General features: G+C 61.8%; 47 protein-coding genes and 1 tRNA gene (2 of these 48 cut by a window edge). 17 read left to right on the top strand and 31 right to left on the bottom strand.

The window, feature by feature from the left end:
• The 3 genes from SJY08_RS02405 to SJY08_RS02415 all read left to right on the top strand — a co-directional run.
• Window positions 1-1,918 carry the 3' portion of a putative bifunctional diguanylate cyclase/phosphodiesterase gene (locus tag SJY08_RS02405; RefSeq protein WP_377274602.1) on the top strand. 392 nt of this gene lie to the left of the window's left edge, so only the last 1,918 of its 2,310 coding nucleotides appear in the window; its start codon lies beyond the left edge, outside the window; the stop codon is at window positions 1,916-1,918.
• A 182-nt stretch (window positions 1,919-2,100) separates the two neighbouring features.
• Complete coding sequence (locus SJY08_RS02410) at window positions 2,101-2,850, top strand: hypothetical protein (RefSeq protein ID WP_054148186.1); 750 nt, start codon at window positions 2,101-2,103, stop codon at window positions 2,848-2,850.
• A gap of 132 nt (window positions 2,851-2,982) precedes the next feature.
• A complete protein-coding gene (locus SJY08_RS02415) occupies window positions 2,983-3,207 on the top strand; it encodes an aa3-type cytochrome c oxidase subunit IV (RefSeq protein ID WP_054148187.1) in 225 nt (74 codons plus the stop codon).
• A gap of 141 nt (window positions 3,208-3,348) precedes the next feature.
• Here SJY08_RS02415 and SJY08_RS02420 read toward each other — a convergent pair whose 3' ends face one another.
• Both SJY08_RS02420 and rpsU read right to left on the bottom strand, forming a co-directional pair.
• Entirely contained in the window at window positions 3,349-4,215 is an 867-nt protein-coding gene (locus SJY08_RS02420) for a tetratricopeptide repeat protein (RefSeq protein WP_153762770.1), read from the bottom strand.
• A 138-nt stretch (window positions 4,216-4,353) separates the two neighbouring features.
• On the bottom strand, window positions 4,354-4,581 hold the full coding sequence (gene rpsU, locus SJY08_RS02425; protein WP_054148188.1) for a 30S ribosomal protein S21: 228 nt from the start codon (window positions 4,579-4,581) through the stop codon (window positions 4,354-4,356).
• Between the two features lie 304 nt (window positions 4,582-4,885).
• Between rpsU and SJY08_RS02430 the strand changes: the two genes are divergently transcribed.
• The 6 genes from SJY08_RS02430 (at window position 4,886) to SJY08_RS02455 (ending at window position 10,809) form a co-directional block, all read left to right on the top strand.
• Window positions 4,886-6,139, top strand: coding sequence for a sarcosine oxidase subunit beta family protein (locus tag SJY08_RS02430; RefSeq protein ID WP_054157082.1), 1,254 nt, complete (start codon window positions 4,886-4,888; stop codon window positions 6,137-6,139).
• Between the two features lie 18 nt (window positions 6,140-6,157).
• Window positions 6,158-6,478 (top strand): sarcosine oxidase subunit delta, encoded by a 321-nt coding sequence (locus SJY08_RS02435; RefSeq protein WP_054148190.1) that lies wholly within the window; start codon window positions 6,158-6,160, stop codon window positions 6,476-6,478.
• A complete protein-coding gene (locus SJY08_RS02440; RefSeq protein WP_377274603.1) occupies window positions 6,475-9,468 on the top strand; it encodes a sarcosine oxidase subunit alpha in 2,994 nt (997 codons plus the stop codon). Before SJY08_RS02435 ends, SJY08_RS02440 begins: the two co-directional genes overlap by 4 nt.
• Window positions 9,461-10,015 (top strand): sarcosine oxidase subunit gamma, encoded by a 555-nt coding sequence (locus tag SJY08_RS02445; protein ID WP_377274604.1) that lies wholly within the window; start codon window positions 9,461-9,463, stop codon window positions 10,013-10,015. Before SJY08_RS02440 ends, SJY08_RS02445 begins: the two co-directional genes overlap by 8 nt.
• 210 nt (window positions 10,016-10,225) lie before the next feature.
• Window positions 10,226-10,465, top strand: a complete 240-nt coding sequence (locus SJY08_RS02450) for an antitoxin MazE family protein (RefSeq protein WP_069044060.1) — start codon at window positions 10,226-10,228, stop codon at window positions 10,463-10,465.
• Window positions 10,462-10,809 (top strand): type II toxin-antitoxin system PemK/MazF family toxin, encoded by a 348-nt coding sequence (locus SJY08_RS02455; protein ID WP_069043419.1) that lies wholly within the window; start codon window positions 10,462-10,464, stop codon window positions 10,807-10,809. The genes SJY08_RS02450 and SJY08_RS02455 overlap by 4 nt, the downstream gene beginning before the upstream one ends.
• 87 nt (window positions 10,810-10,896) lie before the next feature.
• On the opposite strand, the gene SJY08_RS02460 is transcribed toward SJY08_RS02455, so the two are convergent.
• The 18 genes from SJY08_RS02460 to SJY08_RS02545 all read right to left on the bottom strand — a co-directional run bounded on the left by SJY08_RS02460 (window position 10,897) and on the right by SJY08_RS02545 (window position 36,213).
• Complete coding sequence (locus tag SJY08_RS02460) at window positions 10,897-11,964, bottom strand: DUF2332 domain-containing protein (RefSeq protein WP_377274605.1); 1,068 nt, start codon at window positions 11,962-11,964, stop codon at window positions 10,897-10,899.
• A gap of 20 nt (window positions 11,965-11,984) precedes the next feature.
• Window positions 11,985-12,473, bottom strand: coding sequence for a MaoC family dehydratase (locus SJY08_RS02465; RefSeq protein ID WP_054148508.1), 489 nt, complete (start codon window positions 12,471-12,473; stop codon window positions 11,985-11,987).
• Window positions 12,474-12,561: 88 nt separating this feature from the next.
• Entirely contained in the window at window positions 12,562-14,520 is a 1,959-nt protein-coding gene (gene glgX / locus SJY08_RS02470; protein ID WP_377274606.1) for a glycogen debranching protein GlgX, read from the bottom strand.
• A gap of 80 nt (window positions 14,521-14,600) precedes the next feature.
• Window positions 14,601-15,329 (bottom strand): arsenical resistance protein ArsH, encoded by a 729-nt coding sequence (gene arsH / locus SJY08_RS02475; protein WP_377274607.1) that lies wholly within the window; start codon window positions 15,327-15,329, stop codon window positions 14,601-14,603.
• Window positions 15,304-15,729 carry an arsenate reductase (glutaredoxin) gene (gene arsC, locus SJY08_RS02480; protein ID WP_377274608.1) on the bottom strand — a complete coding sequence of 142 codons (426 nt, stop codon included), beginning with the start codon at window positions 15,727-15,729 and terminating at the stop codon, window positions 15,304-15,306. Before arsC ends, arsH begins: the two co-directional genes overlap by 26 nt.
• Window positions 15,726-16,427, bottom strand: a complete 702-nt coding sequence (locus SJY08_RS02485) for an aquaporin (RefSeq protein WP_377274609.1) — start codon at window positions 16,425-16,427, stop codon at window positions 15,726-15,728. Before SJY08_RS02485 ends, arsC begins: the two co-directional genes overlap by 4 nt.
• Before the next feature lie 5 nt (window positions 16,428-16,432).
• Entirely contained in the window at window positions 16,433-16,942 is a 510-nt protein-coding gene (locus SJY08_RS02490) for an arsenate reductase ArsC (RefSeq protein WP_069043425.1), read from the bottom strand.
• Between the two features lie 10 nt (window positions 16,943-16,952).
• Complete coding sequence (locus SJY08_RS02495; protein WP_148166783.1) at window positions 16,953-17,312, bottom strand: helix-turn-helix transcriptional regulator; 360 nt, start codon at window positions 17,310-17,312, stop codon at window positions 16,953-16,955.
• 117 nt (window positions 17,313-17,429) lie between these two features.
• Entirely contained in the window at window positions 17,430-19,058 is a 1,629-nt protein-coding gene (locus tag SJY08_RS02500; RefSeq protein WP_377274610.1) for an alpha-D-glucose phosphate-specific phosphoglucomutase, read from the bottom strand.
• A 3-nt stretch (window positions 19,059-19,061) separates the two neighbouring features.
• The gene (gene glgA, locus SJY08_RS02505; protein ID WP_377274611.1) at window positions 19,062-20,501 is read right to left on the bottom strand and encodes a glycogen synthase GlgA; all 1,440 of its coding nucleotides are present in this window, start codon (window positions 20,499-20,501) and stop codon (window positions 19,062-19,064) included.
• 8 nt (window positions 20,502-20,509) lie between these two features.
• A complete protein-coding gene (glgC, locus tag SJY08_RS02510) occupies window positions 20,510-21,769 on the bottom strand; it encodes a glucose-1-phosphate adenylyltransferase (protein WP_054148203.1) in 1,260 nt (419 codons plus the stop codon).
• A 13-nt stretch (window positions 21,770-21,782) separates the two neighbouring features.
• The gene (gene glgB / locus SJY08_RS02515) at window positions 21,783-23,996 is read right to left on the bottom strand and encodes a 1,4-alpha-glucan branching protein GlgB (RefSeq protein ID WP_377274612.1); all 2,214 of its coding nucleotides are present in this window, start codon (window positions 23,994-23,996) and stop codon (window positions 21,783-21,785) included.
• Entirely contained in the window at window positions 23,996-26,458 is a 2,463-nt protein-coding gene (locus SJY08_RS02520; RefSeq protein ID WP_054148205.1) for a glycogen/starch/alpha-glucan phosphorylase, read from the bottom strand. The genes glgB and SJY08_RS02520 overlap by 1 nt, the downstream gene beginning before the upstream one ends.
• Before the next feature lie 261 nt (window positions 26,459-26,719).
• Window positions 26,720-27,913 carry a TadE/TadG family type IV pilus assembly protein gene (locus SJY08_RS02525; RefSeq protein WP_300888075.1) on the bottom strand — a complete coding sequence of 398 codons (1,194 nt, stop codon included), beginning with the start codon at window positions 27,911-27,913 and terminating at the stop codon, window positions 26,720-26,722.
• A gap of 90 nt (window positions 27,914-28,003) precedes the next feature.
• On the bottom strand, window positions 28,004-28,885 hold the full coding sequence (locus SJY08_RS02530) for a transglutaminase domain-containing protein (RefSeq protein ID WP_377274613.1): 882 nt from the start codon (window positions 28,883-28,885) through the stop codon (window positions 28,004-28,006).
• A gap of 4 nt (window positions 28,886-28,889) precedes the next feature.
• Window positions 28,890-31,304, bottom strand: a complete 2,415-nt coding sequence (locus SJY08_RS02535) for a circularly permuted type 2 ATP-grasp protein (protein WP_377274614.1) — start codon at window positions 31,302-31,304, stop codon at window positions 28,890-28,892.
• Between the two features lie 4 nt (window positions 31,305-31,308).
• The gene (locus SJY08_RS02540) at window positions 31,309-34,653 is read right to left on the bottom strand and encodes a DUF2126 domain-containing protein (RefSeq protein WP_377274615.1); all 3,345 of its coding nucleotides are present in this window, start codon (window positions 34,651-34,653) and stop codon (window positions 31,309-31,311) included.
• Between the two features lie 132 nt (window positions 34,654-34,785).
• Window positions 34,786-36,213: a mannose-1-phosphate guanylyltransferase/mannose-6-phosphate isomerase gene (locus SJY08_RS02545; protein ID WP_377274616.1), complete on the bottom strand. Its 1,428-nt coding sequence runs from the start codon at window positions 36,211-36,213 to the stop codon at window positions 34,786-34,788.
• Window positions 36,214-36,471: 258 nt separating this feature from the next.
• Between SJY08_RS02545 and SJY08_RS02550 the strand changes: the two genes are divergently transcribed.
• Together SJY08_RS02550 and SJY08_RS02555 are read left to right on the top strand one after the other, a co-directional pair.
• Window positions 36,472-37,167, top strand: a complete 696-nt coding sequence (locus SJY08_RS02550; protein WP_377278447.1) for a fumarylacetoacetate hydrolase family protein — start codon at window positions 36,472-36,474, stop codon at window positions 37,165-37,167.
• A 1-nt stretch (window position 37,168) separates the two neighbouring features.
• Window positions 37,169-37,594 carry a hypothetical protein gene (locus SJY08_RS02555; RefSeq protein WP_377274617.1) on the top strand — a complete coding sequence of 142 codons (426 nt, stop codon included), beginning with the start codon at window positions 37,169-37,171 and terminating at the stop codon, window positions 37,592-37,594.
• Between the two features lie 88 nt (window positions 37,595-37,682).
• On the opposite strand, the gene SJY08_RS02560 is transcribed toward SJY08_RS02555, so the two are convergent.
• Window positions 37,683-37,757 (bottom strand) — tRNA-Val (locus SJY08_RS02560).
• Between the two features lie 95 nt (window positions 37,758-37,852).
• Window positions 37,853-38,215 (bottom strand): response regulator CpdR1, encoded by a 363-nt coding sequence (gene cpdR1 / locus SJY08_RS02565; protein WP_006726917.1) that lies wholly within the window; start codon window positions 38,213-38,215, stop codon window positions 37,853-37,855.
• Between the two features lie 198 nt (window positions 38,216-38,413).
• Between cpdR1 and SJY08_RS02570 the strand changes: the two genes are divergently transcribed.
• Both SJY08_RS02570 and hisN read left to right on the top strand, forming a co-directional pair.
• A complete protein-coding gene (locus SJY08_RS02570) occupies window positions 38,414-39,289 on the top strand; it encodes an N-formylglutamate amidohydrolase (protein ID WP_377274618.1) in 876 nt (291 codons plus the stop codon).
• 326 nt (window positions 39,290-39,615) lie between these two features.
• On the top strand, window positions 39,616-40,392 hold the full coding sequence (hisN, locus tag SJY08_RS02575) for a histidinol-phosphatase (RefSeq protein ID WP_377274619.1): 777 nt from the start codon (window positions 39,616-39,618) through the stop codon (window positions 40,390-40,392).
• Window positions 40,393-40,402: 10 nt separating this feature from the next.
• Here hisN and SJY08_RS02580 read toward each other — a convergent pair whose 3' ends face one another.
• Window positions 40,403-41,395 carry an alpha/beta fold hydrolase gene (locus SJY08_RS02580; protein WP_377274620.1) on the bottom strand — a complete coding sequence of 331 codons (993 nt, stop codon included), beginning with the start codon at window positions 41,393-41,395 and terminating at the stop codon, window positions 40,403-40,405.
• Between the two features lie 399 nt (window positions 41,396-41,794).
• On the opposite strand from SJY08_RS02580, the gene SJY08_RS02585 reads away from it, so the two are divergent.
• Entirely contained in the window at window positions 41,795-42,265 is a 471-nt protein-coding gene (locus SJY08_RS02585) for an Hsp20 family protein (RefSeq protein WP_054148215.1), read from the top strand.
• Between the two features lie 27 nt (window positions 42,266-42,292).
• Here SJY08_RS02585 and SJY08_RS02590 read toward each other — a convergent pair whose 3' ends face one another.
• From SJY08_RS02590 to SJY08_RS02610, 5 genes are all read right to left on the bottom strand, one after another.
• Window positions 42,293-42,892, bottom strand: a complete 600-nt coding sequence (locus tag SJY08_RS02590) for a DoxX family protein (RefSeq protein ID WP_054148216.1) — start codon at window positions 42,890-42,892, stop codon at window positions 42,293-42,295.
• Window positions 42,889-43,668, bottom strand: coding sequence for a putative DNA-binding domain-containing protein (locus SJY08_RS02595; protein WP_377274621.1), 780 nt, complete (start codon window positions 43,666-43,668; stop codon window positions 42,889-42,891). Before SJY08_RS02595 ends, SJY08_RS02590 begins: the two co-directional genes overlap by 4 nt.
• A complete protein-coding gene (locus tag SJY08_RS02600; protein ID WP_377274622.1) occupies window positions 43,658-44,596 on the bottom strand; it encodes a DUF692 family multinuclear iron-containing protein in 939 nt (312 codons plus the stop codon). The genes SJY08_RS02595 and SJY08_RS02600 overlap by 11 nt, the downstream gene beginning before the upstream one ends.
• A 59-nt stretch (window positions 44,597-44,655) precedes the next feature.
• A complete protein-coding gene (locus tag SJY08_RS02605) occupies window positions 44,656-44,958 on the bottom strand; it encodes a DUF2282 domain-containing protein (protein WP_054148217.1) in 303 nt (100 codons plus the stop codon).
• A 145-nt stretch (window positions 44,959-45,103) separates the two neighbouring features.
• Window positions 45,104-46,150 (bottom strand): threonine aldolase family protein, encoded by a 1,047-nt coding sequence (locus SJY08_RS02610; RefSeq protein WP_377274623.1) that lies wholly within the window; start codon window positions 46,148-46,150, stop codon window positions 45,104-45,106.
• A 413-nt stretch (window positions 46,151-46,563) separates the two neighbouring features.
• On the opposite strand from SJY08_RS02610, the gene gltB reads away from it, so the two are divergent.
• Complete coding sequence (gene gltB / locus SJY08_RS02615) at window positions 46,564-51,282, top strand: glutamate synthase large subunit (RefSeq protein WP_377274624.1); 4,719 nt, start codon at window positions 46,564-46,566, stop codon at window positions 51,280-51,282.
• Window positions 51,283-51,368: 86 nt separating this feature from the next.
• Window positions 51,369-52,823 carry a glutamate synthase subunit beta gene (locus SJY08_RS02620; protein WP_377274625.1) on the top strand — a complete coding sequence of 485 codons (1,455 nt, stop codon included), beginning with the start codon at window positions 51,369-51,371 and terminating at the stop codon, window positions 52,821-52,823.
• 72 nt (window positions 52,824-52,895) lie between these two features.
• Here SJY08_RS02620 and SJY08_RS02625 read toward each other — a convergent pair whose 3' ends face one another.
• Together SJY08_RS02625 and SJY08_RS02630 are read right to left on the bottom strand one after the other, a co-directional pair.
• Window positions 52,896-54,116 (bottom strand): DUF459 domain-containing protein, encoded by a 1,221-nt coding sequence (locus SJY08_RS02625; protein WP_377274626.1) that lies wholly within the window; start codon window positions 54,114-54,116, stop codon window positions 52,896-52,898.
• Window positions 54,117-54,226: 110 nt separating this feature from the next.
• Window positions 54,227-55,378, bottom strand: a complete 1,152-nt coding sequence (locus SJY08_RS02630; RefSeq protein WP_377278449.1) for a lytic murein transglycosylase — start codon at window positions 55,376-55,378, stop codon at window positions 54,227-54,229.
• Between the two features lie 255 nt (window positions 55,379-55,633).
• Between SJY08_RS02630 and galU the strand changes: the two genes are divergently transcribed.
• Complete coding sequence (gene galU, locus SJY08_RS02635) at window positions 55,634-56,521, top strand: UTP--glucose-1-phosphate uridylyltransferase GalU (RefSeq protein WP_054148222.1); 888 nt, start codon at window positions 55,634-55,636, stop codon at window positions 56,519-56,521.
• A 22-nt stretch (window positions 56,522-56,543) separates the two neighbouring features.
• Here the strand turns inward: galU and SJY08_RS02640 are convergent, their stop codons facing one another.
• A protein-coding gene (locus SJY08_RS02640) for an outer membrane beta-barrel protein (protein WP_377274627.1) crosses the window boundary here: on the bottom strand, window positions 56,544-57,545 show its 3' portion. 534 nt of this gene lie beyond the right edge of the window; the window shows 1,002 of its 1,536 coding nt (coding positions 535-1,536); its start codon lies off the right edge, out of view; the stop codon is at window positions 56,544-56,546.

A 57,545-nucleotide genomic window follows, 5' to 3' on the forward strand; every position in this document is an offset into this window, starting at 1 on the left:
CTCGATGGTGTCCGTCGTCGGCCGCAACTATGGTTCAAGGCTTGCTGTCGATCTGCAGACTTTGGCGTGTTGCGTGCCCATGATCATCGGCAGCCTTCTTGCACAGGATCTCTTCAAGGCATTGTTGTCGCTGATGCTCGTGCCGTTTGGTCTTACCGTGCGGTCGATGGCCAATGGTGTGCGCGACTTCCTCTATGAAAATGTTCTGGCTTCTCGCGAAATGGCAAAAATTGCCGATCGCTTCGACACGGCTCTCAGCAACATGACACATGGTCTGTTGATGCTTGATCCGAACAATCGGATCGAGGTGGTCAATCGGAAGGCCTGCGAATTGCTCAACCTGGGGGACCGTCGCCGCCTCGTCGGCTGCGATCTCGACGTCGTTCTGCGCTACGGCGTCCGGCATACGTTTCTGGACGGATCCATGTCGAGCCTTCTGCAGAAACAGCTCGCCCAGCTCGTGCAAGGGCTCTCCAGCCGCGCACTCATGCATTTTTCTGAAGATCTGGTGCTGGAGTTCTCCGCCAAGCGGCGCGACGAGGGCGGGGTCGTGTTGATCTTCGAGGATGTGACGGCTCGTGTGCATGCCGATCGCAAGATCCTGCACATGGCACGTTACGATAGTCTGACGGGGCTGCCGCATCGGGGATACTTCATCGACCTCGTCCGCGAGCGTCTGGAGCGCTCCGGCGAGTTCGGGACGACTGTCGGCCTAATGATCCTTGATGTTGCCGATTTCAAGCATGTGAACGATCTCAAGGGGCATCTGACCGGCGACAAATTGCTGGTGTCCATCGCGTCTCGCCTGACGGAGTTTGCCGCAGGCAAGGCTGTTGTCGGCCGTCAGGTGGGCGATCACTTCATCTGCTTCTTTCCGAATGTCGAGGACCAGGACGACCTCATAGACGTGATGCGTAACCTGCATCTCGCCGCCAGCGCCGATTATGATGTCGAGGGGATGCGTGTCCCTGTCGTTTTCTCCGCCGGGGCCGTGCTTGCCGAGAGTGCTGCATTCGACATGGATGACTGGCTGGTCAAGCTGGATATCGCGCTGTTCGAATCGAAGGCACGCAGCCGGGGCAGCTTTACGCTTTTCGTCAAGGAAATGGATGCGCGTTATCTGGAGCGGCAGCGACTGAAGGCGGATCTCAGAGCGGCCGTTGACCAGCAGGCCATCACCGTCGTCTACCAGCCCATGTTCACTCCGGATGGGCGCGGTCTCGTCTGTTGCGAGGCGCTTGCCCGATGGCATCACCCGGAAAAGGGACCGATTGCGCCGAACATCTTCATCCAGATCGCAGAAGAGATGGGCATTGTCACAGAGATCACGGAGCAGGTGCTGCGCCGAGCCTGTTTTGATTGCCAGACTTGGCCGGAAGCGATCGGTGTTTCGGTTAATCTTTCTGTCCACGATCTCAGGCAGGGCGATCTCGCCGCCATGATCGAACGGATACTCTCGGAGACTGGGCTGTCGGCCAAGCTGCTGCATCTTGAGGTCACGGAAAGCAGCCTGATCGAAGAACTCACTCCCGCCCGCGCCGTTCTGGACAGGCTACGCGGGCTCGGGATCACGATTTCCATCGACGATTTCGGCACCGGCTTCTCGAGCCTCAGCTACCTGGATACCCTGCCCGTCGACGTGGTGAAGATCGATCGCTCCTTCGTTCGCAACATCGGGCAGGACGCCCGCCGATTGAAGCTTCTGCGGGGGATCGTCAGCCTGACGCGCGGTCTTGACATCGGGATCGTGGTCGAAGGCGTTGAAACGCGGGAGCAGCTGTCGCTGATCAAGAAGCACAACTGCGCCGATCTCATTCAGGGCTACGTCTTCTCGATGCCGATCGCCGCTCACGCCATCGGCGCTCTCGCGGAGGAGGCAGAAGTCCACGGGATCGCTGCCCAAGCCGGCGTGGCTTGACGCACCTGTTCTGCTGCCTGTTTCCATTTCCAGTCAGATTTACCGCGTGTCGCAGAGATGGTTGCGTATGCAACTGTTAACCTTAACCTATCGCATTTTAATATCTTGTTAATTTTCAGGGGGGCGAGGTGGAACGATAGGTGATACCCCATGCCATCGGTTGCAGCCGGCGGGGTATCAGTATGGAACTGGAAGGCTTTTCGGAACGATTGATGCGCTACCTCGATTTCATCGAGTATCGCCGGATCGAGACTCAAGAAGATTTCGAAGATATCGAGCAACTGCGTTACAAGGCTTACAAGGCAGCGAACGTGCTGCCGGTCGCGGCGCCAAGCATGATTGATGATGCTGATTTCGACAGGCACGCCTATGTTTTCGGGATCTATTATTTCGAAGAGCTTGTCAGCACGATACGGCTTCACCACGTGACCCCAAGACATCCCCTATCACAGTCGGCAGGCGTCTTTCCCGACGTGATGGAGGCTTATCTGGATGCAGGACTGACCTTGATCGACCCCGCGCGTTTCGCTGTCGATCCAGATGTGGCAAGCGAGTTGCCCATTCTCCCCTACATCACTCTTCGGACGAGCATTGTCGCTGCCGCCTATTTCAGGGCGGACCGCGTGCTGCAACACGTTCGGCCGCATCATACTGCCTTCTACAAGCGCGTCTTCTATGCGGAAACTGTCGTCGAGCGGCGGATGACCGAGATCTATGGTCTTGAGCTCACACTCATGGCCACCAATACCCACACGACGGGTGCGAAACTCCTCAAACGCTATCCGTTCTTCGATTCCGGGGTGCACGAGCGCCGCCTGATGTTCGGACGTGGGGAGGGGGCGCTGTCGACCACGCCGCTGACGGTCCTGCCTTCGGCGCGACTCGTGGCGGCGGGAAAGGTCACGGGCGCTGTCGCTGGTCGGGATTATTGACCACAAACGTCGGATCCGATTGCGCTCCGCCTGCCGTTTGTGTATGCGGGAAAAAGATACATTTCTGCCCATGGTTTCGTCAGATGTGATTCCGCCGTGGTGCCGCTAGGCTTAAGATTTGGGAGATCGAACATGAGCGAACATCATTCCGGTCCGGTCGAAACCGGTGCTTCTATGGACTACAAGGAGCACGAGAAGACCTATGACGTCTTCATCGCTGGCACCAAGTATGGCACCGTCATCCTGGTTGCGCTGATGATCGCCATGGCTGCCGGCTTCTTCGGCGGTGCTGGCCTGCTCGGCGGGTTCTTCATCTGGATCGTGCTGTCGGTTGCCGGCGTCTTCATGATGCGCTGATCGGCGATAGAGCATTGATTGACGAGAGGCGGTCCGGCAACGGATCGCCTTTTTCTTTGCCCATCGTCCGCATCAATCCATGGCCATAAAAAAAACGGCGGATCACCCCGCCGTTTCGATGTCTTGCCGATGGTTCTGGCCTCAGCTTGTCGTGCCGCGCGTGCGCGCCAGGCCCTGCTTGGCGGGCTCGTATTTGGGATCGAGGCGCAGCGCATGGCTGTAAGACTTGGCTGCACGGGCCTTGTCGCCGCGACGCTCATAGATCAGCGCCTGGTTGGCCCAGCTCTCGGCGATGTTGTTGTTCAGCTCGATCGCGAGGTTGAAGTCGGCGAATGCGTTGTCGTCATCGTTCAGCGCGACATAGGATACGCCACGGCCATTGTAGGGCTCAGGCGCCCGCGGCGAAAGCGAGATCGCCTTCGAGAAGTCATCGATCGCCTTCGCATGGTCGCCGCGCACCTGGTATATCAGGCCACGATTGTGGAAGGCACGACCATCGGTCGTATCGAGCTGGATGGCGCGGTTGAAGTCGCCGAAGGCCTCGTCGATGCGGCCGGCCTGACGATAGATGTTGCCGCGGCCGATATAGGCGACGTCGTAATTCGGGTTGATCTTGAGCGCCTGGTTGTAGTCGGCGGCGGCTTCGACCGGCTTGCCCATGTTGCGGTAGACCAGCGCGCGGTTGGCATAGGCCTGGAAGAACTGCGGGTTGAGCTGCAGGGCGGTGTTGAAATCGTCTAGCGCCTGGCGGAACTGCCCTGCGCGACCATAGGCCGAGCCGCGCACGTTGTAGCCTTCCGGATCACGCGGGTTGGACTGGATGACTGATGTCAGAGAGGCGATGTTTTCCTCGGAGCCCTGGGCCCGGTCAAGACGAATAACATCCGTGGTTTCCGTCGTGGTGGCGCAGCTTGCCAGGGTCAGTGTGGCGAGCAGAGCTGCCGCAGTGGCCAGTCGCGGCAAGCGCGAAGCCTGGGAGGCGGAGAGGAGCACGGAGCTTTTCGTCATGAGGCGCATCATCCGGCGGCCGCCAGAACCCCTCGTAGGCGTCGGACAGCGCAAGTTCGTGTTTCATATCAAAAGGGCGGCGGCGATTCGTCTCGCCCCCGCCCTCATTTCATAGGAAAACGTCTAAATCTAGGCTGATCAGCGCGCGCGAGCAGGGGCCGGCAGAAGGCCTTCGCGCTGCATCTTCTTGCGGGCGAGCTTACGGACGCGGCGAACGGCCTCGGCCTTTTCGCGCGCACGCTTCTCGGACGGCTTTTCGAAGAAGTCGCGCATCTTCATTTCACGGAAAATGCCTTCGCGCTGCATTTTCTTCTTGAGAGCGCGGAGCGCCTGGTCAACGTTGTTGTCGCGGACTAGTACCTGCACGTTTATCCCGTTCCTTTGGTTTTAAGTGTTGGTCCTTCCGTCGATGGAGGTCGCATCTTCGGAAACAGCGTAATGGTTCGCGCGGCCACTGAGTCCGGCGATTGGGTTGCGAGATACCAGAAGACCCTGATGAAGTCCATATGGCGCAAGGCTTCCCGCCAATAATTTTGCGCCCTACACTGCACTTCTTCTGGGGTGTCGAAAGACGGATGACAATGCGTCGCAAAACGGACGTCATGTCGTGGATTGATCTGCGACCTGTATCATCCTACCCACATGCCTGAACCACAGGAGTTTAAGGCGAATGCGCAAATATTCGGTCTTTGCCGTTGTCCGTGAGGCCATGCGTGCCCACAAGGGATGGGAGGCTCAGTGGGTCTCTCCCGAGCCGCGGCAGTCCTATGACGTCATCATCATCGGTGCCGGCGGCCATGGCCTTGGCGCTGCCTACTACCTCGCGAAGGAGCACGGCATTACCAATGTCGCTGTCATCGAAAAGGGCTGGCTTGGCGGCGGCAATACCGGCCGAAACACGACGATCATCCGGTCCAACTATCTCTATGAAGAGAGCATGGACATCTACGAGCATTCGCTGAAGCTCTGGGAAGGTCTGTCTCAGGACCTCAACTACAATGTCATGTATTCGCCGCGCGGCGTGATGATGCTGTCGCACAATGTGCATGACCAGCAGTCCTTCAAGCGGCATGTGAATGCCAACAATCTCTATGGCATCGACAATGAGTGGCTGACGCCGGAGCAGGCCAAGGCCTTCTGCCCGCCGCTCGATATCTCGAAGACCGCGCGTTACCCGATCAATGGTGCAGCACTGCAGCGCCGCGGCGGCACGGCGCGTCACGATGCTGTTGCCTGGGGTTATGCGCGTGCAGCGTCGGATCGCGGCGTGCACATCATCCAGAATTGTGAAGTTACCGGCATCCGCCGTGGTCCGAATGGTGAAGTCACCGGCGTCGACACGACCAAGGGCTTTATCGGCGCGAAGAAGGTCGGCGTTTCCGCGGCCGGCCATTCCTCCGTCGTCATGGGCATGGCGGGCGTGCGTCTTCCGGTTCACTCGACGCCGCTACAGGCGCTCGTTTCCGAGCCGCTGAAGCCGATCTTCCCCTGCGTGGTCATGTCCAATACCGTGCATGCCTATATCTCGCAGTCGGACAAGGGCGAACTGGTAATCGGTGCCGGCACCGACCAGTACAATTCCTACAGCCAGACCGGCGGCATGCAGATCATCACGCATACGCTGGATGCCATCTGCGAGCTCTTCCCGATGTTCCGTCGTGTGAAGATGATGCGCCAGTGGGGCGGGATCACCGACAACACCGCCGACCGTTCGCCGATCCAGAGCGTCACGCCGGTTCAGAACCTCTTCGTCAATGCCGGCTGGGGCACGGGCGGTTTCAAGGCGACGCCGGGTTCGGCCAATCTCTTTGCCCATCTCATCGCCAAGGGCGAGCCGCACCGGCTGGCCCAGGGCCTGACGCTCGACCGGTTCCGCACCGGCCGCCTCATCGACGAGGCAGCCGCCGCTGCCGTGGCGCACTGATTTTAGGGATAGCCCAACATGCTGGTCATCAAATGCCCCTATTGCGAAGAAGAGCGTGCAGAGCTCGAGTTTCGCGCCGCCGGTGAAGCGCATATCGCACGCCCGGAAAACATCGCCTCGATCACGGACGAAGAGTTCGCGGATTACTTCTTCCTGCGTGACAACCCGAAGGGCCTGATCTTCGAACGCTGGCGCCATATCCATGGCTGCGGGCGCTTCTTCAATGCGGCCCGCGACACGATCTCCGACAAGATCCTGCTGACCTACAAGGCCGGTGAACCCATGCCCGATCCTGCAACACTGGTTGCCCCGTCTGCATCGAAGGGAGAAAAGGCATGAGTGCTGCCAACCGTATTCCCGGCAAGGGTCGCCTGACGCCGGCGCTGACCGCCCGCTTCACCATCGATGGCCGCACTTTGACGGCCTATGAAGGTGATACCGTGGCGTCTGCCATGATCGCCAACGGCATGCATCTCGCCGGACGCTCGTTCAAGTATCGCCGTCCGCGCGGCATCCTGACCGCAGGTCCGGAAGAGCCGAATGCGCTGCTTGACGTCTCGCGTGACGCCGCGCGCCGCCAGCCGAATGTGCGGGCGACCGTGCAGGAAGTGTTCGACGGCATGAAGATCGAGACGCAGAACCGCTGGCCGTCGCTGTCGCTCGACATCGGCGAGGTCAACAACCTGCTGTCGCCCTTCTTCGCCGCTGGTTTCTACTACAAGACCTTCATGTGGCCGAAGGCTGCCTGGCACCAGATTTACGAGCCCTTCATCCGTCGCGCCGCCGGTCTCGGTCATGCGCCGAAGGAAGCCGATCCGGACCATTACGCAAACCGCTATGCCCACTGCGACGTGCTGGTGATTGGCGGTGGTGCCGCCGGTCTCGCCTCTGCACTGGCTGCTGCCCAGTCGGGCGTGCGCGTCATGATCGTTGACGAACAGCCGGAAATGGGCGGTGCCTTCCACTTCGACACAGGCGCTACCGTCGACGGCCAGAGCGGCTGGGACTGGGCTCAAGCGACCGTTGCCAAGCTCAAGGCCATGTCCAATGTCACCGTGCTCTCCCGCACTACGGCCTTCGGCTATCACAACCACAACTACGTGGCGCTTGTTGAGCGTGTCACCGATCACGTCGCCAAGCCGGCCAAGAACCAGCCGCGCGAACGGCTCTGGCAGGTCCGTGCCAAGCGTGTGATCATCGCCAGCGGTTCGATCGAGCGTCATATGGTGTTCGCCAACAACGATCGCCCCGGCATCATGCTGGCGGCGGCGGGCCGCACCTATCTCAACCATTTCGGCGTCGCTGTCGGTGCCAAGGTCGGCGTCTATACGGCGCATGACTCGGCCTATGAAGCGGCGATCGATCTGAAGAAGGCAGGCGTCTCGGTGCCTGTCATCGTCGACGCCCGCGAAAAGCCGGGTGAGGGTGTTTTGGCCCAGGCGCGTGCGCTCGGCATCGAAGTGCTGACCGGCCATGGTGTGGTCGATACAGCAGGCCGTCTGCGCGTTCGCTCGATCACCGTGCGTCGCAATGGCGGCGGCGCCACCCGCAAGATCGAGGTCGATGCGCTCCTGATGTGCGCCGGCTGGACGCCATCGGTGCATATGTTCTCGCAGTCGCGCGGCAAGCTGAAATATGATGCCGCAAACGACCGCTTCCTGCCTGATATCTACGTGCAGGATTGCGTGTCCGTCGGCGCCTGCAATGGCACCGACGATCTGCAGGCGCTGCTCGATGAGGCAACCGCTGCCGGTCTTTCCTCCGCCAAGGCTGCGGGTGCGACCGAGACGCCAGCCGTCTCGCTGTCGGGTGCCAATGCCCATGCCTGGACCGGTGGCATGATCGGGGCTGCCGAAGGGGCTGGCCGTGACGACAACGTCAAGGCCTTTGTCGACTTCCAGCACGACGTCTGCGCCAAGGATATTCGTCTGGCCGTGCGCGAAGGCATGCATTCGATCGAGCATATCAAGCGCTTCACGACCAACGGCATGGCCTCTGACCAGGGCAAGCTCTCCAACATGCATGGTCTGGCGATTGCCGCCGAAGTGCTCGGCAAGGAGATCCCGCAGGTCGGTCTCACCACCTTCCGCGCGCCCTATACGCCCGTCACGTTCGGCACGCTGATCAACCATTCGCGTGATGCGCTGTTTGATCCCGTGCGCAAGACGCCGATGCATGCCTATGAAGTCTCACAGGGTGCCGTCTATGAAGATGTCGGCAACTGGAAGCGCGCCTGGTATTACCCGAAGGCGGGCGAAGACATGCATGCCGCCGTCAACCGCGAATGCAAGACGGTGCGTGACGCAGCCGGCGTGTTCAACGCCTCGACGCTCGGTAAGATCGAGGTTGTCGGTCCCGATGCTGCCGAGTTCCTGAACCTGATGTACACCAATGCCTGGGACACGCTGAAGCCCGGCAAGGCGCGCTACGGCATCATGACGCGCGAAGACGGCTTCATCTATGACGACGGCGTCGTCGGGCGTCTCTCCGAGGACCGCTTCCACGTGACGACCACGACGGGCGGTGCGCCGCGTGTCATGCACCACATGGAAGACTATCTGCAGACGGAATTCCCGCATCTGAAGGTCTGGCTCACCTCGACCACCGAACAATGGGCTGTCATCGCCGTCCAGGGTCCGAAGGCCCGTGACATCATCGCGCCTTTCGTCGAGGGCATCGACATCTCCAACGAGGCCTTCCCGCATATGAGCGTGGCCGAAGGCACATTCTGCGGCGTGCCGACGCGTCTCTTCCGCGTGTCGTTCACCGGCGAGCTCGGCTTCGAAGTCAACGTTCCCGCCGATTTCGGCGCTGACGTTTTCCGTCAGATCTGGGAGCGCGCCCAGTCGCTTGGCGCCTGCCTCTATGGCACCGAGACCATGCACGTTCTGCGCGCCGAGAAGGGCTATATCATCGTCGGCCAGGACACCGACGGCACGCTGACGGCTGACGATGCCGGCCTCTCCTGGGCGGTGTCGAAGAAGAAGACCGACTTTGTCGGCATTCGCGGCATGAAGCGTCCGGATCTCGTCAAGGAAGGCCGCAAGCAGCTTGTCGGTATCTTCACCAAGGATCCGAACGAGGTGCTGGAGGAGGGCGCGCAGATCGTCGCCAATCCGAACCAGCCGAAGCCGATGACTATGCTCGGTCACGTCACGTCGTCCTACTGGTCGGAAAACCTGGGGCGCTCGATCGCGATTGCCATGGTGGCCGGTGGTCGCGGCCGCATGGGCGAGACGCTTTATGTGCCGATGAAGGACAAGACCATTGCGGTGGAAGTCACCGACATGGTGTTCGTTGACAAGGAAGGAGGCCGCATCCATGGCTGATATGTCTGTTGCAGAGCGCAAAACCGTTCTTGCCGGCTTCCACGGCGGTAGCGCCAAGGTGCGCCTCACCCCGGCTCTTCTCGCGACCCGCGTCTCGCTGCGCGCTGGCGCCGATGCCGTCGCGGGCCTCTCCAAGACGCTTGGCCTGAAGCTGCCGACAAAGCCCAAGACGTCCGTCTCGGCCAAGGGCCGCACGGCCTTCTGGATCGGTCCGGACGAGTGGTTCCTGATCGACGAGAAGGGCGCAGAGCTGATGGCCGACTGCGCCGCCTCCGGCGTGGTTCACTCGGCGGCCGACATCTCCCACCGCAACACCGCGATTATCGTCTCGGGTCCGGCTGCCGCCGACACGCTTAACGCTGCCTGCCCGCTCGACCTCTCGCTCGCCGCGTTCCCTGTGGGGGCCGTGACGCGCACCGTCTTCGGCAAGATCGAGATCATCCTCTACCGCGTCGAGGAAGAGACGTTTCGCGTCGAATGCTGGCGGTCGTTTGCGGAATATGCGTTCGGCATGCTGAGTGAAGGCGCGGAGGATGCCTCGCTCTGAGGGGCGGTTGTCTGAAGGAGTTTGAGGAGGCCGGGGTGACCCGGCCTTTTTTGCGACACACGACACCTTGCCTAGTCAGGGTTGCAAAAGCCTCCTCTCACCTCCGCACTCTCAATCGCAAAGGCTCGCAATCTCTGTCGGCTCATGATAGGTTACATGTAACCCGATCAAGGTTGTGAAAACAATGATGCAAAGCAGATGGAGCCTGTCATGTCCTCTATCGCCAAACCCAAGCCATCCCGCCTGAAGGTGAGCGAACATCGCGCGCGCCTGCGGTCGCAAGGTTTGCGCCCGATCCAGATTTGGGTGCCGGATGTACGTTCTCCGACGTTCAAGGCCGAAGCGCACCGTCAGTCACTTGCCGTTGCAACGAGCGCGGATGCACTGAGCGATCAGGCATTCATCGATGCTGCCTCCGACATCGACTTCGAAGATGGTGAAGGCGCGTGAGACGCGGCGACATATGGACGGTCTCTGGCGGCAAGGATTATGCGGGAAAACCTCGCCCCGTAGTCGTGGTGCAGGACGAGGCGTTTGACGCCACGGATTCCATCACCATCTGTGCCTTCACCACAGATGAAACAGACGCACCGCTATTTCGCCTGCCGGTGACACCGAATGAACGAAACGGGTTGCATTCGCCTTGCCGCCTCATGGTGGACAAGATCACGACAGTTCCGAAGTCCAAGATCGGAACAAAGGTCGGACGGTTGGATGACGCCGATATCCTGCGGCTCAACCAGGCTGTTCTTGTCTTTCTCGGTCTCGCAGGTTCGCCAAGAGTGAGCGCCTAGCTGGCGAACGGCCCGCGTGACCGACGAGAACTGCCGGCGTTCACATTCATCTTGTACTGACGCCGAAACTACGCGGCTCTGTTCAACTCAGGCGGTTGAACCCTCCCATCCCACCCATTTCACCCAGCGCCCGTGAAAATCCGCCCGGCCAATCTCGCGGGTTTCGCCTGTTGGCCACAGCGTCAGCAGGATTGCTGCCCCTTCCGGCTTGCCGTCGGCTTCCAGTTGCAGGCGGGCCAGCGGTGCGGCATCCGTCGCGCGGCTGCCGGCGTCTGCGATCAGGGCTTCACCCTCGGCCTTCAGCGCCGGTGGCAGATACTGCCAGGCGATGGTGTGGTAGATGACATGTGCGTGGCCCGGGCGCAGCGTTGCCAGACATTTTCGCAGCCAGTCAATGGCGTCGGCCTTTTCGACCTTCAGACCGCTTTCGGTTGCCATTTCAAGGGCTGCCGCCGTGCGGTCGAGGCGGTCCTGCTGGTCGGCCCAGATATAGGAGAAGAGCCGCAGGCGTTCGTCTTGTGAGGCGGGGTCGAGCGGGTTCAGGTCGCAGCCAGCGCGTTCAGTGATCTCGATTGTGGCTTGCGGTGGCGGAGGGCCTTCCCAGCGTGGGGCGAGTTCGACGGCGGAGGCCTGGCCCCAGCGGAAGTCTCCCAGTTGGTAGCTGTAGCGATCCCATTGCAGGTTGAGGCCGGCGCTGGCGCCGACTTCCGAGAGGATCAGCGGCTTGCCGGTTAGCGCCGCAATGGTCAGGAAGCCGGGGAGCAGGGCGGAGGAGCGGCGTACCTCGTTGGTCTGCGGGGCGGATTTCAGGCGCTCCAGCATGAAGGCTTCGTCCTGGCGCAAGGCAGCTTCGACGGCGGCCCAGAGGGTGTCGTTGTCGGCGTTATGGGGTGGGTAGACGGCTGACAATGCCGGGTCCTGGTCAGATCGAACAAGCGCATGCAACGTGCCGGCGAGCCGCAGCGCCAGCGCATCGCCGGTTCCGTCGGGATTGCCGGGCCAGCCGAGGATCATGGCGCCGACCCTCGTCTCTGCCGTCAACCGTTCTGCCGCCAGCGTGCAGAGGCGGGCGGTGAAAGGTGAGCCAAGATCGTGACAGGCCTTGGCTTGCCGAAGGAAACTCTGGCGGATCGCTTGGCTGCGCTCGTCGGTCATGGCCGCATCCGCCTCTCGTTTCAGACGCCTTCCGGACGGTCCTTGGGGTCGAACTGGGAAATGGTGATCCAGTCGGCTGTCAGGGCTGCCTTGCGTTCGTCCTCGATCTCGACGGTCACCTCATAGGTGTTCATCAGCATGCCCGCGCCGCGAAAGCGGGCTTCGGCGAGCTTGAAGGAGCCGCGAATGCGCTTGCCCGTCCGGACGGGCGACATAAAGCGGACTTTCTCGAAGCCATAATTGATGCCCATGGTCTGTTCGAGGATCTTCGGCAGGCAGTTGTAGTTCATCGCTGACAAGAGCGAGAGCGTCAGGAAGCCGTGGGCTATGGTGCCGCCGAAGGGCGTTTCGGCGGCGGCGCGCACCGGGTCGGTGTGGATGAACTGGTGGTCCATGGTGGCGCCGGCAAAGGCGTCGATCATCGGCTGGTCGACGGTGATCCAGTCGGATACGCCGACCACGGTTCCAACGAGGCCCGGCACGTCCTTGAGCGAAATCTCTTGCGGCATGAAAAGAACCTGATCCTTCAATAATTCCCGCAGGCTACAGCCGCTTGATGTCATGAGGAAGAGGCTAAAGTCACTGCCGGGGAAAAACTCAGGTTTCCATCCAGAAATCGACACTGCGCGCCTTCACCGTCAGCTTGGCGGCGCTGCGCCCGGTCTCCAGGCGGCGCCATTTGCGCTTGTCGTGTGAGGGTAGCGCGAAGTCCCTCGGCTCAGGTGAGCGATTGAAGAGCACGGCAACATGGCAGTCCTTGGCCGTCTCCCGATCGATGGAGGCAAGAACCATGGCGAAGGCGCCGAGATCGGGTGTTTCCCAGTCGGCGACCGTCATGGGCAGACCGTCAGTGTTCAGCCAAGCGACGTCATCTTCGCCGGTCAGGACACTCGTATCCATGAAGCAGGAGAAACGCTGGCGCATGGCGGCGAGGCGGGCTGTCGTTTCGATCAACTCCCGGTCCACCCCAGACCAGTCGAGCCAGGTGAGCGCATTGTCCTGGCAATAGGCATTGTTGTTGCCGCGTTGGGTGCGGCCGAACTCGTCGCCTGCCGTCAGCATCACGGCGCCCCGGCTGGCAAACAGCGTCGAGAGCAGGGCTTCGACATCCTGCCGGCGCTTTTTCAGGATCGCCTTGTCTGAGGTTTCACCCTCGACGCCATTGTTCCATGAATGGTTCTCGTTGTGGCCGTCGCGGTTTTCCTCGCCATTCGCCTCGTTGTGTTTGTGCTCAAAGGAGACGAGGTCATAGAGCGAAAAGCCGTCATGGGCGGCGATGAAGTTGACGCTGCGGGTCTGGCCGTAGCCGTCATGGGCGAAGAGATCGGCGGAGCCGGCAAGCGCCGTTGCGAGATCGCCGGTCGTGCCGGCGTCGCCGCGCCAATGGCGGCGGAAGGTGTCGCGGGCGCGGTCGTTCCATTCGAGGAAGCCGGGCGGGAAACGGCCGAGCTGGTAGCCGCCCAGCCCGATATCCCAGGGTTCGGCAATCAGGATGCGATCTTCCAGCACCTCGTCCTCAAGGATGGCTCGAAGCGTGGGGGCATCCTTATGGAAGCCGTCCCAGTGGCGACCCATGATCGGCGCGAGGTCGAAGCGGAAGCCGTCGATACCGGCCGAGAGAACGAAGTGGCGGAGCGTATCGACGATCAGCTGTCGCACGAAGGGATGGTCGCAGGCCAGCGTGTTGCCGCAGCCGGTGTCGTTGACCAGCGTGCCCGGATCATCGGCCACATGGCGGAAGAGAGACCGGTTGTCGATGCCGCGCAGCGAGAGCGTCGTGCCATGCACGTCGCTTTCACCGGTGTGGTTGAAGACAAGGTCGAGGATGACGCCAATGCCCTCGGCATGCAGGGCGGCGACCGTGTCGCGGAGTTCCTTGACACCACCGGGTACGAGACGGGGATCGAGCGCCATCATGGCGACGGGGTTGTAGCCCCAGCTGTTGGTGAGGCCGAGAGGTGGCAGATGCCTTTCATCGATCCAGGCGGTGATCGGCATCAGCTCGACCATATCGACGCCGATGCGGCGCAGATGCGCGAGGACGGCGGGATGGGCGAGGGCCGATAGCGTGCCGCGTTGAGCTTCGGGTACGTCCGTATGCAGCATGGTCATTGCCTTGACGTTGACCTCGTAGATGAAGCCGGTGCGCTCGCCGAGCGGCATCATGGGCTTCAGCAGCTTGTGCGCTTTCAGGATGGCTTTCGGCATCAGGCCGGCGGTGTCGACGCCGAACTGACCGAGGTGTGCGTCGTAAACGAAGGGCCGGTCCAGCTCGGTGGCGTAGGGATCGATCAACAGCTTGGATGGATCGTACCAGTGCCCTTGCTCCGGGTCATAGGGGCCGTGGATGCGGAAGCCGTAGCGGGCGCCTTCCTTCAAACCCTCGACGAAGACATGATGCACATCGCCTTCGCCACGCACCATCGAGAGGCGGGCCAGTTCGGTCTCGCCCCTGATATCGAAGAGGCAGAGCTCCACGCGTTCGGCATGATGCGACCAGAGGCGGATATCGGCACCCGTCTTGCCGATGATGGCTCCGAGCATCGGCTTGGTCATTTGGTGCCTCGTGGTCCGGTTGATTCGCTCGCCTGATGGAACAATAGCAGGCGAGCGATCTTCGGCCAGAGCGGTTGCGCTCACATGGCCTTGAGGTTCACTGCTTTCACGGCCTCTTCCTTGCGTTCGCTGTAGCGATCGGTGAGGTAGTCCGAGATGTCACGGGTCAAAAGTGTGAACTTTATCAGTTCTTCGCAGACGTCGATGACGCGCTCGTAATAGGCCGAGGGCTTCATCCGACCATCGCCGTCGAACTCCTGATAGGCCTTCGCAACGGAAGACTGGTTGGGGATGGTGATCATCCGCATCCAGCGGCCGAGCAGGCGCATGGCGTTGACCGCATTGAACGACTGCGAGCCGCCGGAGACCTGCATGACGGCGAGCGTCTTGCCCTGGGTCGGGCGGACGGCGCCGACCGACAGCGGTATCCAGTCGATCTGCGCCTTCATGATGCCGGTCAGCGTGCCGTGACGTTCGGGGCTCACCCAGACCTGGCCTTCCGACCATTCGGAGAGGTCGCGCAGTTCCTGCACCTTTGGATGGCTGACGGGTGCGTCGTCCGGCAAAGGCAGGCCGGAGGGATCGAAAACCCTCACCTCGGCGCAGAAATGTTCGAGCAGGCGCTTGGCTTCCATCGCCAGCAGGCGGCTGAAAGACACTTGCCGCAGCGAGCCGTAGAGGATCAGGATACGCGGCTTGTGGGTCGAGAAGGGGCGGCGAAGCGCCTCCAGATCCGGCATGCGCAGATGGTCGAGATCGGCGGCCGGCAGGTCAATCTTTGCATCAGACAATGCGCTTGCCCTCCGCATCGAGCACGGCCTCGCCATCTTCCTTGACGAAGGCAGAGGTGAAGGCGTCTGATGGCAGAATGTCGAGCACGACTTCCGACGGGCGGCATAAGCGCGTGCCCATGTCGGTGACGACGAGCGGGCGGTTGATCAGGATGGGGGTCGCGATCATCGCGTCGAGAAGCTGGTCGTCCGATAGGGCAGGGTCGGCAAGGCCGAGTTCCTCATAGGGCGTGCCCTTTTCGCGGATCGCCTCGCGGACCGAAAGCCCCGAATCGGCGATCATCTTGGCAAGCTGCTCCTTGCTCGGCGGGGTCTTCAGGTATTCGATGACAGCTGGCTCGATGCCGGCATGGCGGATCAGATCCAGCGTGTTGCGCGAGGTGCCGCAGGCCGGGTTGTGATAGATGGTGACGGTCATGGACGTTCCGTTCCTTCAGGTATGATCGGGGGGATTTTGTTGCGGCTCTCGGCAAACAACCAGGCGGCGAGCATGGACGCCAGCACTGCGCCGACGACCTGTGCGATAATGAAGCCTGGCAGGTCGAGGGGACGAATGCCGGCAAAGGTATTGGTCAGGCTGCGGGCGATGGCCACCGCCGGATTGGCGAAGGACGTCGAGGCGGTGAACCAGTAGGCGGCCGTGATGTAGAGGCCGACCAGCATCGGGATGGCGTCCGTCTTGAAGCGCAGCCCGCCGAGGATGGTGAGGAGCAGGCCGAAAGTTGCCACCGCTTCTGCGCTCCATTGCGCCGATCCAGTTCGCACCGTTTCGGAGATCTGGAAGACGGGCAGGTCGAACATCACGTGGGCGATGAGCGTGCCGGCGATGCCGCCGAGGATCTGCGCGAGCATGTAGGGCAGGATGGCGGAGGCCTCCAACTCCTTGCGAAGAGCGAAGACCATTGTCACGACCGGGTTGAAATGGGCACCGGAGATCGGCCCCAGGATCGTGATCAGCACGAAGAGGATCGCGCCGGTCGGGATCGTGTTGCCGAGCAGGGAGACGGCAACGTCATCGGAAAGCCGGTCGGCCATGATGCCGGAGCCGACGACGGTTGCGACCAGCATGGCGGTGCCAAGCGCCTCGGCTGCGAGGCGGCGGGAAAGATCGGCCATGGTCTTCAGCCGGCCGTCTGTGTGCTGCTGCCGATCTCGTTCAGCCGCTTCTGCAGGGACAGCTTATCGAGGCTCGCCATCGGCAGGCTGACGAAGATCGAGATGCGGTGATTGAGCATGCGATAGGCCTCGGCGAAGGCGAAATGCTTTTCGCTGTCCGTGCCTTCGGCAGCGGCCGGATCCGGCACGCCCCAATGGGCGGTCATCGGTTGGCCGGGCCAGACGGGGCAGGCTTCGGCGGCCGCGTTGTCGCAGACGGTGAAGACGAAATCGAGTTCAGGGGCGCCGGGGACTGCGAACTCGTCCCAGTTCTTCGAACGGGCGAAGCTCGTGTCGTAGTTCATGCCCTTGAGGAGCTGCAGCGTGTAGGGGTGAACTTCACCCTTCGGCTGGGAGCCGGCGGAATAGGCCTTGAACTTGCCCTGGCCGAGCCTGTTGAGGATCGCTTCCGCGATGACCGAGCGGGCTGAATTGCCGGTGCAGAGGAAGAGCACGTTGTAGATCTTGTCGGACATGGCCGGTCTCTCAGTTGGGGCGGGTGACTTCGAGGGTGGGTGAACAGCAGGCGAGATCGTCGATCAGCGGCTGGCAGAGGCTGGCATTGCCGCCGCAGCAATCCTTGAGCAGGTAAAGGGCAACCGCGCGGAAGCGGTCGAGATCGGCGCGGTAGATGATCGATCGGCTCTGACGCTCTCCCGTGACCAGGCCGGCCTGGGACAGCGTCGACAGATGCGCAGACATGGTGTTCTGCGGCACGCCGATCAGTCGGGCGAGTTCACCTGCGGGCACGCCGTCTGGCTCATGCGCCACCAGCAGGCGAAAGGTCTGCAGGCGCGTCGGCTGTGCCAGGGCGGCAAGCGCCGCGATCGTCGATTTTTCATCCATATATCCAGAATAGTGGATATGATGAGGGAGTCAATCGCCGCTGCGGTCCATCGCAAAGAAAAACCCCGGAGCCGAAGGCGCCGGGGTGCTAATGCGTGAGCGAAGGTCTCTAGGGGATCAGGTAATGACCGTCGGCTCGTTCATGCCGGTGTAGCGCTTGATCTCGGCCACTTCCTCGGCTGCCGCGATGAGGTCGGCCAAGGCTCCTTGCGTCTCGATGCCGTGGCGGCTGGCGTCGGGCTCGTAGCGCTCGACATAGAGGCGAAGCGTCGCGCCCGAGGTGCCGGTGCCGGAAAGGCGAAAGACGATGCGGCTGCCGCCGTCAAAGAGGATGCGGATGCCCTGGTTCTTCGAGACGGAGTGGTCGATCGGGTCGTGATAGGCGAAGTCGTCGGCGGCGCTGACTGTCAGGCCGTTGATCCTGGTGCCGGGCAGGCTGTCGAGCTTGGCGCGGAGCGCTGCGACAAGGGCGTTGGCATTGTCGGTGTCGACGCCTTCATAGTCGTGGCGGGAATAGTAGTTGCGGCCGTATTCGGCCCAGTGGCTTTCCACGATCTGCTTGACGCTCTGCTTGCGGGCAGCGACGATGTTCAGCCAAAAGAGCACCGCCCAGAGGCCGTCCTTCTCGCGCACATGGTCAGAGCCGGTGCCGAAGCTTTCTTCGCCGCAGACGGTAACCTTGCCGGCATCCATCAGATTGCCGAAGAATTTCCAGCCTGTCGGGGTCTCATACATGCCGATGCCAAGTTTTTCGGCGACGCGGTCGGCGGCGGCACTTGTCGGCATGGAGCGGGCGATGCCTGCGATGCCTTGTCTGTAGCCGGGCGCGCAGGTGGCATTTGCGGCGATCATCGCGAGGCTGTCGGAGGGCGTGACGAACATGCCCTTGCCGACGACCATATTGCGGTCGCCGTCGCCGTCGGATGCCGCACCGAAGTCCGGACCATCGGCGCTCATGACATCGTCATAGAGCTCCTTCGCATGGACGAGGTTCGGGTCCGGGTGGTGGTGGCCGAAGTCGGGCAGCGGGATTTCGTTCCGCACGGAGCCTGAAGGCGCGCCGAGGCGCTTTTCTAGGATCTCGACGGCATAGGGGCCGGTGACGGCGCTCATACTGTCGATCACCACACGGAAGCCGCCAGAGATAAACGCGCGGATCGCCGGGAAGTCGAAGAGGGTTTCCATGAGGTCGGCATAGTCGGTGACCGGATCGATCACCTCGACGGTCATGCCAGCCAGATCGAAACTTCCCACCGTGTCGAGGTCGCTGTCGGCGACGTCGGCGATCTTGTAACTGTCAATGTTGCGGGTGCGGGCAAAGATCGCGTCGGTGATCTTCTCCGGTGCCGGGCCGCCATTGCCGATATTGTACTTGATGCCGAAGTCTTCGGTCGGGCCGCCGGGATTGTGGCTGGCCGAGAGCACGATGCCGCCAAAGGCATGGTATTTGCGGATGACATGCGAGGCAGCTGGCGTCGAGAGAATGCCGCCCTGGCCAACCATGACCTTGCCGAAGCCATTGGCGGCGGCCATTTTGAGCGCCACCTGGATGACTTCGCGGTTGTAATAGCGGCCGTCGCCGCCGATCACCAGCGTCTGGCCTTCGAAGCCCTCCAGGCTGTCGAAGATCGCCTGGATGAAGTTCTCCGCATAGTTCTCCTGCTGGAAGACCGGAACCTTCTTGCGCAGTCCCGATGTGCCGGGCTTCTGGTCCGCATAGGGTTTCGTGGAGACGGTCGAGATCATCGATTACTGGCCTTTCGAGACGAGGCGTTGATAAAGGTCGGCATAGGTCGTGCCGCTCCTGTTCCAGGAGACGTCGGATTTCATGCCTTGCTTCTGCATTTGCGACCAGAGACGCTGGTCACTGTAGAGGCGAAGCGTGCGGCGGATGGCGCGGCGGAGGGCATCTGATGTCACCGGCGCAAACTGCACGCCGGTTGCAACACCAGCAGCCAAGGCCGCTTCATTGGCGTCGATGATGGTATCGGCGAGGCCGCCGGTGCGGGCCACAAGCGGAACACAGCCGTAGCGCAGGGCGTAGAGCTGTGTCAGCCCGCAGGGCTCGAAGCGCGAGGGCACGAGGATGATGTCGGAACCGGCCTGCATGATATGCGACAGCGCTTCATCATATCCAAGTATCATGCTGACACGGCCGCGATGATGGGCGGCGGCGTTCTGAAGTGCGGCCTCGATGCCGCTTTCCCCGGAACCAAGGATCGCCAGCCTGCCGCCGGCATTGACGATTTCGTCGATGACGTCGGGCAGCAGGTCGAGTCCCTTCTGCCAGGTGAGGCGCGAGATGACGCAAAAGATCGGGCCATCGTCGCCATCAAATGCAAAGCGTTCGACCATGGCCGCACGGTTGCCGGCGCGCTTCTTCAGTGCTGATCCGGAATAGTGGCTGGTGAGCAGTGGATCGCTGGCCGGGTTCCAGACGTCGGCATCGATGCCGTTGACGATGCCGTAGAGGTCAGCGGCGCGGCTGGCGATGACGCCATCAAGACCCATGCCGAATTCGGGTGTCAGGATTTCCTCGGCATAGGAAGGGCTGACCGTGGACAGCGCATGGGCGGTCAGAAGACCGCTCTTCAGATAGCTGATCGTGCCGTAATATTCGAGCGCCTCGTGCCATGCATGTCCCGGCAGGCCAAGATAGGGGAAGAGTGTGGCGCCGAACTGCCCCTGGAAGGCGATGTTGTGGATGGTGATGAGGCTCGGCACTTCCGGCGCCTCGGCGTAACGCATGTAGACGGGAACCAGAGCACCCTGCCAGTCATGTACATGGACGAGGTCCGGTTTGAAGCTGGGCAGCACGCCCGCCGCGATCTCGGCGCCCACCTTGGAGAGGACGGCGAAGCGCTTCCAGTTGTCGGGGTAGTCCCGTCCCTGCGTATCGAGATAGGGACCACCCGACCGCTCGTAGAGTGGCGGGCAGTCGATGATCAAAAGATCAAGGCCCTCGTGTTTTACCTCGAGAAGTGTCGCCCGCTCGTCGAGAATATCCTCGAACTCGTGGACCTTCTTGGCCTTCTTCACCGCTTTCATAACGGCCGGATAGCCGGGGATCAGCGTCTTCGTCTCGACGCCATGGGCGGCGAGCGCGATGGGAAGTGCGCCCGCAACGTCGGCGAGGCCTCCGGTCTTGATCAGCGGATAGAGTTCGGAGGCGACCGAAAGGACCTTCATGGATGCGGCTAACCTAGTTTGTCGATCATCGACTGCGTGATGAGGCAGATCCCGTTTTCGCTGCGACGGAAGCGCTTGGCATCCATTTCCGGATCCTCACCGACGATCAGCCCCTCCGGGATCACCACGCCATGGTCTATCACGACATTTGTGAGACGCGCATGACGGCCGATCTGCACCTTGGGCAGGACGACTGCGCCTTCGAGTCGGGAATAGGAATTGGCGCGCACGCCGGTAAACAACAGGCTCTTGTAGAGCGCCGAACCGGAGATGATGCAGTCGCCTGAGACCAGCGAGGAGATCGCCGAGCCGCGACGACCCTCGTCGTCATGGACGAATTTCGCCGGCGGGGTGATCTCGGAATAGGTCCAGATCGGCCAGGTCTTGTCGTAGAGATCGAGTTCCGGAACGATGTCGGTCAGGTCGATGTTGGCCTGCCAGTAGGCGTCGATCGTACCGACGTCGCGCCAGTAGGGCGTGCGTTCGAAATCGGAGCGGACGCAGGACTGGGCAAAGCGGTGGGCCACCGCTTTGCCGCTCTTGACCACGTAGGGGATGATGTCCTTGCCGAAGTCACGGCTCGAATCCGGGTCGGCCGCATCGCGGCGCAGGAGTTCCATCAGGAACTTGGTGTGGAAGACATAGATGCCCATCGAGGCGAGGGCATGGTCTTCGTTGCCGGGAATGCCCGGCGGGTCGGCCGGCTTTTCGACGAAGTCGATGATCCTGTCGGTGGCATCGACATGCATGACGCCGAAGCCGGTTGCTTCCATGCGCGGCACTTCCAGGCAGCCGATGGTGACGTCAGCGCCCGAGGTGACGTGCTGCTGCAGCATCAGCTCGTAGTCCATCTTGTAGATATGGTCGCCGGCCAAGATGACCATGTATTCGGGGGCGTAGGATTCAATGATATCGGCGTTCTGGTAAACGGCGTCGGCGGTGCCCTCGTACCATTGCGTTTCGGAGACGCGCTGCGAGGCCGGCAGAATGTCGAAGCTCTCGTTGCGCTCGGGGCGGAAGAAGTTCCAGCCGAGCTGCAGATGGCGGATCAGTGAATGGGCCTTGTACTGGGTGGCCACGCCGATACGGCGGATACCTGAGTTCAGAGCGTTGGAGAGGGCAAAGTCAATGATGCGGGCCTTGCCGCCGAAATAGACGGCGGGCTTGGCGCGCCGATCCGTCAATTCCTTCAGGCGGCTGCCGCGCCCGCCGGCCAGTACATAGGCCATAGCATCGCGCGACAAGCTTCTTGCCGTTTTCTCGGTCATGTATTTCCTCCCCTTACTGTTCCAATTCCAGCATGATCACGGCCAGCGGCGGCAGGGTCAGCCCTGCTTTTGCCCATCCGCTTCCCGTGGCATGCGCCTCCACGCGGCCACCATTGCCCTTACCGCTACCACCATAGATTTCGGCATCGGTGTTCAGTATCTCACGCCAACGGCCGGCCGCAGGCAAGCTCAATTCGTATTGTTCGTGATAGTTCGGCGTCAGGTTGCAAATCACGGCGATCGGCTTTTCGCCGGGTGCCTTGCGCAGCCAGGCGAGCACCGAATTTTCCTGATCATCCGCATTGATCCACTCGAAGCCCTCGCCCTCGCAATCGCGGGCATGGAGTGCCGGCTTGGAGCGATAGGTGAAGTTGAGGTCGCGGACCAGCCGGCGCATGCCTTCATGCGGGGCATAATCTAGCAGGTTCCAATCGAGGGAGCGGGCCTCGGACCACTCACTCCACTGGGCGAACTCCTGGCCCATGAACAGCAGTTTCTTGCCGGGATGGCCCCACATATAGCCGTAATAGGCGCGGAGATTGGCGAACTTCTGCCAGTCGTCACCGGGCATCTTCGCGATCATCGAACCCTTGCCGTGTACCACTTCGTCGTGGCTGATCGGCAGGACGAAGTTCTCGGAAAAGGCATAGAGCAGGCCGAAGGTCAGCTCCTGATGATGGTACTTCCTGTAGATCGGATCCCGGGCGAAGTAGCTCAGGGTGTCATGCATGAAACCCATGTTCCACTTGAAGCCGAAGCCGAGGCCGCCTTCATGGACCGGCTGTGAGACCTTCGGCCAGGAGGTGCTCTCCTCGGCAATCGTCATGATGCCCGGATGGCTGCCATAGGCGTGGTGGTTCATCTGCTGGAGGAAGCGCACCGACTCCAGGTTTTCCCGCCCGCCGTATTCATTGGGGATCCACTCGCCTTCCTTGCGAGAATAGTCGAGGTAGAGCATGGACGCGACAGCATCGACGCGCAGGCCGTCGAGGTGGAATTTCTCGGCCCAGTAGAGGGCGTTGTTGATCAGGTAGGACAGAACCTCCTGACGACCGAAATTGTAGATCGCGGTGTTCCAGTCCGGGTGAAAGCCCTGGCGGGGGTCGGCATGTTCGTAGAGCGCCGTGCCATCGAAGTTGCGAAGCCCGTGGGCGTCCGTCGGGAAATGCGCAGGCACCCAGTCGAGGATGACGCTCAAGCCCACCTTGTGGCAGCCGTTGACGAAACGGGCAAAACCCTCCGGCTCGCCGAAGCGGGCGCTTGGCGCGTAAAGCCCCGTCGTCTGATAGCCCCAGGACGGGTCGTAAGGGTGCTCGGTCACCGGCATGAATTCGATATGGGTAAAGCCCATGTCCACGCAGTAGGGGATCAGCCTTGCGGCCATCTCGTCCCAGGTCAGCATGGAGCCGTCGTCGCGGCGCTGCCAGGACCCGGCATGGACCTCGTAGATCGAAATCGGCTGGCGGCGCTGGTCGATGCTTGCCCAGTGCTTGCGGTGGGCCTCGTCTTCCCAGTCCTGTTCGAGCTCAGGTGTCGTCACCGAGGCGTTCTTCGGCCGCATCTCGGCGCGGCGCGCAAATGGGTCGGCCTTCAGCGGCTGAAGATCGCCATGCGGCCCGACGATTTCGAACTTGTAGCTGGCACCGGCCCGGACATCAGGCGCGAAGATTTCCCAGATGCCGGTGTCGCGGCGCAGACGCATGACGTGGCGACGTCCGTCCCAGTCGTTGAAATCGCCGACGACGGAGACGCGGCGGGCATTGGGGGCCCAGACGGCGAAGTGAAAGCCGTCGACACCCTGATGCTTGATCGGATGGGCGCCCATCTTGTCGAAGAGGCGCAGGTGCGATCCTTCCTTGATGAAGTAATCGTCCATCGGCCCGAGGATCGGCCAGAAGCTGTAGGGGTCGGTCACCGTCCATTCGGCATCGCCGCGGGTGGCGCGGTAGCGGACCGGCAGAACACCATCGAGCTTGACCGGGCCTGAAAAGAAGCCGGCATCGTGCAGACGCGCGAGTTCGCCGACCTGGTCTCCGGCCAGATTGTAGGCAACCACCGTCTCGGCGCCCGGGATGAAGCAACGTGCGACATGGCTCGCGCCTGCCTCGTGCACGCCGAGAAAGGCGAAGGGGTCGCCATGCGTCCCGTGGATGATCGCTTCGATTTCTGCTGCCGACGGTGTGTCCGGCTTCGCTACGTCACCGCTCCTCTTCGGTGATTTTGCCATCAAGCTCTCCAGATATCCGCGTTGTATTGCCGGATGGTTCGATCCGACGAGAACCAGCCCATGCGGGCCGTGTTGCGGATGGTCTTGGAATACCAGGCCGAGGTATCGGTCCAGATGTCGTCCACCTGACGCTGGGCCTTGGCATAGGCGTCGAAATCGGCGGCAACCATGAACCAGTCATGCTGGTAAATGCCCTGCATCAGATCGGCATAGCGGTCACGGTCATCAGGCGAGAAGACGCCGGATGCGATCGACGAGAGGGCCTGCTGCAGTTCGCGCGAGGCATCGATTGCGGCGCGCGGATTGTGTCCATCCGCCCTCACGCGTCCGACCTCGTCTGCGGTCATTCCAAAAATCACGATGTTCTCCTCGCCCACATGATCGCGCATTTCGACATTGGCGCCGTCGAGCGTTCCAATGGTCAATGCACCATTCAACGCGAACTTCATGTTCCCGGTTCCAGACGCTTCCATGCCGGCGGTGGAAATCTGTTCGGAAAGGTCGGCGGCGGGCACCATGACTTCGGCGAGAGAGACGTTGTAGTTGGGAATGAAAACGACCTTCAGCAGACCGCGCACCGAGGGGTCGGTGTTGATGATGCGGGCGACGTCGTTGGCCAGTTTGATGATGAGCTTGGCGTTGTGGTAGCTGGGCGCTGCCTTGCCGGCGAAGAGCTTGACGCGCGGCACCCAGTCACGTTCCGGATGCGAGCGGATCTGGTCGAAGAGCGCGACCGTCTCGATGATGTTGAGAAGCTGGCGCTTGTATTCGTGGATGCGCTTGATCTGGATGTCGAACATGGCATGCGGATCGAGCTTGATGCCCATGCGGCTTGCCACGAGGCTCGCAAGCTTCTGCTTGTTGGCGAACTTCACCGCCGCGAACTTCTGCTGGAAGGCCGGATCGTCGGCGAAGGCGTCGAGACCTTTAAGCTTCGTTGCATCGTCGAGGAATTCCGGTCCGATCGCTTCCTTGATGAGGTCGGTCAAGTCGGGATTGCACTGCATCAGCCAGCGGCGTGGGGTGATGCCGTTGGTCTTGTTGTTGATGCGCGTCGGATAGAGCTTGTGGAGATCGGAGAAGACCGTTTCCTTCATCAGCTCCGTATGCAGCGCGGAGACGCCGTTGATCGAGTGCGAGCCCATGAAGGCGAGGTTGCCCATGCGCACGCGGCGATCACCGCTTTCGTCGATCAGCGAGATCTGGCGGATCTCATGGTCGTTGAAGCCGCGCTTCTTGCGGGCGTCGAGCAGGACCTTGGCGTTGATCGCGTAAACGAGCTGCATGTGGCGCGGCAAAAGACGCTCGAACAGCGGCACCGGCCAGCTTTCCAGCGCTTCCGGAAGCAGTGTGTGGTTTGTGTAGGAGAAGGTCTTGGACGATATTTCCCAGGCCTCGTCGAATGCCACGCCGTGCACATCGACCAGCAGGCGCATCAGTTCGGCAACGGAGACGGCCGGATGGGTGTCATTAAGCTGGATCGCCACCTTATCCGGCAGCTGGGCGAGCGTGTTGCCCTGCTGCAGGTGGCGGCGGACGATGTCCTGCAGCGAGGCCGAACAGAAGAAGAATTCCTGGCGCAGGCGCAGTTCCTGGCCGGCGGGCGTGGCGTCGGCCGGATAGAGGACGCGGGTGAGCGATTCGGCCTTGTTGCTCTCGCGGAGCGCGCCAATGTGGTCGCCGGCGTTGAAGGCGTCGAGCAGGATGGGGTCGATCGGCTGGGCCGACCAGAGGCGCAGCGTGTTGACGCGCTCGCCGCGCCAGCCGACGGCCGGGGTATCAAAGGCGGTGGCGATGACGCGCTCGCCCTGCTTCCAGACGTAACGCGGCTCGCCATCCGGACCATCGACGGTTTCGACTGTGCCACCAAAGCCGACTTCGTAGGAGCTTTCGCGCCGCTCGAATTCCCAAGGGTTGCCGTGGGCGAGCCAGCTTTCCGGCAGTTCGACCTGCCAGCCCTCGGCCATCTGCTGGCGGAAGAGGCCGTGAACGTAGCGGATGCCATAGCCATAGGCCGGAATGTTGACGGTTGCCATACTCTCCATGAAGCAGGCGGCGAGACGACCGAGACCGCCATTGCCGAGCGCTGCGTCAGGTTCGAGGCCTGCGATCACGTCGAATTCGACTGACAGAGAGGACAGCGCCTGGCGGATGTCATCGATCAGGCCGAGGTTCGACATGGCGTCGCGCAGGAGGCGGCCGATGAGGAATTCGAGCGATAGATAATAAACCCGCTTGCCGTTGTTCATGTAGGTGGTGCGGGTCGATTCCATCCACGTGTCGATAATGCGGTCACGCACCACGAGGATGGTTGCTGTCAGCCAGTCATGCGGCGTTGCCACCTTGGCATCCTTGCCGATGCTGTAGGTCAGCTTGTCCATGATCTCGGCGGCCAGGGCGTCCGGATCGGAAACTCCGCGCTTGGGAAGGGGAAGGTCGACTTTGTGGGGAGTCTTGATCATCGGTCCGCCTGGCGTTGTTCGTGTCTCCGGGCGGCGCCGATGCGATAGCGGTGCCGCTTCCGTGAATGCCAGTTTACGCATCGAAATGAGACAGTTGCAACAGGCGGGAAGCTGCGAGGAGAACTTTTGTTCGGAGCGCCGTCTTGGGCCTCAAGGCCCTGATCTGATTATATTATCTGAAAAGCGTGAAGAAGCGATAAGACCGCAGCCATGACGGCTGCGGTCGAATTGTGGGAGAAATCCAAAACGTTTTGGATCGTGTCAGTTGGTCAGGCGGGTCGAGGCCTGCACCGCCTTGTCGCCGATCTCCTTGAAAGCTGCGACCAGTTCGGCAGCATCCTGCGCGTCGTAGTAATGCGAGTTGCTCGTCGCGCAGTATTCCAGGAGCGCGCGCCCCTTGCTTGGGGCCATGAAGGCGACGGTGAAGATCTCTATACCATCCTTCTTGGCGTTTTCGCACGTCGTTTTGGTCTTGGTGTCGGCGCTCGAGTAGTTGTTGTCGCCGTCTGTCATAAAGACGATAAACTTGCTTGGGATCTGGCCATTCTTGTTCTTGTGTGCCGTGTCTTCGGACGACTTCATGATGTCGGAGTAGGCGCGGGCCATTGCACCGGAGGAGTCCGTTCCGCCGTTTGCGATCAGCTCCTGAACATAGGTCATAGTGTGTTCGGTTCCCCATTTAAATCCAATCGGGGTGTGCATTTTCGCCTCATAAGAGACTGCGGCCGTGCGGACATATTTGTTGTCGGGGTCGGCTGTATTCAACTGTGTCGTCAGATTGGCAACCGCGAGCTTGAGGGCATCGATCTTGAGAACGTAGTTAGTGGTTTGCCAAGTGCATTGCCAGTTCCCGCATTTGGTCGGCTGCGCTGCATTGACGGTCGAAGTATTCCAGGCCATCGAGCCAGATCTGTCGAGAACCAGATACATGGACAAGGCATTCTTGCTCTCGGTGGTGGCTTGTGCCGTGGCCGTGACGCCCACGGTTACTTCCTTCCAGCCGAGCAGACCGGTCATGCCATTCGTCGGCATGGTGTAGGATGTCGACAGGGTCACGTCGAAAGTCTTGCCCGCCGAACTGGAATTTCGTTCGACATTGCCGACCGCGCCTGCGAGAGGGTCCTCGTCGGAGGGAATGTCGGAGGTGTCGTCGCCTGCGCTTGGAATGACGTGATAGAACTGGGCCTTCATGAACTTGCGCGCAAGCTCGAGAGCGGCTTCGTCCGACATGTTGTTGTTCTTGGCAAGCTCATTTGCTGCCGACAGGACGGCGGAGTCGGCGGCGTCCTGCAATACGCTACGCACCTGGACCATGCGGTTCAAGTCGATTGCCACACCAGCCGTGGCGGCCGCTACGGGGAGCAGGATCGCCGTTGTCAGGCCGAAATTGCCGGCGCGGTCGCGCCAAAGACGTGCGAAGAGTGATTTGCGCGGGCTGGCAGGGGTAGTCATCATGTCCATCCAAAATCAGCGTTTGGAGGGTTATAGACTGCGTCCCATTGCGATCCGTTTAATGGGATCAATAAAATTCGATGTAAGAATGCACTATTGGCGCACCGGGATGACATCTACGGCCTGGTCCGTCTGATGCGAGCCATAGCTTTTCAACACGCCGATGACGGGTGCGACGTCGGCATAGTCCCGGCCGTAGCCGACCACGATGTGATCGGTGCCGGCCGCGATGTCGTTCGTGGGGTCGAGTTCCAGCCAGCCGGTGAGCTTGCCGCACCAGATGCGGACCCAGGCATGCATGGCGTCTGCCCCTTCCAGGCGCTCCTTGCCCGGCGGTGGAATGGTGCGCAGAAAGCCGCTGACATAGCCGGCGGGAATACCGAGGCTGCGCAGCGCCACGATCATCACATGGGAGAAGTCCTGGCAGACGCCGCGCTTCTTGTCGAAGGCTTCCGCCGGCGTCGTGTCGACGGTCGTTGCTTCGGCGTCGTATTTGAAGTCCTTGTGGATGCGGCTGCAGAGCGTCTCGGCGATCTGGCGTACGGTCATGCTGGGTTTCAGCATGCTGCGCACATAGGCCGCGATCGCCTTGTCCCGGGGGAGCCGCGGGCTTGTGCCGAGAAAATGATGCGGTGATTCCGCATCGAGCGACCAGGTTTCGCCGATCTCCTGCGGAAGACGGTCGAGCAGCGGTGAAAAGTCGGCAGCCATCGGCTGGGCCTGAACCATCACCCGGGCCTGCATGCGGATGTCGAGCTTCTCATGCGGACCACGCAGGATGGCGTGGCTCGTCGGATGGCGGAAGAAGTCGTTGAAGGTCGAGATCTCGTCCGGCTCCGGGGTGACCGTGATCGCACCGGCGACGAGTCGCTGACGGTCGGGAAGCGAGAGCGGCAGAAGCCGCAACATGTGATGGGCGCCGGTTGCCGGAACTTCGTAGCGGTAACCGATATGAAGCGAGAGGTCGTAGAGCATCGCGTCAGCTCAAATAGGTCTGGGCGAGGATATCGGAGAACTTCTCCAATTCACGCTCCAGATTGGTGTAGACATCCGCCGACATGGCTTCCGGCGTCATTACGGCAAGCCCCGAATGCAGGCGCATCGCCTCGCGGAAGAGGCTCGACATCTGGCCGTTGACCATGGCGTTCGGCAATTGCTCGACCTCGATGCGGATCTCGTTCAGTTGGAAGAGGATCGAGCGCGGATTGAGCGGATCGAGCGCCAGAAGGTCGGTCACCGTCAGCCGAGCGGTCGAGACATTGTAGCGGCGGCGATGGGTCATGACGTTGTCGCCGATCTCGAGCAGCATGTCGAGCGAGCCATCGGGGGCATCGGGGCCGGTCATGTGGCCAAGCAGGCGGGTCATGTGCAGGCCGCGTTCCAGAAGGCGGCCGATGGTCAGGAAGCGCCAGCCGGTGAAGCGGTACATATTTTCATGCACAAGACCGGCAAAGCCCGCGAGCTTGCGCAGGAGGATGGTCATGGCATGGGCGGCATCGTCGCCGGGCTTGACCTTTTCATGGAAGCGCTTGGCGGTCTTCGATAGGTCGTTCAGCGCCAGCCAGCCGTCCGGCGAAAAGCGGTCGCGGATGTTGCTCGCCGAGTAGACGGCGCTGTCGATGTTGCGCAGCAGGCTTTCCGGCACACCGGACTTGGTGTCGACGTCGATGTTCGAAAGATATTCGCTGACGAAGGCGAGCAGCGGCTGGTCCGGATTGGCGCTTTCGGCATAGCGCGCATGCCAGGCGCGCAGGATGCGCAGCACCCCTTCGGCGCGCTCGATATAGCGGCCAAGCCAGAAGAGATTGTCGGCCGCCCGGCTCGGCAGGCTGCCGGGCATGTTGCGGGTGAAGGTCTCCTCCGCCGGCAAAAGCGAGGTGCGGTCAACGGGCTTGTCGGAGACGATCCAGACATCGGCCGCACTGCCGCCGGACTGCATGGCAATCGCCGAGACATCCGAGCCGCTGCCGATGCGGGCAAAGCCGCCGGGCATGATCTGCCAGCCATTCTGGGTGCGGGCTGCGAAGACACGCAGCGACATCGGCCGCGGCGTGAGCTTGCCGTCGATCATGGCCGGGGTCGTGGACAGGGTCACGACTTCCTGGCCGACGAGGTTGCCTGCTTCTGATTCCAGCCATGCGGCCGTGGTTCTGCCCTGCGGGTCCTTGTAGCGCGAGCCCATGACCGAGCGCCCGCCATCGTCGAAGAAGGGCAGGCGCGAAAAGGCGGAGCCGATCACCATGCGATCCAGATGCGCCGCGACATGCTCGCGCTCGGCCTTCTGGCCGCACCACCAGGTGGCGATCGAGGGCAGTTTCAGCTCTTCGCCGAGCAGATGGCGCGAGAGGGTGGGCATGAAGGCGAGAAGTGCACGGGTTTCGAGAATGCCGGAGCCGAGAGCGTTGACGAAGGTAACGGCACCGTTGCGCAGCGCCTGCACCATGCCGGGCGTGCCGATATAGGAATTCTGATCGAGCTCCAGCGGGTCTGCAAAGGCCGCATCGAGGCGGCGCCAGAGGACGCTGACGGGCTTTAGGCCGGCGACAGTGCGGACCATGACCTTGTCGTTGACGATGGTCAGGTCTTCGCCTTCGAGCAACATGATTCCGAGATAGCGCGCGATATAGGCATGTTCGAAATAGGTCTCGTTGGCGGGACCTGGAGACAGAACCGCGATGCGCTCGTCCGAGCCGCGGGTGCGCGCCTGCAGCGCCTTGCGGAAGGCGCCGAAGAAGGAGGCCAGCCGGTGGACGTGGGTCTCCGCATAGACATCGGAAAAGGCGCGGGCGGTCGCAACCCGGTTTTCCAGCGCAAAGCCGGCACCCGAGGGCGCCTGGGTGCGGTCGGCCAGCACCCACCAGTTGCCGTCGGGGCCGCGGCCGATTTCGAAGGAACAGAAATGCAGGTAGTGGCCGCCGGCCGGCTTGATGCCGACAAGCGGGCGGAGGAATTCCGGATTCGAGGCGATCAGCTGCGGTGGCAGGAAACCTTCCTGGACCAGCCGGTTTTCCGAATAGATGTCCGCGACGACCGCTTCCAGGAGATTCGCGCGCTGGACCAGCCCCTCGGCCAGCACCTGCCATTCCGCATCCGAGATCATCACCGGGATGTGGGAGAAGGGCCAGGCTCGCTCGCTCGATCCGCCAGAACCATAGGCACGGTAGAAGACGCCGGCATCGCGCAGGTAGCGATCCGCACGGGCAAAGCGCTCGTGCAGATCCTCTTCCGGCATGGTGTCGATCGCCGAGACCAGGGCCTGCCAGACGGGACGGACATTGCCCTTGTTGTCGATCATCTCGTCGGCGGCGCCCGCCAGCGCACGATAGCCGGCCGTGCGGGCCTTGCTTTTCGGCGCGTCTGGCGGGGAAAGCTCCGCTGCCGTCTTCTGTGCCATCAGATCAGATACCTTGCGGTCGTCTCAGGTCCAAAGTGTGCGGGAATTCCGGCGACACGGTCTCGGGCCATAGGGGATAGGAGCCGGCTGTATGGCCCCAAGGCTCAAAACGTGCAAGCCGACGGGCTTCCGCTTCGTTCCCATTCACAGGGAAAGTGTCGTAGGTCCGGCCGCCAGGATGCGCGACGTGGTAGACGCAGCCCCCGATCGACCGGGCAGACCATGTATCATAGATGTCGAATGTTAGCGGTGTGTTGACGGGCAGGACCGGATGCAGACCGGAGGCCGGCTGCCAGGCCTTGTAACGCACGCCGCCCACAGCAACGCCATTGACGTCAGATTTGCGCAGCGGCACCTGGCGCCCGTTGCAGGCCACGACGAAGCGCTCGGGGTTGGCTGTCTCCAGCTGGACCTGCAGACGCTCGACGGATGAGTCCACATAGCGGACCGTGCCGCCAATCGCCCCTTCCTCACCCATGACATGCCACGGCTCCAGCGCCTGTCGGAGCTCCAGCTTCGAGCCCTCGTAAGTGACTTCCCCGACGAAGGGGAAGCGGAATTCCAGCTGGGCGGCGAACCACTCCGGCTTGAAGTCGAAGCCGTTTTCGCGCAGGTCCGCGAGCACTTCGAGGAAGTCCAGCCAGAGGTAATGCGGCAGCATGAAACGGTCGTGCAGGCTTGTGCCCCAGCGGACGAAGCGGCCGCCGATCGGGTTCTTCCAGAAGCGGGCAATCAGTGCGCGGACCAGCAATTGCTGGGCAAGCGACATGCGCGCGTTCGGCGGCATTTCGAAACCGCGGAACTCGACAAGGCCGAGGCGGCCTGTCGGACCATCCGGCGAAAACAGCTTGTCGATGCAGATTTCCGAGCGGTGGGTGTTGCCGGTGACATCGATCAAGAGATTGCGGAACAGGCGGTCGACGAGCCAGGGCAGGGGGGCTGCCGCACCACTGGCCGGCATCGGCACTTGGGCCATGGCGATTTCCAGCTCGTAGAGACTGTCGTGGCGAGCTTCGTCGAAGCGTGGCGCCTGGCTGGTCGGGCCGATGAACATGCCGGAGAACATGTAGGAGAGCGCCGGGTGGCGCTGCCAGTGCAGGATCAGGCTCTTCAACAGGTCGGGACGGCGCAGGAAGGGGCTGTCGCCCGGATTGGCGCCGCCGACGACGACATGGTTGCCACCACCGGTGCCGGTGTGGCGACCGTCGATCATGAACTTGTCGGCGCCGAGGCGGGTCTGGCGCGCCTCCTCGTAGATGGCGTTCGTCGTCGCGACACAGTCATCCCAACTTGAGGCGGGGTGGATGTTGACCTCGATGACGCCTGGATCCGGGGCAACGCGGATGACGTTGATGCGCTCGTCCTGAGGCGGTGCGTAGCCTTCGATATGGACCGGCAGGCCAAGCCCACGTGCGGCAGTTTCTGCGGCCGCGACCAGTTCGAGATAGTCCTCGACAGCCTCGACCGGTGGCATGAAGACGCAGAGGCGGCCATCGCGGGCCTCGACGCTCATGGCCGTGCGCACGGCGCCCCTGATGTCGCCGGCGGAGCCGGTGATGTTCTGCTCGTTGCGATCCTGCTGGGCTTCACCGCTCTTGCGGGAGGCTTCGGGCAGGGCGCGACCTTCGCGGACCTGCGGGCCAAAATCCGGCAGAGGTGCGCGGGGGACCGAGGGATCGGTGGTGTGGATGTAGGGATATTGCGACGGCGGCACATAAGGCAGTGTGCCGAGCGGCATGCGAAAGCCGATCGGGCTGTCGCCGGGGATGAGGAAGATCTTGCCGCGGCGTGTGCGCCATTTCTCGCTGACCCAGCGGCGGCCGCCGGCCTTGGCGTTCCAGGCCTGGACCGGCAGGATGTAGCCGGTCGGCGTGGTCAGGCCGCGTTCGAATACCTTGGCGATGCGGGCGCGCTCTTCTGCGCTTTCAAGCTTGGAATTCGAGGGGTCAACGTTTTCCGGCAGGCTGCCTTCCTTGATGATCCACTCGGCCGGATCCTCAAAGGCCGGGATGATCATGTCGGTTTCGATCTCAAGCTCGGCAGCGATCCCGGCCATCAACGCTTCGGCCTGTTGGTGGGTGACGCCCGTATCCTTGTGTTCGGCCGCAATCAGCGCCGGGTCATGCCAGATCGGCTTGCCGTCCTTGCGCCAGTAGAGCGAGAAGGTCCAGCGTGGCAGGCTTTCGCCCGGATACCACTTGCCCTGGCCGTAATGCAGGAAGCCGCCGGGGGCGAATTTTTGGCGCAACCGGCGAATGAGCTGATCGGCGAGGTCGCGTTTGGTCGGGCCGACGGCATCGGTATTCCATTCGGCGGACTGGAAGTCATCGATCGACACGAAGGTCGGCTCGCCGCCCATGGTGAGCCGCACGTCATGGGCTTTCAGGTCGGCATCGACTTTCTGTCCGAGCGCATTCAGGGCATCCCAGCTGTCGTCGGAGAAAGGCTTGGTAATGCGCGGGTGCTCGGCGACGCGTTTCACCTGCATATCGAACGCGAATTCGGTATTGGCCTGGCCGACATAGCCGCCTGAGATCGGAGCGGCATTCTTGTAGTGCGGCGTGGCCGCCAGAGGGATGTGGCTTTCGCCGGTCAAGAGCCCAGAGGTCGGGTCAAGGCCGATCCATCCGGCGCCGGGAATGTAAACTTCCGTCCAGGCATGCAGGTCGGTGAAGTCGACCTCGGTACCCGAGGGTCCATCGAGCGCCTTCAGGTCCGGAGCGAGCTGGATGAGATAGCCGGAGACGAAACGGGCGGCAAAACCGAGGCGGCGCAGGATCTGGACGAGCAGCCAGCTCGAATCGCGGCAGGAGCCGCGCGCGGAAGTGAGCGTCTCTTCAGGCGTCTGAACGCCCGGCTCCATGCGGATCACGTAGCCCACGTCGTGCTGCAGGCGGGCGTTCAGTCCCACCACCATGTCGATGGTGCCTTGGCCGGGCGTCGTGTCGACGGTTGCCATGAAGGCATCGAGTGCCGGGGAAGAGGGTTCCGGCGTCATGTAGATCTGGAGGTCGTCGCGCAGATCTTCCGGATAGTCGAATGGCCATTTGACCGCGACTTCCTCGGTGAAGAAGTCAAAGGGATTGTAGACCGTCATGTCGGCGACGAGGTCGACCTCGATCTTGAATTCGGTGACCGGGTCCGGGAAGACGAAGCGGGCAAGGTAGTTGCCGTAGGGGTCTTGTTGCAGATTGACGAAGTGGTTCTCGGGCGTGACCTTCAGCGAATGGGAGAGAACCTTGGTGCGGGAATGGGCGGCAGGCTTCAGCCGGATGATCTGCGGTCCGAGCTGGACCGGGTTGTCATACTTGTAGTGGGTGAGATGATGGATGCTTGCCTTGATCGCCATTCTTTACCGCTTCGCTGTTCGCCCTGCCGCTTTTTCCGGCTTGCGTCGATCTTGTGCAATGCAGCGCCATAAAGCAAGCGGCCCGGACGGTGGAAGCCGCCGGGCCGCGCAGATGCGGTGTATGGCCTGAACTCAACTCCGGCCGAATTCGTCGACCAGGCGGATGATGTCGTCCTCGCCTAGATAGGAGCCGGTCTGGACCTCGATGACCTCCAAGCGGATCTTCCCGGGATTGGCGAGGCGGTGCACGGATCCTTGCGGGATGTAGATCGACTGGTTCTCGTGCAGGACAGTGACCTTGTCGTCGATGGTGACCTCTGCCGTTCCCTTGACGCAGACCCAGTGTTCAGCACGGTGATGATGCTTCTGCAGCGAGAGTTTCTTTTCCGGATGCACGAAGAGGCGCTTCACCTGGAAGCGATCGCCATTGAGGATCGAGGTATAGCCACCCCAGGGGCGAAGGGCCGTCGGGTGGTTTTCGGTGAGATGCGCCGTCTTCTTGTCGGCGGCGAGCATCTTGACGAGATTGCCGACATCCTGGGCCCGGTCGAGGCGACCAACATAGACGGCGTCTTCGGAGGCGACGACGGCGACGCCCTCCATGCCCTGGACGGCGAGATGGGCGTTGCGCGACATGACGAGCGAATTGGTGGTGTCGGAGACGGTGGCGTTGCCACTGACGACATTGCCGTTTTGATCGCCTTCGGCGAGCTTCCAGATCGCGTCCCAGCTGCCGAGGTCTGACCAGATGATCGGGGACGGAACGACGGCGGCGTTCGGCGTCTTTTCCATGACTGCATAGTCGATCGAGATGCTCGGGCTTTGGCCAAAGCTTGTCCCATCAAGGCGGGTAAAGTCGAGATCGCCCTTGGCCTTTTCGATCGAGGTCCGGACGGCCGCGAGAACTTCAGGCGCCAGCGTCTCAAGCTCCGCGATCATCTGGCCGGCGGAGAAGACAAACATCCCTGAGTTCCAGGCATAGTTGCCGCTCGCCAGCATCTTTTCGGCGACCTCTGCCTTCGGCTTTTCGACGAAGCGCGTGACCTTGTTCACACCATTTCCGAGGTCGTCGCCGATCTCGATATAGCCGTAGCCGGTTGCGGGCTCGGTCGGCGTGATACCGAAGGTGACGATCTTGCCGTCGCGCGCCGCACGGGCCGCCTTTTGCACACAGCCGCGATAGGTATCATCGACGGTGATCTCGTGGTCGGAGGGCAGGATCTGGATCAGCGTCTCGCTGCCATGGCGCTCACCGACGATCAAAGCGGCGGCGGCGACAGCGGCCGCGGTGTTGCGCGCCTCCGGTTCCAGGATGATGCCATCAAGCGCGACACCGATCTCGCGGGCCTGTTCTGCGACGAGGAAACGGAAGTCCTCATTGGTCACGATGACAGGGGCTTCATAGATCGTCGCGTCGGAGACGCGGGCGAGCGTCTTCTGCAGCAAGGTCTCATCGCCGAGGAAGCGGATGAACTGCTTCGCAGCGGCTGCGCGCGACAGCGGCCAAAGCCTTGTTCCCTTGCCGCCGGCCATGATGACCGGCACGATCTTGTTGCTCATGTTTTTATGCCTTTCGATGTCTTGCCGGGGCGGATCCGTCCCGGCTGATGTCGGAGCGAGCACGATGCCCTACGGGCAGGTGAACGCAGCTGCGGCGGTTTTGTTACATGTTTGGCGGTATGTTCCAAGCCCGGCCGACCATTCAACCTTGCCAATCAAGCCGGATGCATTGCCGCGCTCAGGCGGGTATGCTGGTGATCCCCGCTGCCAGTCTTGGCGGGCCCGAGCCTCATCAATCCAGAGAGAATGCCCTTGTCTGTGACTCGTCCGCTCTTTTCCGTTCCGACCGCCCCGCTTGTCCCGATCGATGGCCGGCAAGAGGGCTTTCCCATTCACCGCATTTTCTGTGTCGGGCGAAACTACGCCGCCCATGCCGCCGAGCTCGGCAACACCGTCGATCGTGTCGCGCCCTTCTACTTCACCAAGCCTGCGACGGGTCTCGTCATCGAGGGGGGCGCGATCGCCTATCCACCCGGCACCGAGGATTACCACCACGAGATCGAACTCGTGATCGCAATCGGGGCGCCCGCCTTCCGGGTCTCGACCGATGACGCGGTGGAGGCGGTATTCGGCTATGCCGTCGGGCTTGATATGACCCGGCGCGATCTGCAGAACGCCATGAAGGAAAAACAGCGTCCCTGGGACATCGCGAAAGCCTTCGAGGATTCGGCTGTCATCGGCGCCATCACCGCGGCTGGCGACTTCCAGCCCAATTCGCAGCGCATCTCGCTTACCGTCAACGACGGCCTTCGCCAGGAGGGGCATCTCAACGAGATGGTCTGGTCGGTGCCTGAAATCATCAGCCATCTCTCGCGCTACTATCATCTGACGCCGGGCGATCTGATCTTTACCGGCACGCCGTCGGGCGTCGGCGCGCTGCAGCCGGGTGACCGGCTCCTGGGGGCGGTTGAGGGGCTCTCGCCGATCTCCGTCACCATCGGTCCGGCGGCCTGACATGACTTTCTCGGGGCAAGGGCAGGGCCCGGCGCTGGTGCCGGGCCGCGACTGCGGAACCTGTTCGCTCTGCTGCATCCTTCCCGACATCGCCGAATTCGACAAACCGGCCAACGAACCCTGTCGCCACTGCCTCGTTGGTGGTGGCTGCGACGCCTATGATGTCAGGCCTGCGACCTGTCGCGACTTCTTCTGTCTCTGGCGCACGGACCCGACGCTCGGGGATGAATGGGAGCCGAGCGTCAGCCGCATGATGATGTATGCGCAGGGGCCGCAGCTGACGGTGCTGGTGGAGCCCGAGGCAGGGGAAATCTGGCGGGAGGAACGGTATCTCAGCTGGCTCGAAGAGCGGGCACAAGCGCTGAAGCCGCAGGGCGGTTATGTAGTGGTCTATGCGGGGGAAGAGGTGGCGGTAGTGAAGGGGTAAGGTCGCCTGATTCGCGATCTCAAGCGGATCGCAAACCTCAAATTCAAAAGGGCTCGCCGTTTCCGGCAAGCCCTTGAAAGAATTCGAATGGTGGGCGTGACAGGGATTGAACCTGTGACCCCTACGATGTCAACGTAGTGCTCTCCCGCTGAGCTACACGCCCATCCGATGAGCGGCTTAAGACCACAAAACCTGTTCGCCCGTCAATAGGCATTTTGCAGTTTTGTGAAGAGATTTTTTCAATCTCTCGAGAAGGCCTTATGCCGCAAGGAGTTTGTTCACTTCGTCGACGAGATCGCGAAGGTGGAAAGGCTTGGACAGGACCTTTGCGTCCTTCGGCGCCTTCGAATCGGCGTTCAGCGCAACGGCGGCGAAGCCGGTGATGAACATGACCTTCAGGTCCGGATCGAGTTCGGTGGCGCGGCGCGCCAGCTCGATGCCGTCCATCTCCGGCATCACGATGTCGGTGAGCAGAAGGGAGAAGGGTTCTTCCCGCAGGCGGTCATAGGCTGAGGCGCCGTTGTCGAAGGAGGAGACCTTGTAGCCTGCCTTTTCGAGCGCCTTTACCAGGAACCGGCGCATGTCGTTGTCATCTTCGGCGAGAAGGATTTTCTGAGTCATTTAGGGACCGCTGTACTCGATTGCATGGGTAAGCTTGCAGCCGCTCACTTTAGGGTCGGCTCAGTAAAGAACCGGTGAACAACGAGAAAGTGAGCCTGCTCCGCCATTTCCGGGAGTATGGACTTTGCACCGGGCGACTGGCAACATGAGACACGCAACAAGTTTGTGACTTGGTAAAGAAGAGGCCCTGGAAAGCGGATGACCAACGAATTCGACCTGTTCGAGGTTCGAGAGCCCGCGACCCAGACCATTCCCTTTGTCTACAACTCCCCCCATAGCGGTCGTCGATACCCCTCGGCCTTCCTCGGTAAGTCGCGACTCGACGAGATTTCGATTCGCCGTTCGGAGGATCATTACGTCGATGAGCTGTTCTCGGCGGCGCCCGGCTTCGGTGCGCCGCTGCTCGTCGCGCATTTCCCGCGCGCCTATGTCGACGTCAACAGGGAGCCCTACGAGCTCGATCCGCGGATGTTTTCCGATCCGCTGCCGCCTTTTGCCAACAGCAATTCAGCGCGTGTGGCGGGCGGGCTGGGCACGATCCCGCGCATCGTTGCCGAGAACATGGAGATTTACGAAAGGCGCATGCCGCTTTCGGTCGCCATGGAGCGGATCGAGAGCTGCTACAAGCCTTATCATGCCTGCCTGCGCCGGCTGATTGCCCGGACCCATGCGATGTTCGGCTTCGGCGTCTTGATCGACTGCCATTCGATGCCCGGCAATATCCGCGTCGCGGGCAGCGGTCTGAAGCCGGATTTCATTATCGGCGACCGTTATGGGACGAGCGCGTCAACCGAGCTCAGCCAGGCGGCGTTGCAGTTCCTGGAGGACCTCGGCTTTGCGGCCGTGCGCAACAAGCCCTATGCCGGGGGCTTCATCACCGAGCATTACGGCCGACCGGCCCGCGGGCTGCACGCGCTGCAGATCGAGGTCAATCGCTCGATCTATATCGACGAGACGACGCTCGAAAAGCGTTCTGACTTCGATGTCCTAGCCGGCTCGCTCGCCGTGTTCATGGAGCAGATGGCAGATTTCGTCGCCGACTATGCCGGCGACCGGGCGCTGGCGGCCGAATAGTTTTTTCCGATTTCCAGATGTTGCGGCCCTCGGCGCTCTGTGCCGGGCAAAAAAAACCGCGCTCGTGGCGCGGTTAAGTCTAGGGAGGAAACACCCAAGGAGGGTATTTACAGTCAGAAGACTGTAAGTGAGACGTTAGATGTTGCGGTGCACCATTGTCAAGTCGAAAATTGGTGCATTTTTGAGCAAGGCCAAAATTTACGCAATTTCGCGCTCTGAGGCCGGTCGGCGGGCGTCCGGTGAGGGCGAAGAAGGCGGCCGGCGGTGGTTTTCTTTCCTTGCGACTGGCGTTAAGACGGAGCTCCCTCCAGACGACGGATCTTTCCATGCGCCCAGATCGTGATTTTTTCTTTCGCTTGGCCGATGCCGCCAAGGCCGAGACCCTTCCGCGCTTTCGCTCGGGCCTGTCTGTGGTCAACAAGGAGAAAGCCGGTTTCGACCCCGTCACCGAAGGCGACCAGGCGGCCGAAATTGCCATCCGCACGCTGATCGAAGCGGAATTTCCAACCCATGGCATTCTTGGCGAAGAGCACGAGAATATCCGGATGGACAGCGATCATCTCTGGGTCATCGATCCGATCGACGGCACGCGGGCCTTCATTTCCGGCGTTCCCGTCTGGGGCACGCTGATCGGCTTCCAGGAAAAAGGCCGCTCGGTCATGGGGCTGATGGAGCAGCCCTTCACCGGCGAGCGCTATTATGCCGATGGCGAGCGCTCCTGGTACTCAGGCCCCGATGGCGAACGGCAAAATCAGGTGCGCGATTGCGGATCGCTCGAAAACGCGATCCTCTTCACCACCTCGCCGCATCTCTTCAAGGATTGGGAAGTCGAGCGCTTCCAGGCCGTGCAGGACAAGGTCAAGCTCTTCCGCTACGGCGTGGACTGCTACGCCTATTGCCTGCTCGCAGCCGGTCATGTCGATCTGGTCATCGAGACTGTCTTGAAGCCCTATGACGTCGGCGCGCTGATCCCGATCATCGAGCAGGCGGGTGGGATCATCACCACCTGGGACGGCGGGCGACCTGAGGCTGGCGGTTCGATCATCGCGGCCGGCTCAAGGGCCGTTCATGCGCAGGCCATGGACATGCTCAAGCGCGGCTAAGCCCTTTCGCTCAGGCCTCCAGGGTGGAGACTGTCAGTTCTTCGGCGGGATCTGCATCGTCTGGCTCGCCGCCCGGCATGAAGGCAAAGATGGCGGCTAGCGCCTGTTTGCGATAGCGATCCTGCTCCTGCAGGATCTCGTGGCGTGCGCCGGGGACCGGCACCAGCTGGCCGGCGCGGAAATATTGTGCCATGGATTCCTGATAGTGATACGGCACGATCGGATCATTGCCGGGCGCTATGATCACCGTCGGCACCGTGATCGATGCGAGATGGCCCGGCTTGCGGATGGCGTCGATCGCCTTCTGGCTCTCGTAGAGCCAGCGCGCCGTGGGTGGGCCAAGTGCCAGTTCCGGATGGTCGAGCATGATCCGCTGGTTGCGGGCAAAGCGCAGGGCATCCGATGTCAGCGGATTTCCCTCGAAGGGTTTCAAGGGCTCGTCCTTCGTCAGCGAAATGCCGCCGAAACCGGTAAAGCTTGCGAGGGTCGCAATCCGGCGGATATTCTCCGGCGATGTCTTCTGGCCGCCGAGGCCGACGAAGGGGGCCGCCAGCACCATGCGCTCGATGCGGTTGGAAAGACGCGGAGCCGCCTTCAAGGCGATCAGGCCACCGGTCGAGTGGGCGAGCAGGAAAAAGGGCAGACGGGTGTCCGGCAGCACGATCTGTTCGAGGAAGATCTCGAGGTCGCGGACATAATGGTCGAAGCGGCCGACATGTCCTCGGCGCGGATCCTTCTTCAGCAGCCGTTCCGACCCGCCCTGGCCGCGAAAATCATAGGTCGCAACCCAGAAGCCGCTTTCATTGAGCTCGCGGATAGTCTCGAAATACTTTTCGATGCTTTCGTTTCGTCCATGCAAGAGGACGATCGTGCCCTTGATCTTCGGGGCACTCGACCGGAAGACCGCGTAACGCAGGCGGATACCGCGATGGCCCTCAAAGAAGCCTACCTGTGGCCTGCCGGGAATCGGGTTTCCGGGGGTGGCGTGAAGAATGGCGTCCATGCCTGCAACTGCCTGTCGGTTGAAGTCGCGTCTCGTCTCTTGGGGATAGGCTGCAGCCCGGTCGCAAGTCAAAGAAAAAAGCCGGAACCGCAGACGGAGGGCTGCGGTTCCGGCGAAGTCCGGCCGAAGTGGAAGGGACGATATCTCCGGCCCGGTCGGTCGAGACAACCGATGATCCAAACCTAGATGAGTATGCTTGAACCCGGCTTGAACCAGGCGTTCACCCGCAGTTCATCGCGGCATGAGCGGCGCTGGGACGGAAGATCTTGAATTCGATCGCGCCATTTCCCACATCGGTTCTGCGGACGCCGGAAGGGTCCGCAGACCGCCGCCAGCATCGCCCCAAGCGGGATGCCAGCGGACTCAAGAGAACGCCAACGTCGCTTCAAGGAGGACACAATGCGTCACGTCGATTTTTCCCCGCTCTATCGTTCCACCGTCGGTTTCGATCGCCTGTTCACCATGCTGGACAGCCTCGGTCAGCCCGAACAGGCGCAGAGCTATCCGCCCTATAACATCGAACGCACCGGCGAGAACCTCTACCGGATCACCATGGCCGTTGCCGGCTTCGACGAAAGCGAGCTATCGATCGAGGCGCATGCCCATGTGCTGACCGTCAAGGGTGAGAAGCTCGAGGACGAGAAGGCCGAGCAGAGCGAATTCCTCTATCGCGGCATTGCGAAGCGCGCCTTCGAGCGTCGCTTCCAGCTTGCCGATCATGTGGAAGTCACCGCCGCTTCGCTGAAGAACGGCCTGCTGCACATCGATCTGCTGCGCAACATCCCCGAAGCGATGAAACCGCGCCGGATCTCGATTGCCGCAGAGCCCCTCGGCAGCGCGCCCAAGGCGATCGAGGCGCATGTGAACTGATCGTTTTCTAGACGATCTGGCCCCCAGTCAGGCGGTCGGCGAAAGCCGGCCGCCTTTTTCATGCCCGGCCATCCGTTTGGTCCAGATCGTGCAGAGCAGCTTGTCGAGAGAAAGCATCCCTGCGCCCTTTACGACAAGGTAGGCGAGCGGGAAGATCCATAGCAGGCGCTGATCGAGGATGACGCTGTCGGGAAAACGGTCAAACAAGGCGCCAATCGTGCCGGCATCGACATTGTGGACGAGGATGTCTGTCAAGCTCTGCACGGCGATGAAGGCGATCATGCCGAGGGCGGCGATGCGGGTGAAGAGGCCCACGACGAGCAGCAACGGCAGGATTATCTCGCCATAGGAACCTAGGAAGACCATCAGCCCCCAGGGAAAGAAGGATACGGCCGATACATCGCCGCCGGCGGCATCCACGGCCGGGAGGGCGATCTGGTAATAGGCACCGTCGGAAATCGAGAAGGGACCGTCAAACTTGGTCAGCGCCGAATTCAGGTAATAGGGAACGAGCACCGCCAGAAAGACCAGCCGCGCAAAGAGCCCGAGAAACCATCGATCAAGCATGGGCTCCATCCGACGGATCGTGCGGCGGTAGAATTCGATGATTGCGATGGCAGCTGTCATGGTCTTTCGCTTTCCTGGAGAAGGTCGATCGCGGCAAATGCGCCCGAGGTGAGGGCAAGGCCGATAAGGGCGGGGATGTCAGCGGCTTCCTCTCCTACTGCGAGACATGCGTCGCCGAGTGGGTGCCCGGTGAGAAGTCGTTCAAAGAAGGGAGCTCCGCCCGAGGGCAGGATTTCGATCGAAACATCGAAGGCCGGACGGGTGACGAGCACGGCCTCCGGCAGGAGCGGGTTAACGCCTTCGAGCGACATGCCGGCCCGGTCAAGGCGGAATATGGTGCCGGCGGCGTGACGGAGGCGGCTCATGCGGGTCGCGGGCTGCGGCCGAAAGCGTATGTTTGCCAGTTCCTCGGCCGGGATTTGTGCAAGCGCTGCCGGATCGAGCGGGACTGAGTCCGCTGCATGATATGCATCGAGCCAGAGGCGCTCGACGCGGGCGACATCTGCGAGGAAGGGTAGGTCCGCCGCTGGCGGGAAGGACTCGAGAAACGCGGGAAAGCTCTCGCCGTAGGTGAAGAGCAGGGGAGAGGTGGGCGGATGGGAGGCCACATAGAGGCGGGCCATGGCGCGAAAGAAGTCTTCGCCAACAAGGTTCTGGACCGTCGGGAAGATTGAAGCGAGAGCATCGACCAGCGAGACGGTGACATTGTTGCGGTAGACCGAGAAGCGGCGTTGCGGTCGCGTCTCTTCTCGACCAGTCAGCCCTTCCGGCGAAGGCAGGTCCGGTGCGAAAAGCGCTTCGGCGAAGGCGCCGCTGGAGACCGGGTCAGGACGCATGGCGAAGCCCCAGGTCGGCAACGACATGGCGGTCGAGGATCGCGTCGGCCAGTTGCGCCTCACGTTTGAGGACGGACCAGTCAGGCACTTCATTGTCCCATTCGATCAAGGTTGGGAGGGGGCCGAGCTTGCCGATGACATGGGCATAGAGATCCCAGACGAGATCGTCCACCGGGCGGTCATGGCTGTCGATCAGCAGCGGGAGACCGGCATCGTCGATATCTTCCGCATGCCCCGCGAGGTGGATTTCCTCGACGCAGAGGAGTGGGAAATCGGCGAGATAGTCGCGGGCGCCGTAACCGTGATTGGTGGCCGACACATGAATATTGTTGATGTCGAGCAAAAGGCCACAGCCGGTACGGCGGGCGATCGCCCGGATGAAGTCCGTCTCTGACATGGTCGAGGCTTCAAAACCAAGGTAGGTCGACGGGTTCTCGAGCAGGATCCGGCGTCCTAGCGTCTCCTGTACCTGGTCGATATGGTCGCAGACCCTGATCAGCGTCGCTGCGTCATAAGGTACGGGTAGGAGATCGTTGAAGAAGTGGCTGTCGTGGGTCGACCAGGCGAGATGTTCGGAGACCTGTTCCGGCTGGTAGCGGTCAACGACTGTCTTGAGGCGAGCGAGATGTTCCGGGTCCAGGCCTGTCGGGCTGCCGATCGAGAGGCCAACGCCATGGATCGAGATCGGGAAGTCTTCGCGCATGCGGGTCAGGATGCGGTGCGGGTGGCCGCCGGCGCCCATGTAGTTCTCGGCATGGACTTCGAGAAAGCCAATCCGGAAATCGTCCGCAAGGATCTGGTCGGCATGCTGAGGCTTGAAACCTGCGCCTGCTCGGCGGGGAAGACGGGCGGCAGCGCCTTGTCGGCTTCTGTCGGCAAAAGCGATCTCTACGGCGGGATGGATAGACACGGCCGGCTCCTCAAGCATTCGTCCTGGAAAGGAAAGCGGGACGGCACCTGCGGACGAGCCGCAGGTGCCGTGCTGTCTCAAGCCTTCGGAAGGTCGCGGTCGAGGGCTTCGAGCGAACCCATGCGGCCATCCGGAAGGGCCATCGCGGTGCAGGTGCCCTTGGCGACATAGGTCCAGGCATTGCCCTGGAAGTCGACCTTCGAGGTGCCGGCGCAGGTGGTGCCGGGGCCAGCTGCGCAATCGTTCTTGCCGGCCATGGAAACGCCGAAGCACTTTTCCTTCTCCTGGGCGACGGCCGGGCCGGACAGGAGGGCGGCGCTGCCGATGGCCATGGTGACGGCAGCGGCGAGTGCGACGGTGTTGATGGTGGTCTTGGTCATGAAAAGTCTCCTCGGATCGTGATGCGTGGTGTCGTTGAAGCCCTCATCGGGGCTGGCAACTGCATCATGTCGAGGAGTGGGCCGTTTGAAAAATCAAGGTTTTTTGTGTAAAACGTGCGCGCTTTATCTGTAAGAAACCTTCGGCTCACACGACTTCTATGAATTGATCAACGTCTTCTACTGTCGTTGCAAAGCTCGTCACCAGTCTAATTAGGACCTCGTTGTCGGTCGGCAAGGGAAGCCATCCGTGCGGGGGCTGCCATTCATGGAATTTCGCCCCCTTGGCACGGGCACGTTCGGCAGAGGATTTTTCGATGACGGCAAAGACCTCGTTCGCCGTCGTGTCCCAGGCGAGGCGCGCGGTGTTCTTCACTGCCAGACCCGATCGCAGCCGGTCCGCCATGGCGTTCGAGTGGCGCGCGAGGTCGAGCCAGAGGTTGCCGTCGAGATAGGCCTCGAGCTGGGCCGAGATGAAGCGGCTCTTGGAAAAGAGCTGGGCGGAACGCTTGCGGATGAACGGCATATCGGCCGCCATGCCGGGATCGAAGAAGACGATGGCTTCGGCGCACCAGCAGCCGTTCTTGGTGCCGCCGAAGGAGAGAATGTCGACCCCGCGCTTCCAGGTCATCTCTGCCGGTGTTGCATCGAGTGCGACGAGGGCATTGGCGAATCGCGCGCCATCCATGTGCAGCGGCAGATTACGCGCCTTCGCGATCGCCGCGATCCTGTCGAGCTCGTCGAGCGTGTAGACGGTTCCGACCTCCGTCGCCTGGGTGACCGTGACGGCCATGGCGCGACCATGATGGGGAGAGGCCGGCTCGAAGCGGGCTATCGCGGCCTCCAGTGCCTGTGGGTCGATCCTGCCCTCTGCGCCCTCGACTCCAAAGAGCCGGGTACCGCCGGTCAGGAACTCCGGCGCGCCGCCTTCGTCCGCATTGACGTGTGCATCGGCGTGACAGAAGCTGACGCCTCCGGCCCTGGCAACACTTGCAAGCGCCAGCGAGTTGGCCGCCGTGCCGGTTGCCACGAAGAAGACGGCGACGTCGCGTTCGAAAATGGCGCTGAACCGGTCTTCCACCGCCTTGTCGAGGTCGCTCGTGCCATAGGCGGAGGCGAAGCCCTGGGCATGGCGGGTCAGGCTTTCGGCGATCCTGGGATGGGCGCCGGACCAGTTGTCTGAAGCGAAGTGCATGGCATTATCCTGAGGCGGGAGTGATCCCAGGGACTTTATCTCTTTCCGCATGGCTATCAATGTGGCCCGGCTATAACGCCAATAAAGAGTGTCGACTGCGCAAGAAGGTGATGCAGTTCTGGCAATTGGCGTAATAAAATTTCGCCCGTTGCCCCTGTGTCGTAATTTCGCATCCTTCGCCCGGTTAATTTTCCTGGGCAACTCTTGCATGAGCGTTTACTTTCTGTCATAGGAACAGCAGAAATTAGGTCAGACTAGTTGACCTAATTCCGGTTTCGAAGGCGATGTGTTTTCGGGCGTCATGGGGTGGTCAAGCGATCCGCGTAGGATTGGGTGACTGTCGCTGGCGCCCATCGGTGCCTGAGATGGGTCCAATCAGCCCGGCCAGTCCGGCTTCAACGGAGGTAAAGGTCATGACGAAGGTTCCGTCATCCGAAGAGATCATGCGGTCCGCCAGTGCGGAAGCAGTCGCCGAGACGGCGATCGCGCGCACCGGTCTGCCTCCCAAACAGGGTCTCTACGATCCGCGCAACGAACATGACGCCTGTGGCGTTGGCTTCATCGCCCATATGAAGGGGCAGAAGTCGCATCAGATCGTCAAGGACGGGTTGTTCATCCTCGAAAACCTCACCCATCGCGGCGCCGTCGGCGCTGATCCGCTGATGGGCGATGGCGCGGGCATTCTCGTGCAGATCCCCGACCGCTTCTTCCGTGAGGAAATGGCGGCCCAGGGCATCACCCTGCCGAAGGCGGGCGAATATGCCGTCGGTCACTTCTTCTTCCCGCAGGACGAAGAGCAGATCGCGCATTTCAAGCAGGTCATCGCCGAAGTCTGTCAGTCCGAAGGCCAGCACCTGATCGGCTATCGCGACGTGCCTGTTGACAATTCTTCGCTGTCCAAGGCGCCTGAGATTGCTGCAACCGAACCGCGCCAGATCCAGGTCTTCATCGGCGCCGGCCGTGATGCCGCAACCCAGGATGCATTCGAGCGTCGCCTGTTCCTGCTGCGCAAGGTGATCTCCAACCGCATCTACGACCAGTATGGCGGCCAGGAAACCGGCTTCTATCCCGTTTCGCTGTCGTCCTCGACGATCGTCTACAAGGGCATGTTCCTCGCCTATCAGGTCGGTGCCTATTACAAGGATCTTGCCGATCCGCGCTTCGAGTTTGCCGTTGCCCTCGTGCACCAGCGCTTCTCGACCAACACCTTCCCGTCGTGGAAGCTGGCGCATCCATACCGCATGGTCGCCCATAACGGGGAAATCAACACGCTGCGCGGCAACGTCAACTGGATGGCTGCGCGTCAGGCCTCGGTGTCTTCGCCGCTCTTCGGCGACGACATCTCCAAGCTCTGGCCGATCTCCTATGAAGGTCAGTCGGACACGGCCTGCTTCGACAACGCACTCGAGTTCCTGCAGCGCGGTGGCTATTCGCTCGCGCATGCGGTGATGATGCTGATACCGGAGGCCTGGTCGGGCAACCAGTTGATGTCGAAGGAGCGTAAGGCGTTCTACGAATATCATGCAGCCCTGATGGAACCGTGGGACGGCCCAGCTGCGGTCTGCTTTACCGATGGTCGCCAGATCGGCGCGACGCTCGACCGTAACGGCCTGCGCCCGGCCCGTTATATCGTCACTGACGACGACCGCGTGATCCTCGCATCCGAAGCCGGCACCCTGCCGGTGCCCGAAGAGCGCATCGTCAAGAAGTGGCGTTTGCAGCCGGGCAAGATGCTGCTCATCGACATGGCGGAAGGCCGCATCATTTCCGACGAGGAAGTGAAGTCGTCGCTTGCCGGCAGTCATCCCTATCGCGAGTGGCTGGATCGCACCCAGCTCATCCTCGAGGATCTGAAGCCGGTCGAGCCGCGGGCGCTACGTCGCGACGTGTCGCTCCTCGATCGCCAGCAGGCCTTCGGCTACACCACCGAAGACACCAAGCTCCTGATGTCGCCGATGGCCACCACCGGTCAGGAAGCGATCGGCTCAATGGGGACCGATACGCCGATCTCGGCGATGTCGGAAAAGTCGAAGCTGCTCTACACCTATTTCAAGCAGAACTTCGCCCAGGTCACCAACCCGCCGATCGATCCGATACGCGAAGAGCTCGTCATGAGCCTCGTGTCCTTTATCGGCCCGCGCCCTAACATCCTCGACCATGAAGGCATGGCGAATGCCAAACGCATGGAAGTCCGCCAGCCGATCCTGACCAATGGCGATCTGGAAAAGATCCGCTCGATCGGTCATGTCGAAGATCGCTTCGATACCAAGACGCTCGACTTCACCTATGACGTCAGCCGTGGCGCCGAGGGCATGCCGGAGATGCTCGATCGCCTCTGCGAGCGGGCGGAAGCGGCTGTGCGTGGCGGGTACAACATCATCGTGCTCTCCGACCGTCAGATCGGCCCTGACCGCATCGCCATCCCGGCGCTGCTCGCGACCGCTGCCGTCCATCACCATCTGATCCGCAAGGGGCTGCGTACCTCGGTCGGTCTCGTGGTCGAATCCGGCGAGCCACGCGAAGTGCATCACTTCTGCTGTCTCGCGGGCTTCGGCGCCGAGGCGATCAACCCCTATCTCGCCTTCGACACGCTGCTCGACATGCACAAGCATGGCGAGTTCCCCAAGGAAGTGTCGGAAGACGAAGTCGTCTACCGCTACATCAAGGCTGTCGGTAAGGGCATTCTGAAGGTCATGTCCAAGATGGGCATCTCGACCTACCAGTCCTATTGCGGCGCCCAGATCTTCGACGCTATTGGTCTTTCGTCCGAACTGGTCGACAAGTATTTCTTCGGCACTGCGACGACCATCGAGGGCATTGGCCTCGAGGAAATCGCCGAGGAAACCGTTGCCCGTCACCTCTCGGCTTTCGGCAAGGATCCGGTTCTCGCCAGCACGCTCGATGTCGGCGGTGAATATGCCTACCGCATGCGTGGCGAAAACCATGCCTGGAGCCCTGATTCGATCGCGTCGCTGCAGCATGCCGTGCGCGGCAACAGCCAGGACCGCTACCGCGAATTCGCCGAGATGGTGAATGACAGCAATTTGCGGATGAACACGATCCGCGGCCTGTTCAAGATCAAGAAGGCTGAAGACCTTGGTCGCAAGCCTGTTTCGATCGATGAGGTCGAGCCTGCTGTCGATATCGTCAAGCGCTTCTCGACCGGTGCCATGTCCTTTGGCTCGATCAGCCGCGAGGCGCATACCACGCTCGCGATTGCCATGAACAAGATCGGCGGAAAGTCGAACACGGGCGAAGGTGGCGAGGAAAGCGATCGTTACCTGCCGCTCGCTGACGGTTCCTCGAACCCCGAGCGTTCGGCGATCAAGCAGATTGCATCGGGCCGCTTCGGTGTGACCACCGAATATCTGGTCAATGCCGACGTGCTGCAGATCAAGGTCGCGCAGGGTGCAAAGCCCGGCGAAGGCGGCCAGCTGCCCGGCCACAAGGTCGATGCGACGGTTGCCAAGACGCGTCACTCGACCCCGGGCGTCGGCCTGATCTCGCCGCCGCCGCACCACGACATCTATTCGATCGAAGATCTGGCGCAGCTCATCTACGACCTGAAGAACGTCAATCCTGTGGCCGACATCTCGGTCAAGCTCGTCTCGGAAGTCGGCGTCGGCACGGTTGCTGCTGGCGTTGCCAAGGCACGCGCCGATCATATCACGGTCTCGGGTTTCGATGGCGGCACCGGCGCGTCGCCGCTCACCTCGTTGAAGCATGCGGGTAGCCCATGGGAAATCGGTCTTGCCGAGACCCAGCAGACGCTGGTGCTGAACGGTCTGCGTTCGCGCATCGCGCTGCAGGTTGATGGCGGGTTGAAGACCGGCCGTGACGTCATCATCGGCGCGCTGCTTGGCGCCGACGAATTCGGCTTTGCGACCGCACCGCTGATTGCGGCCGGCTGCATCATGATGCGCAAGTGCCATCTGAACACGTGTCCCGTGGGTGTTGCCACCCAGGACCCGGTCCTGCGTAAGCGCTTCAAGGGTACGCCCGAGCATGTGATCAACTACTTCTTCTTCGTTGCCGAAGAAGTGCGCGAGATCCTCGCCTCGCTCGGCGTGACCAAGCTCGACGAGATCATCGGTGCTTCGGAACTGCTGGAAAAGGACGAGATGCTCGCCCACTGGAAGGCCAAGGGGCTCGACTTCTCGAAGATCTTCCACAAGGTCGATGCGCCGAAGTCCGCTACCTACTGGACCGAACGCCAGAACCATCCGATCATCGACATTCTTGATCGCAAGCTGATCGAGAAGGCGATGCCGGCGCTCGAAGCCAAGCAGCCTGTCGTCTTCGACGTCGATATCAAGAACGTCGACCGCTCGGCCGGTGCCATGCTTTCGGGCGAAGTCGCCATGCGCTACGGCCACAAGGGCCTGAAGGATGATACTATTCATGTCACGCTGAACGGCACGGCCGGTCAGTCCTTCGGCGCTTTCCTGGCGCGTGGCATCACCTTCGATCTCGTGGGCGATGGCAATGACTATGTCGGCAAGGGCCTCTCGGGTGGTCGCATTGTCGTGCGTCCGCCGGAGAATGCCCGCATCGTTGCCGAGAACTCGATCATCGTCGGCAACACCGTTCTCTACGGTGCGATCTCCGGCGAGTGCTATTTCCGCGGCGTGGCCGGCGAACGTTTCGCTGTCCGCAACTCGGGTGCTATCGCCGTCGTCGAGGGCGTGGGTGACCACGGCTGCGAATACATGACGGGCGGCGTGGTCGTCGTGCTCGGCGAAACGGGCCGCAACTTCGCAGCCGGCATGTCGGGTGGTGTCGCTTACGTGCTTGACGAGAGCGGCGATTTCGCCAAGCGCTGCAACATGGCCATGGTCGAACTCGAGCCGGTTCCGGAAGAGGACGACATGCTCGAGAAGCTGCACCATCACGGTGGCGACCTCATGCACAAGGGCCTTGTCGACGTGTCCGGCGACATGACCCGCCACGACGAGGAGCGCCTCTACCAGCTGATCTCGAACCATCTGCACTATACGGGCTCGAACCGCGCCAAGCAGATCCTCGACAGCTGGGCGGAGTATCGCCCGAAGTTCCGCAAGGTCATGCCGGTGGAATACCGCCGTGCGCTTGAGGAAATGGAACGCATGCGCATGGGCGTTGCCGCCGAATGATTGCCACCTCGACATCCCGGATGGCCGGGATGTCGTCGCCCACGGCTCGGCCGTGCAGTTGAAGCTCAGATTAGCAGGACTTTAAAATGGGCAAGGTTACAGGTTTCATGGAAATCGACCGGCAGGTGGCGAAGTATCAGCCGGCCTCCGACCGCATCCGCCATTTCCGCGAATTCACGATCCCCATGTCGGATGCCGAGGTGACGAAGCAGGCGGCACGCTGCATGGATTGCGGCATTCCCTATTGCCATGGTCCGACCGGCTGTCCGGTGCATAACCAGATCCCTGATTGGAACGACCTCGTCTATAACAACAAGTGGGAGGAGGCGATCCGCAACCTCCACTCGACGAACAACTTCCCTGAATTCACGGGTCGCGTCTGCCCGGCGCCGTGCGAGGAAGCCTGCACGCTGAACCTTGAGGATACGCCTGTCGCGATCAAGACCGTTGAGCAGGCGATTGCCGACAAGGCCTATGAACTCGGCTTCATCGTGCCGCAGCCGGCGACCATCCATACCGGCAAGAAGGTCGCGATCATCGGCTCCGGCCCGTCGGGTCTCGCCGCTGCCCAGCAGCTCGGCCGCGCGGGGCATGAGGTGCATGTCTATGAGCGCGAGTCGAAGCCCGGCGGCTTGTTGCGCTACGGCATTCCGGACTTCAAGATGGAAAAGAACTTCATCGATCGCCGCGTCGAGCAGATGCAGGGCGAAAATGTCACCTTCCATTGCGGCGTCAACGTCGGTGTTGACGTGAGCGTTGAGAAGCTGCGCGCGGACTATGACGCAGTCCTGTATTGCGGTGGTTCTGAAACGCCGCGCGAGGCCGGCATTCCCGGCGTCGAGTTCCATGGCGTGCATGATGCCATGCCCTATCTCGTGCAGCAGAACCGCCGTGTTGGCCGCGAAAACATCGACAGCATCGGCTGGCCGGCCGATCCTATCCTCGCCGGTGGCAAGCATGTCGTCGTTGTCGGCGGCGGTGATACGGCGTCTGACTGCGTCGGCACGGCCTTCCGCCAGGGCGCCGTCAAGGTGACCCAGCTCGACATCCGCCCGCGTCCGCCGCAGACGGAAGACAAGCTTGCGATCTGGCCCTTCTGGGCGACCAAGATGCGCACCTCGTCCAGCCAGGCCGAAGGTGCCAACCGCGAATTCCAGGTGGCAACGCTCGAATTCGTCGGCGAAGACGGCGTGCTGACCGGCGTGAAGTGCTGCCAGGTCGACGAGCGCCGAAAGCCGATCCCGGGCACCGAGTTCATCATCAAGGCCGATCTCGCCTTCATCGCCATCGGCTTCTCCGGTCCGTTCACCGACAGCGTGCTGAAGGATCTCGACGGCAAGCTCGAACTCAATACCGACCGTCGCGGCTCGACCAACGTCGTTGCCAACGACAAGGATTATCGTTCGTCGGTCGACAAGGTCTGGGTCGCAGGTGACGCCCGTCGCGGCCAGTCGCTGGTCGTCTGGGCGATCCGCGAAGGACGCCAGGCCGCGCGCGCCATCGACGAGGCGCTGATGGGTGAAAGCGTGCTGCCGCGCTGATCCTCGGCAAAGTCGAGATAGTTTAAAAAAGGGGCCGCTTTCGAGCGGCCCCTTTTGCGTTGGATGACGGGATCAGGGTGTCGCAATGACCGGTGTGGGGGAGGCTGAAGCTGTCGACTCAGCTGGCCGCTTCACATAGTCCACCCGCCCGGCCGGGGGATCCGGCAGGCGACCGTTCTGGACGAGCTGGTCGCGCGGTGTCGGGAAGGTCGAGGAGGCCGGCACGGTTCCGCCCAGCAGTTCGTCGGCGCCGTCGAGCTCAGGGTCGAACAGATCGATCGGCGGGGTGGTGACGATCGCCTTGTTCTCCGATGGCGACAGGGTCACCAGCTCGGGCAGATTGCTGGCGTCGAGGCGGACGAGATCCGGGCTCGTCATGTCGCCGAGATAGCGACGTACGGATTTTTCGACATAAAAAGCGAGCTTGCGTTTGCCGGGGCCGGTAAAGCCGATGCCGTCATTGCCGCGCAGGCGGACCGGCTGGCCATTGATGTCGGAGCCGGTAACGATGAAGCGCCCTTCCTGGTCGACGAATCCTTCCCAGATATCGACGAATTCGCCGTTCACCTTCTCGATGCTCGATCGATAGATGGTGTTGAGGCGCAGGGCGTCCGCAGTCATGTTTTGCGGGCGGAAGGCCGGCAGCCCGACCCAGATGATCGGGACACGCGTTTCCGCAGCGACGCTCGCCAGGCGCGCGACCCGGTCGCCATAGGCGGTGAACCAGGGATCGGTCCGGAAGTCGAGGCGGCCGGTCGGGGTTACCAGTTGCTGGCGGTCGTTGGCGCCGATCTGGATGACCACGACGCTCGGTTTGAGATCGCCGACGAGTGCTGGCAACTGGCCCGGCCAATCGTAGAAATCATCACGCACCAAGCCGGAGGATCCATTGGCGCGGTTCTCTACAACGACGCCGGGTGAGTCCTCGAAGGCGGTCTTCAAACCGTCGCCGAGTGCGCTTGCAACGAAGTCTCCGAGGACGAGGACCGTCTTTGCATTGTCGAGCTTTGGCGGCGGCGGGGGTGCTGCGACCGCGCGGGTGGATTGCGGCCGGGTGTTGATCGTGGTCACGCTGCCACTGGTCTTCTTGCGGGTATTGGTTTCCCGCGGCCGCTGGACGTTCTGTGGCGGGACATAGGTCGGCTGGCGTTCGCCGAAGAGCAGGTCGAGGAGAGTGCGGCGGCGTTCCGGCTGCTGGGCTTCGGCAGACGTGGTGATGAATGCGGTCGCGACGACTGTCAGCGCCAGACCGAGCGTCATGAGGCGGGCGAAGGTTCCGCGCGGGCTCGTCAAGTCACACTCCATGGGCGAAGGCGGCAGGCTCAAAATGCATCCGCCGCGCTCTCTTGTTTCTGGAGCGCGGCGGATGCCAAGTCAACAGGTGCGCTTGCTGCGGACCCGTATCAGTTACGCAGCTTGTCGAGCAGGACGCGTGACGGCTGGCCGTCCACGGACATGCCGAGCCGCTGCTGGATGGCGGTGATAGCCGCCTTCGAGCCTGAGCCGAAATTGCCGTCGATCTTGCCATCGTAATAGCCAAGCGCCTGAAGACGGGTCTGGAGCTCGAACTTTTCCTTGACGTCGAGCGAACCGTCGGGGCGCGGCCAGCGCTGCTGCATGCCGCCATAGCCGGCAATCTCGTCCGCCAGCAGGCCAACGCCCAGGGCGTAGCTGTCAGCGGCATTGTAGCGCTTGATGACGAAGAAGTTCTTGGTCATCAGGAAGCCCGGGCCGTTGGCGCCACCGAGCATCTTGAGCTCTGCGCGTTCGCTGCCGTTCCTGAAACCCTTGCCGGATGGACGGGCGAAGCCCAGCGCCTGCCACTGGGCCACCGTCTTGGTCTGGCCGGCATATTTGTTGCCCCCTCTCGGGACGGCGATCTCGTAGCCCCAGGTGCGGCCGGTCTGCCAGTCATTCTTGGCAAGCAGATTGGCGGCGGTGGCGAGTGCATCGGGAATCGAATGCCAGATGTCCTTGTCGCCGTTGCCGTCGGCGTCGATGCCGTAAAGCAGGTAGCTTGTCGGAATGAACTGGGTGTGGCCCATGGCGCCGGCCCAGGAGCCCATCAGGTTCTTGTTGGTCACGTCGCCGTTCTGCAGCATCTTGAGCGCGGCAATCAGCTGTGTGCGGGCAAACTTTGCGCGCTTGCGGTCGGCATAGGCAAGCGTGGCCAGCGAACGCGGCACATTGTGCAGGCGGTCCGGACGCTCAAGAGCCGCGCCATAATTCGATTCCATCGACCAGATCGCAAGCAGCACGTGCTTGTCGACGCCGAAGTGGTTTTCCAAGGCTGTCAGCAGGCGCCCGTGCTTGGCCAGCATCTCCTGACCGACCTTGACCGTGTACGGGTTCACGCGGCTGTCGAGGTAATCCCAGATCTGGTGCTTGAACTCCGGCTGATAGGCCGCCTTTTCCAGCACGAACTGGTCTGGCTCGGTCACGCCGTTGAACGCCTGGCGATAGGTCCGCTCCGTGATGCCGGCCTTGGCGGCGACAGGATAAAAGTCGCGGATCCACTTCTGGAAACCGGCGTCCGCGAAGGCTTCCATGGGCATGAGCGCTGTCGTCAGCGTCAGGGCAATGGCGCCGAGCAGGCTGGGGCGGTGTCTTTTCATGGGCATCTCCCGTGCATTCTCGTGTTGGCAGCCGGAACAAGGCTGTTCACCACAGGTTAATGCTGTTCAGTCAACAAACCCTTTACCATGTTGTCCGCCCAAGCTTTGTCTTTGCCATTTTGAAGCAATTGTATGTTACTGGGCGTGACTGCGTTATGAAGACGTTAATCGATTTAGATCCTCGAGGAGGAATGAGTGGTTCAGACTAAAAAGCTCCGTAAAGCCGTTTTTCCCGTGGCCGGTCTCGGTACGCGTTTTCTCCCCGCCACCAAGGCGGTCCCGAAAGAAATGCTCACCGTCGTCGACAAGCCTGTCATCCAGTATGTGGTTGACGAGGCCATCGAAGCCGGGATCGAGCACTTCGTTTTCGTGACCGGCCGCGGCAAGGCGGTCATCGAGGACTATTTCGACATCCAGTTCGAACTTGAACAGACCCTCAAGGCCCGCAACAAGAACGCCGAACTTTCAATGCTCGACGAACTGCAGCCGACAGCGGGTCAGACCAGCTTCACGCGGCAACAGGAGCCACTGGGTCTCGGACATGCCGTCTGGTGTGCTCGTGACATCGTGGGGCATGAACCTTTCGCCCTTCTCCTGCCTGACATGATTATGCGCGGCGAAAAGGCCTGCCTCAAGGGCATGGTCGAACTTTATGAAAAGACCGGCGGCAACATTGTGGCGGTCGAGGAATGTGCGCCGGATCAGGCCCACAAATACGGCATCGTTGGCGTCGGTGACGCGCTCGAAGGCGGCTTCAAGATCACGCAAATGGTCGAGAAGCCTGCCAAGGGCACGGCACCTTCCAACTTCTTCATCAACGGCCGCTACATCCTGCAGCCTGAGATCTTCGAGATCCTGTCGACCCAGGAGCGTGGCGCCGGCAACGAGATCCAGTTGACCGACGGCATGCTGAAGCTCGCCAATGACCAGCCGTTTGCCGGTTACCACTTCAAGGGCCAGACCTTCGACTGCGGTTCCAAGGACGGCTTCATCCTGGCCAATGTCGCCTTTGCCATCGAGCGCGCCGACATTCGTCCAGCCATCGAGGACCAGTTGAAGGCGCTGCTCGCCGCGCTGAAGTGAATTGAAACCCTGACCGCCGGGCTCAGCGCTTGGCGGTCAGGCCTACCAATGCCGTCACCGTGCTGTTGTCGGTGCCGGTCTTGTAGTTCGTCCGCTCGTAAGCGAGATCTGCCGTCGCATCGAGATAGCGATTGACCTTCCAGGTCAGGCCGGCGCCCGCGAGATAAGCGGTCGTATCGCTCGCACTCGCATTTCCGTCGTAGTTCGTGAAGGTTGTTCCGCCCGTCAGGCGTGCGACGAGGTTCGTGCGCAGGTCGTGGGACAGCGCAGCGGTGACGCGGTGGATCGTTGCGCCGTTGACACCGGCCGTGGTCGATGGATCGATGCTGGTGTCGAGCGAGAGATCGATGCTGGTGCCGTCCTGCGGCGACCAGAAGATGTTGCCATCCACCGTCATCGCTGACAGTTCTGCCAGACGCGCGTCCTCGAAAGTCTGATGTTCGTAGCCGAGGGCGATTTCGCCGCGCAGCTTCTCTCCCAGATCGACGGCCACCCCGGCCTTGGCGCCATAGAGATCCGCCGAGCGCCGGTATCCGGACGAATCGACGGCTTCGTCATAGTCGATCCGCCCAATCGTGCCTTCGATGAAGGGGGTGAGGGCAGGCGAGATCTCGTATCCGAGGCGGCTGCTGAGCGTATAGCGATTGCGATCGCGATCGCTGCGTTCGAGGATGCTGCCATTGGACAGCTTGGCATCCGAATATTGAAAGCGGGTGAAATCGCCGGCGATCGAGCCGCGGATCACACCGAAGTCGCGTTCGACCGACAGGCCAGTCCCGAACTGGTTGACACCCGACTGGACCCGGGCGCCGGATACGGCGTTCGGGTCGTCGCTATCCTCGCGGCTGAAATTGTAAGACCCGGAAAGCGTCGCGATGGTGTCGTCGGCGAGATCGAGACGCAGGCGCGCATCGATATTGGCGCGAGGCTTGTCGTTGTCCGTGCCCGACAGCGTTTCCTGCCATGCGCCTTCGGCTCCGACATTCAGCTCATGTCTCGACCAGTCCGAGGTCAAAGTACCCTT

Origin of the sequence: Rhizobium sp. R86522 (genome assembly GCF_042466255.1) — a bacterium.
Lineage (GTDB): Bacteria > Pseudomonadota > Alphaproteobacteria > Rhizobiales > Rhizobiaceae > Allorhizobium.

Bases quoted from the DNA above. Each gene is read 5' to 3' on its own strand.
- SJY08_RS02410 (WP_054148186.1), top strand. From the start codon at position 2,101: ATGGAACTGGAAGGCTTTTCGGAACGATTGATGCGCTACCTCGATTTC.
- SJY08_RS02415 (WP_054148187.1), top strand. From the start codon at position 2,983: ATGAGCGAACATCATTCCGGTCCGGTCGAAACCGGTGCTTCTATGGAC.
- SJY08_RS02420 (WP_153762770.1), bottom strand. From the start codon at position 4,215: ATGACGAAAAGCTCCGTGCTCCTCTCCGCCTCCCAGGCTTCGCGCTTG.
- SJY08_RS02430 (WP_054157082.1), top strand. From the start codon at position 4,886: ATGCGCAAATATTCGGTCTTTGCCGTTGTCCGTGAGGCCATGCGTGCC.
- SJY08_RS02435 (WP_054148190.1), top strand. From the start codon at position 6,158: ATGCTGGTCATCAAATGCCCCTATTGCGAAGAAGAGCGTGCAGAGCTC.
- SJY08_RS02440 (WP_377274603.1), top strand. From the start codon at position 6,475: ATGAGTGCTGCCAACCGTATTCCCGGCAAGGGTCGCCTGACGCCGGCG.
- SJY08_RS02445 (WP_377274604.1), top strand. From the start codon at position 9,461: ATGGCTGATATGTCTGTTGCAGAGCGCAAAACCGTTCTTGCCGGCTTC.
- SJY08_RS02450 (WP_069044060.1), top strand. From the start codon at position 10,226: ATGTCCTCTATCGCCAAACCCAAGCCATCCCGCCTGAAGGTGAGCGAA.
- SJY08_RS02460 (WP_377274605.1), bottom strand. From the start codon at position 11,964: ATGACCGACGAGCGCAGCCAAGCGATCCGCCAGAGTTTCCTTCGGCAA.
- SJY08_RS02465 (WP_054148508.1), bottom strand. From the start codon at position 12,473: ATGCCGCAAGAGATTTCGCTCAAGGACGTGCCGGGCCTCGTTGGAACC.
- glgX (WP_377274606.1), bottom strand. From the start codon at position 14,520: ATGACCAAGCCGATGCTCGGAGCCATCATCGGCAAGACGGGTGCCGAT.
- arsH (WP_377274607.1), bottom strand. From the start codon at position 15,329: ATGCGGAGGGCAAGCGCATTGTCTGATGCAAAGATTGACCTGCCGGCC.
- arsC (WP_377274608.1), bottom strand. From the start codon at position 15,729: ATGACCGTCACCATCTATCACAACCCGGCCTGCGGCACCTCGCGCAAC.
- SJY08_RS02485 (WP_377274609.1), bottom strand. From the start codon at position 16,427: ATGGCCGATCTTTCCCGCCGCCTCGCAGCCGAGGCGCTTGGCACCGCC.
- SJY08_RS02490 (WP_069043425.1), bottom strand. From the start codon at position 16,942: ATGTCCGACAAGATCTACAACGTGCTCTTCCTCTGCACCGGCAATTCA.
- SJY08_RS02495 (WP_148166783.1), bottom strand. From the start codon at position 17,312: ATGGATGAAAAATCGACGATCGCGGCGCTTGCCGCCCTGGCACAGCCG.
- SJY08_RS02500 (WP_377274610.1), bottom strand. From the start codon at position 19,058: ATGATCTCGACCGTCTCCACGAAACCCTATGCGGACCAGAAGCCCGGC.
- glgA (WP_377274611.1), bottom strand. From the start codon at position 20,501: ATGAAGGTCCTTTCGGTCGCCTCCGAACTCTATCCGCTGATCAAGACC.
- glgC (WP_054148203.1), bottom strand. From the start codon at position 21,769: ATGACCGAGAAAACGGCAAGAAGCTTGTCGCGCGATGCTATGGCCTAT.
- glgB (WP_377274612.1), bottom strand. From the start codon at position 23,996: ATGGCAAAATCACCGAAGAGGAGCGGTGACGTAGCGAAGCCGGACACA.
- SJY08_RS02520 (WP_054148205.1), bottom strand. From the start codon at position 26,458: ATGATCAAGACTCCCCACAAAGTCGACCTTCCCCTTCCCAAGCGCGGA.
- SJY08_RS02525 (WP_300888075.1), bottom strand. From the start codon at position 27,913: ATGATGACTACCCCTGCCAGCCCGCGCAAATCACTCTTCGCACGTCTT.
- SJY08_RS02530 (WP_377274613.1), bottom strand. From the start codon at position 28,885: ATGCTCTACGACCTCTCGCTTCATATCGGTTACCGCTACGAAGTTCCG.
- SJY08_RS02535 (WP_377274614.1), bottom strand. From the start codon at position 31,304: ATGGCACAGAAGACGGCAGCGGAGCTTTCCCCGCCAGACGCGCCGAAA.
- SJY08_RS02540 (WP_377274615.1), bottom strand. From the start codon at position 34,653: ATGGCGATCAAGGCAAGCATCCATCATCTCACCCACTACAAGTATGAC.
- SJY08_RS02545 (WP_377274616.1), bottom strand. From the start codon at position 36,213: ATGAGCAACAAGATCGTGCCGGTCATCATGGCCGGCGGCAAGGGAACA.
- SJY08_RS02555 (WP_377274617.1), top strand. From the start codon at position 37,169: ATGACTTTCTCGGGGCAAGGGCAGGGCCCGGCGCTGGTGCCGGGCCGC.
- cpdR1 (WP_006726917.1), bottom strand. From the start codon at position 38,215: ATGACTCAGAAAATCCTTCTCGCCGAAGATGACAACGACATGCGCCGG.
- SJY08_RS02570 (WP_377274618.1), top strand. From the start codon at position 38,414: ATGACCAACGAATTCGACCTGTTCGAGGTTCGAGAGCCCGCGACCCAG.
- hisN (WP_377274619.1), top strand. From the start codon at position 39,616: ATGCGCCCAGATCGTGATTTTTTCTTTCGCTTGGCCGATGCCGCCAAG.
- SJY08_RS02580 (WP_377274620.1), bottom strand. From the start codon at position 41,395: ATGGACGCCATTCTTCACGCCACCCCCGGAAACCCGATTCCCGGCAGG.
- SJY08_RS02585 (WP_054148215.1), top strand. From the start codon at position 41,795: ATGCGTCACGTCGATTTTTCCCCGCTCTATCGTTCCACCGTCGGTTTC.
- SJY08_RS02590 (WP_054148216.1), bottom strand. From the start codon at position 42,892: ATGACAGCTGCCATCGCAATCATCGAATTCTACCGCCGCACGATCCGT.
- SJY08_RS02595 (WP_377274621.1), bottom strand. From the start codon at position 43,668: ATGCGTCCTGACCCGGTCTCCAGCGGCGCCTTCGCCGAAGCGCTTTTC.
- SJY08_RS02600 (WP_377274622.1), bottom strand. From the start codon at position 44,596: ATGCTTGAGGAGCCGGCCGTGTCTATCCATCCCGCCGTAGAGATCGCT.
- SJY08_RS02605 (WP_054148217.1), bottom strand. From the start codon at position 44,958: ATGACCAAGACCACCATCAACACCGTCGCACTCGCCGCTGCCGTCACC.
- SJY08_RS02610 (WP_377274623.1), bottom strand. From the start codon at position 46,150: ATGCACTTCGCTTCAGACAACTGGTCCGGCGCCCATCCCAGGATCGCC.
- gltB (WP_377274624.1), top strand. From the start codon at position 46,564: ATGACGAAGGTTCCGTCATCCGAAGAGATCATGCGGTCCGCCAGTGCG.
- SJY08_RS02620 (WP_377274625.1), top strand. From the start codon at position 51,369: ATGGGCAAGGTTACAGGTTTCATGGAAATCGACCGGCAGGTGGCGAAG.
- SJY08_RS02630 (WP_377278449.1), bottom strand. From the start codon at position 55,378: ATGCCCATGGAAGCCTTCGCGGACGCCGGTTTCCAGAAGTGGATCCGC.